At 46.9% G+C, this 56,538-nt stretch carries 60 protein-coding genes (1 of these 60 only partly in view); 37 read left to right on the top strand and 23 right to left on the bottom strand.

Features of this window, described 5'->3' with window-relative positions; genetic code table 11:
* Positions 1-57 carry the 5' portion of a chromosomal replication initiator protein DnaA gene (gene dnaA / locus L3V32_RS23240; RefSeq protein WP_005378835.1) on the bottom strand. The gene continues 1,350 nt to the left of window position 1, outside the view, so the window shows 57 of its 1,407 coding nt (coding positions 1-57); it begins with the start codon at positions 55-57; its stop codon lies off the left edge, out of view.
* Positions 58-469: 412 nt separating this feature from the next.
* On the opposite strand from dnaA, the gene L3V32_RS23235 reads away from it, so the two are divergent.
* From L3V32_RS23235 to glmU, 23 genes are all read left to right on the top strand, one after another.
* The gene (locus L3V32_RS23235; protein ID WP_005378831.1) at positions 470-1,216 is read left to right on the top strand and encodes an amino acid ABC transporter substrate-binding protein; all 747 of its coding nucleotides are present in this window, start codon (positions 470-472) and stop codon (positions 1,214-1,216) included.
* A 114-nt stretch (positions 1,217-1,330) separates the two neighbouring features.
* Positions 1,331-2,002 (top strand): amino acid ABC transporter permease, encoded by a 672-nt coding sequence (locus L3V32_RS23230; protein ID WP_005378829.1) that lies wholly within the window; start codon positions 1,331-1,333, stop codon positions 2,000-2,002.
* The gene (locus tag L3V32_RS23225) at positions 1,999-2,736 is read left to right on the top strand and encodes an amino acid ABC transporter ATP-binding protein (protein WP_005378827.1); all 738 of its coding nucleotides are present in this window, start codon (positions 1,999-2,001) and stop codon (positions 2,734-2,736) included. Before L3V32_RS23230 ends, L3V32_RS23225 begins: the two co-directional genes overlap by 4 nt.
* 242 nt (positions 2,737-2,978) lie before the next feature.
* Positions 2,979-3,113, top strand: coding sequence for a 50S ribosomal protein L34 (gene rpmH / locus L3V32_RS23220; protein ID WP_005378825.1), 135 nt, complete (start codon positions 2,979-2,981; stop codon positions 3,111-3,113).
* A gap of 46 nt (positions 3,114-3,159) precedes the next feature.
* Positions 3,160-3,483 (top strand): ribonuclease P protein component, encoded by a 324-nt coding sequence (rnpA, locus tag L3V32_RS23215; RefSeq protein ID WP_005394102.1) that lies wholly within the window; start codon positions 3,160-3,162, stop codon positions 3,481-3,483.
* Positions 3,450-3,707, top strand: a complete 258-nt coding sequence (gene yidD, locus L3V32_RS23210; RefSeq protein ID WP_005378822.1) for a membrane protein insertion efficiency factor YidD — start codon at positions 3,450-3,452, stop codon at positions 3,705-3,707. The genes rnpA and yidD overlap by 34 nt, the downstream gene beginning before the upstream one ends.
* A 2-nt stretch (positions 3,708-3,709) precedes the next feature.
* Positions 3,710-5,332, top strand: coding sequence for a membrane protein insertase YidC (gene yidC, locus L3V32_RS23205; protein ID WP_005383834.1), 1,623 nt, complete (start codon positions 3,710-3,712; stop codon positions 5,330-5,332).
* 117 nt (positions 5,333-5,449) lie between these two features.
* Entirely contained in the window at positions 5,450-6,811 is a 1,362-nt protein-coding gene (gene mnmE, locus L3V32_RS23200) for a tRNA uridine-5-carboxymethylaminomethyl(34) synthesis GTPase MnmE (protein ID WP_237285338.1), read from the top strand.
* A gap of 99 nt (positions 6,812-6,910) precedes the next feature.
* On the top strand, positions 6,911-7,345 hold the full coding sequence (mioC, locus tag L3V32_RS23195) for an FMN-binding protein MioC (RefSeq protein ID WP_005394096.1): 435 nt from the start codon (positions 6,911-6,913) through the stop codon (positions 7,343-7,345).
* Between the two features lie 477 nt (positions 7,346-7,822).
* The gene (gene mnmG, locus L3V32_RS23190) at positions 7,823-9,718 is read left to right on the top strand and encodes a tRNA uridine-5-carboxymethylaminomethyl(34) synthesis enzyme MnmG (protein ID WP_237285336.1); all 1,896 of its coding nucleotides are present in this window, start codon (positions 7,823-7,825) and stop codon (positions 9,716-9,718) included.
* Positions 9,718-10,353 carry a 16S rRNA (guanine(527)-N(7))-methyltransferase RsmG gene (rsmG, locus tag L3V32_RS23185; protein ID WP_005394093.1) on the top strand — a complete coding sequence of 212 codons (636 nt, stop codon included), beginning with the start codon at positions 9,718-9,720 and terminating at the stop codon, positions 10,351-10,353. The genes mnmG and rsmG overlap by 1 nt, the downstream gene beginning before the upstream one ends.
* 10 nt (positions 10,354-10,363) lie before the next feature.
* Positions 10,364-11,137 carry a ParA family protein gene (locus tag L3V32_RS23180; protein WP_005383838.1) on the top strand — a complete coding sequence of 258 codons (774 nt, stop codon included), beginning with the start codon at positions 10,364-10,366 and terminating at the stop codon, positions 11,135-11,137.
* 24 nt (positions 11,138-11,161) lie between these two features.
* Positions 11,162-12,043, top strand: coding sequence for a ParB/RepB/Spo0J family partition protein (locus L3V32_RS23175; RefSeq protein ID WP_074190059.1), 882 nt, complete (start codon positions 11,162-11,164; stop codon positions 12,041-12,043).
* 189 nt (positions 12,044-12,232) lie between these two features.
* Positions 12,233-12,622: a F0F1 ATP synthase subunit I gene (locus tag L3V32_RS23170; protein ID WP_005378921.1), complete on the top strand. Its 390-nt coding sequence runs from the start codon at positions 12,233-12,235 to the stop codon at positions 12,620-12,622.
* An 8-nt stretch (positions 12,623-12,630) separates the two neighbouring features.
* Positions 12,631-13,443, top strand: coding sequence for a F0F1 ATP synthase subunit A (gene atpB, locus L3V32_RS23165; protein WP_005378922.1), 813 nt, complete (start codon positions 12,631-12,633; stop codon positions 13,441-13,443).
* Between the two features lie 57 nt (positions 13,444-13,500).
* Positions 13,501-13,755 carry a F0F1 ATP synthase subunit C gene (atpE, locus tag L3V32_RS23160; protein ID WP_002540812.1) on the top strand — a complete coding sequence of 85 codons (255 nt, stop codon included), beginning with the start codon at positions 13,501-13,503 and terminating at the stop codon, positions 13,753-13,755.
* Positions 13,756-13,829: 74 nt separating this feature from the next.
* Positions 13,830-14,300: a F0F1 ATP synthase subunit B gene (atpF, locus tag L3V32_RS23155; protein ID WP_031780375.1), complete on the top strand. Its 471-nt coding sequence runs from the start codon at positions 13,830-13,832 to the stop codon at positions 14,298-14,300.
* Between the two features lie 14 nt (positions 14,301-14,314).
* Complete coding sequence (gene atpH / locus L3V32_RS23150) at positions 14,315-14,848, top strand: F0F1 ATP synthase subunit delta (protein WP_005394085.1); 534 nt, start codon at positions 14,315-14,317, stop codon at positions 14,846-14,848.
* Between the two features lie 13 nt (positions 14,849-14,861).
* A complete protein-coding gene (gene atpA, locus L3V32_RS23145) occupies positions 14,862-16,403 on the top strand; it encodes a F0F1 ATP synthase subunit alpha (protein WP_005394084.1) in 1,542 nt (513 codons plus the stop codon).
* Positions 16,404-16,447: 44 nt separating this feature from the next.
* The gene (gene atpG / locus L3V32_RS23140) at positions 16,448-17,314 is read left to right on the top strand and encodes a F0F1 ATP synthase subunit gamma (RefSeq protein ID WP_150916029.1); all 867 of its coding nucleotides are present in this window, start codon (positions 16,448-16,450) and stop codon (positions 17,312-17,314) included.
* Positions 17,315-17,349: 35 nt separating this feature from the next.
* Positions 17,350-18,753 carry a F0F1 ATP synthase subunit beta gene (gene atpD / locus L3V32_RS23135; RefSeq protein ID WP_005383849.1) on the top strand — a complete coding sequence of 468 codons (1,404 nt, stop codon included), beginning with the start codon at positions 17,350-17,352 and terminating at the stop codon, positions 18,751-18,753.
* 18 nt (positions 18,754-18,771) lie between these two features.
* The gene (locus L3V32_RS23130; RefSeq protein WP_005378937.1) at positions 18,772-19,194 is read left to right on the top strand and encodes a F0F1 ATP synthase subunit epsilon; all 423 of its coding nucleotides are present in this window, start codon (positions 18,772-18,774) and stop codon (positions 19,192-19,194) included.
* 149 nt (positions 19,195-19,343) lie between these two features.
* Positions 19,344-20,705, top strand: coding sequence for a bifunctional UDP-N-acetylglucosamine diphosphorylase/glucosamine-1-phosphate N-acetyltransferase GlmU (gene glmU, locus L3V32_RS23125; protein ID WP_005394079.1), 1,362 nt, complete (start codon positions 19,344-19,346; stop codon positions 20,703-20,705).
* A gap of 81 nt (positions 20,706-20,786) precedes the next feature.
* On the opposite strand, the gene L3V32_RS23120 is transcribed toward glmU, so the two are convergent.
* On the bottom strand, positions 20,787-21,527 hold the full coding sequence (locus L3V32_RS23120) for an amino acid ABC transporter permease (RefSeq protein WP_046874589.1): 741 nt from the start codon (positions 21,525-21,527) through the stop codon (positions 20,787-20,789).
* Positions 21,528-21,642: 115 nt separating this feature from the next.
* Here L3V32_RS23120 and L3V32_RS23115 point away from each other — a divergent pair, with 115 nt between their 5' ends.
* Positions 21,643-22,419, top strand: coding sequence for a transporter substrate-binding domain-containing protein (locus L3V32_RS23115; RefSeq protein WP_046874590.1), 777 nt, complete (start codon positions 21,643-21,645; stop codon positions 22,417-22,419).
* A 45-nt stretch (positions 22,420-22,464) separates the two neighbouring features.
* Here the strand turns inward: L3V32_RS23115 and punC are convergent, their stop codons facing one another.
* A complete protein-coding gene (gene punC, locus L3V32_RS23110; RefSeq protein ID WP_031780373.1) occupies positions 22,465-23,670 on the bottom strand; it encodes a purine nucleoside transporter PunC in 1,206 nt (401 codons plus the stop codon).
* Between the two features lie 152 nt (positions 23,671-23,822).
* On the opposite strand from punC, the gene punR reads away from it, so the two are divergent.
* Complete coding sequence (gene punR / locus L3V32_RS23105) at positions 23,823-24,725, top strand: DNA-binding transcriptional activator PunR (RefSeq protein ID WP_005394068.1); 903 nt, start codon at positions 23,823-23,825, stop codon at positions 24,723-24,725.
* A gap of 55 nt (positions 24,726-24,780) precedes the next feature.
* Here the strand turns inward: punR and ilvA are convergent, their stop codons facing one another.
* The 5 genes from ilvA to ilvG are packed head-to-tail and all read right to left on the bottom strand — an operon-like array spanning position 24,781 to position 31,080.
* Positions 24,781-26,328 (bottom strand): threonine ammonia-lyase, biosynthetic, encoded by a 1,548-nt coding sequence (gene ilvA, locus L3V32_RS23100; RefSeq protein WP_237285334.1) that lies wholly within the window; start codon positions 26,326-26,328, stop codon positions 24,781-24,783.
* A gap of 2 nt (positions 26,329-26,330) precedes the next feature.
* The gene (gene ilvD, locus L3V32_RS23095) at positions 26,331-28,172 is read right to left on the bottom strand and encodes a dihydroxy-acid dehydratase (protein ID WP_074190055.1); all 1,842 of its coding nucleotides are present in this window, start codon (positions 28,170-28,172) and stop codon (positions 26,331-26,333) included.
* Between the two features lie 14 nt (positions 28,173-28,186).
* Positions 28,187-29,125 (bottom strand): branched-chain-amino-acid transaminase, encoded by a 939-nt coding sequence (gene ilvE, locus L3V32_RS23090; RefSeq protein WP_005378953.1) that lies wholly within the window; start codon positions 29,123-29,125, stop codon positions 28,187-28,189.
* 12 nt (positions 29,126-29,137) lie between these two features.
* On the bottom strand, positions 29,138-29,422 hold the full coding sequence (gene ilvM / locus L3V32_RS23085; protein WP_005378958.1) for an acetolactate synthase 2 small subunit: 285 nt from the start codon (positions 29,420-29,422) through the stop codon (positions 29,138-29,140).
* Positions 29,423-29,433: 11 nt separating this feature from the next.
* A complete protein-coding gene (ilvG, locus tag L3V32_RS23080; protein WP_005394061.1) occupies positions 29,434-31,080 on the bottom strand; it encodes an acetolactate synthase 2 catalytic subunit in 1,647 nt (548 codons plus the stop codon).
* Between the two features lie 464 nt (positions 31,081-31,544).
* Between ilvG and L3V32_RS23075 the strand changes: the two genes are divergently transcribed.
* On the top strand, positions 31,545-33,068 hold the full coding sequence (locus L3V32_RS23075; protein ID WP_104970002.1) for a YifB family Mg chelatase-like AAA ATPase: 1,524 nt from the start codon (positions 31,545-31,547) through the stop codon (positions 33,066-33,068).
* A gap of 57 nt (positions 33,069-33,125) precedes the next feature.
* Here the strand turns inward: L3V32_RS23075 and L3V32_RS23070 are convergent, their stop codons facing one another.
* Complete coding sequence (locus L3V32_RS23070; RefSeq protein ID WP_237285332.1) at positions 33,126-34,082, bottom strand: DUF2860 domain-containing protein; 957 nt, start codon at positions 34,080-34,082, stop codon at positions 33,126-33,128.
* Positions 34,083-34,231: 149 nt separating this feature from the next.
* On the opposite strand from L3V32_RS23070, the gene L3V32_RS23065 reads away from it, so the two are divergent.
* Positions 34,232-35,110: an acyltransferase gene (locus L3V32_RS23065; protein WP_048625603.1), complete on the top strand. Its 879-nt coding sequence runs from the start codon at positions 34,232-34,234 to the stop codon at positions 35,108-35,110.
* A gap of 46 nt (positions 35,111-35,156) precedes the next feature.
* On the opposite strand, the gene L3V32_RS23060 is transcribed toward L3V32_RS23065, so the two are convergent.
* The 5 genes from L3V32_RS23060 to L3V32_RS23040 all read right to left on the bottom strand — a co-directional run bounded on the left by L3V32_RS23060 (position 35,157) and on the right by L3V32_RS23040 (position 39,170).
* Entirely contained in the window at positions 35,157-35,759 is a 603-nt protein-coding gene (locus L3V32_RS23060; RefSeq protein WP_005379036.1) for a thiol:disulfide interchange protein DsbA/DsbL, read from the bottom strand.
* Between the two features lie 34 nt (positions 35,760-35,793).
* On the bottom strand, positions 35,794-36,780 hold the full coding sequence (locus L3V32_RS23055; protein WP_237285350.1) for a serine/threonine protein kinase: 987 nt from the start codon (positions 36,778-36,780) through the stop codon (positions 35,794-35,796).
* 54 nt (positions 36,781-36,834) lie between these two features.
* The gene (gene ccoG / locus L3V32_RS23050; protein WP_006742922.1) at positions 36,835-38,256 is read right to left on the bottom strand and encodes a cytochrome c oxidase accessory protein CcoG; all 1,422 of its coding nucleotides are present in this window, start codon (positions 38,254-38,256) and stop codon (positions 36,835-36,837) included.
* 313 nt (positions 38,257-38,569) lie between these two features.
* Complete coding sequence (locus L3V32_RS23045; protein ID WP_048625604.1) at positions 38,570-38,836, bottom strand: YihD family protein; 267 nt, start codon at positions 38,834-38,836, stop codon at positions 38,570-38,572.
* Positions 38,837-39,002: 166 nt separating this feature from the next.
* The gene (locus tag L3V32_RS23040) at positions 39,003-39,170 is read right to left on the bottom strand and encodes a hypothetical protein (protein WP_005379043.1); all 168 of its coding nucleotides are present in this window, start codon (positions 39,168-39,170) and stop codon (positions 39,003-39,005) included.
* Between the two features lie 296 nt (positions 39,171-39,466).
* Between L3V32_RS23040 and L3V32_RS23035 the strand changes: the two genes are divergently transcribed.
* Positions 39,467-40,273 carry a sporulation protein gene (locus L3V32_RS23035; RefSeq protein WP_005394045.1) on the top strand — a complete coding sequence of 269 codons (807 nt, stop codon included), beginning with the start codon at positions 39,467-39,469 and terminating at the stop codon, positions 40,271-40,273.
* 70 nt (positions 40,274-40,343) lie between these two features.
* Entirely contained in the window at positions 40,344-40,997 is a 654-nt protein-coding gene (locus L3V32_RS23030; protein WP_005394044.1) for a hemolysin III family protein, read from the top strand.
* Positions 40,998-41,035: 38 nt separating this feature from the next.
* Here L3V32_RS23030 and L3V32_RS23025 read toward each other — a convergent pair whose 3' ends face one another.
* From L3V32_RS23025 to def, 6 genes are all read right to left on the bottom strand, one after another.
* Entirely contained in the window at positions 41,036-41,620 is a 585-nt protein-coding gene (locus L3V32_RS23025; protein WP_237285330.1) for a DUF3157 family protein, read from the bottom strand.
* A gap of 25 nt (positions 41,621-41,645) precedes the next feature.
* Positions 41,646-43,091, bottom strand: coding sequence for a TrkH family potassium uptake protein (locus L3V32_RS23020; RefSeq protein ID WP_237285328.1), 1,446 nt, complete (start codon positions 43,089-43,091; stop codon positions 41,646-41,648).
* Between the two features lie 9 nt (positions 43,092-43,100).
* The gene (trkA, locus tag L3V32_RS23015; RefSeq protein ID WP_005394041.1) at positions 43,101-44,477 is read right to left on the bottom strand and encodes a Trk system potassium transporter TrkA; all 1,377 of its coding nucleotides are present in this window, start codon (positions 44,475-44,477) and stop codon (positions 43,101-43,103) included.
* 64 nt (positions 44,478-44,541) lie between these two features.
* Positions 44,542-45,825 (bottom strand): 16S rRNA (cytosine(967)-C(5))-methyltransferase RsmB, encoded by a 1,284-nt coding sequence (gene rsmB, locus L3V32_RS23010; RefSeq protein ID WP_005394040.1) that lies wholly within the window; start codon positions 45,823-45,825, stop codon positions 44,542-44,544.
* 80 nt (positions 45,826-45,905) lie between these two features.
* Entirely contained in the window at positions 45,906-46,853 is a 948-nt protein-coding gene (gene fmt, locus L3V32_RS23005) for a methionyl-tRNA formyltransferase (protein ID WP_006742927.1), read from the bottom strand.
* 33 nt (positions 46,854-46,886) lie between these two features.
* Positions 46,887-47,405, bottom strand: coding sequence for a peptide deformylase (gene def / locus L3V32_RS23000; RefSeq protein WP_005379068.1), 519 nt, complete (start codon positions 47,403-47,405; stop codon positions 46,887-46,889).
* A 138-nt stretch (positions 47,406-47,543) separates the two neighbouring features.
* Between def and L3V32_RS22995 the strand changes: the two genes are divergently transcribed.
* The 4 genes from L3V32_RS22995 (at position 47,544) to L3V32_RS22980 (ending at position 50,859) form a co-directional block, all read left to right on the top strand.
* Positions 47,544-48,638, top strand: a complete 1,095-nt coding sequence (locus L3V32_RS22995; RefSeq protein ID WP_237285326.1) for a LysM peptidoglycan-binding domain-containing protein — start codon at positions 47,544-47,546, stop codon at positions 48,636-48,638.
* Entirely contained in the window at positions 48,622-49,731 is a 1,110-nt protein-coding gene (gene dprA / locus L3V32_RS22990; protein ID WP_237285324.1) for a DNA-processing protein DprA, read from the top strand. The genes L3V32_RS22995 and dprA overlap by 17 nt, the downstream gene beginning before the upstream one ends.
* Before the next feature lie 2 nt (positions 49,732-49,733).
* Positions 49,734-50,213: a DUF494 family protein gene (locus L3V32_RS22985; RefSeq protein WP_005379074.1), complete on the top strand. Its 480-nt coding sequence runs from the start codon at positions 49,734-49,736 to the stop codon at positions 50,211-50,213.
* Between the two features lie 76 nt (positions 50,214-50,289).
* Positions 50,290-50,859: a type I DNA topoisomerase gene (locus tag L3V32_RS22980; protein ID WP_005386647.1), complete on the top strand. Its 570-nt coding sequence runs from the start codon at positions 50,290-50,292 to the stop codon at positions 50,857-50,859.
* Between the two features lie 65 nt (positions 50,860-50,924).
* Here the strand turns inward: L3V32_RS22980 and L3V32_RS22975 are convergent, their stop codons facing one another.
* The gene (locus L3V32_RS22975) at positions 50,925-52,058 is read right to left on the bottom strand and encodes a 5-(carboxyamino)imidazole ribonucleotide synthase (protein ID WP_237285323.1); all 1,134 of its coding nucleotides are present in this window, start codon (positions 52,056-52,058) and stop codon (positions 50,925-50,927) included.
* Positions 52,059-52,062: 4 nt separating this feature from the next.
* A complete protein-coding gene (purE, locus tag L3V32_RS22970; protein ID WP_005379082.1) occupies positions 52,063-52,548 on the bottom strand; it encodes a 5-(carboxyamino)imidazole ribonucleotide mutase in 486 nt (161 codons plus the stop codon).
* Positions 52,549-52,747: 199 nt separating this feature from the next.
* Here purE and L3V32_RS22965 point away from each other — a divergent pair, with 199 nt between their 5' ends.
* The 4 genes from L3V32_RS22965 (at position 52,748) to L3V32_RS22950 (ending at position 55,472) form a co-directional block, all read left to right on the top strand.
* Positions 52,748-53,305 carry an L-threonylcarbamoyladenylate synthase gene (locus L3V32_RS22965; protein ID WP_046874602.1) on the top strand — a complete coding sequence of 186 codons (558 nt, stop codon included), beginning with the start codon at positions 52,748-52,750 and terminating at the stop codon, positions 53,303-53,305.
* Between the two features lie 47 nt (positions 53,306-53,352).
* The gene (gene hemF, locus L3V32_RS22960; RefSeq protein ID WP_065645011.1) at positions 53,353-54,270 is read left to right on the top strand and encodes an oxygen-dependent coproporphyrinogen oxidase; all 918 of its coding nucleotides are present in this window, start codon (positions 53,353-53,355) and stop codon (positions 54,268-54,270) included.
* Positions 54,271-54,371: 101 nt separating this feature from the next.
* Positions 54,372-55,205, top strand: a complete 834-nt coding sequence (aroE, locus tag L3V32_RS22955) for a shikimate dehydrogenase (protein ID WP_237285322.1) — start codon at positions 54,372-54,374, stop codon at positions 55,203-55,205.
* Positions 55,206-55,208: 3 nt separating this feature from the next.
* Complete coding sequence (locus L3V32_RS22950) at positions 55,209-55,472, top strand: DUF1488 domain-containing protein (RefSeq protein ID WP_012841273.1); 264 nt, start codon at positions 55,209-55,211, stop codon at positions 55,470-55,472.
* A gap of 7 nt (positions 55,473-55,479) precedes the next feature.
* Here the strand turns inward: L3V32_RS22950 and L3V32_RS22945 are convergent, their stop codons facing one another.
* Entirely contained in the window at positions 55,480-56,028 is a 549-nt protein-coding gene (locus L3V32_RS22945; protein ID WP_237285321.1) for a gamma carbonic anhydrase family protein, read from the bottom strand.
* Positions 56,029-56,538 lie beyond the last annotated feature (510 nt).

The raw sequence follows: 56,538 nt of genomic DNA, 5'->3' as shown, positions 1-56,538 counted from the left end.
AGCTGGTAGCTCTTCTTGAAGCTGCTGCAAACATTGCAGCCAAAGCGAAGATGACACGGTGCCCCCACTGAGTAATTGAATTATCGGAAAAGACTGGCAATTTTACCTGTTGATAACCAAGATCGCCAGCGATTGATCGACGATCCAGTGAATAAGATCCAAGTTATTCACAATTATTTCTGCAAACTTGATGAGATCAACACACCTTGCCCCAAATTTGCCCACACAACGATCCACAATTGGGCAAAATTCACAAGATCGAGTGATTGGTGATAAGTCTGTGTATTATTTTATTCCCAATGCTGATTTTGTCGATCATTTCCCCTGGTTCAGTTCGCATTTTCGTCACATTTAACATTCTTCTTCTATTATCTAATAACTCACAGGTCTAGGTTATTGCTCTTGGTTATTTATTTAATTGAGCTAACTAACAGTAGTATTTCCAACCATAAAATTATGGAGATGTATTATGAAAAACTGGATTAAGGTTGCCGTTGCAGCCATTGCACTGTCGGCAGCAACCGTACAAGCCGCTACTGAAGTCAAAGTTGGTATGTCAGGTCGCTACTTCCCGTTTACTTTTGTAAAGCAAGATAAGCTACAAGGCTTTGAAGTCGACATGTGGGATGAAATCGGCAAACGCAACGATTACAAAATCGAATACGTAACAGCCAACTTCTCTGGTTTATTTGGTCTGCTAGAAACCGGTCGCATCGATACGATCTCCAACCAAATCACCATGACTGATGAGCGTAAAGCCAAATACCTATTTGCTGACCCTTACGTTGTAGATGGCGCACAAATTACCGTGCGTAAAGGCAACGACAGCATCAAAGGTGTTGACGATCTTGCGGGCAAAACCGTTGCTGTGAATCTAGGATCTAACTTCGAGCAACTGCTGCGTCAATACGACAAAGACGGCAAGATCAACATTAAAACGTACGACACAGGTATCGAACATGACGTGGCGCTCGGTCGTGCAGATGCATTTGTAATGGATCGTCTTTCTGCGTTAGAGCTGATTAAGAAAACCGGTCTTCCTTTGGAATTGGCGGGCGAACCGTTTGAAACCATTCAAAACGCATGGCCTTTCGTGGACAACGAGAAAGGTCGTAAGCTGCAAGAAGAAGTAAACAAAGCACTGGCTGAGATGCGCGCAGATGGTACAGTAGAGAAAATTTCCGTGAAGTGGTTTGGCGCTGACATCACGAAATAAGAACTCTTTGTACTTTAGGCCGCAAAGTGGTATCACTCTCGGACTAAAATAAACTTACGTAAAGGTGGAACTTGTTTTCCACCTTTTCTTTTCTCTAGCCTTTAGGTAAGCCGTATGGGATTTGACTTTAATTACATGTTGGAACTGCTGCCGATATTGCTGAAATATCTTGGCACTACCATGGAAATGGCGACATGGGGATTGGTGTTTTCACTGATTTTATCCGTCATTTTAGCCAATATTCGCGTATTTAAACTGCCAGTTCTGGATCAATTAAGCCAACTGTACATCAGCTTCTTCCGTGGCACCCCTCTCTTAGTTCAGCTTTTCCTGCTTTATTACGGCTTACCACAAATTTTCCCATTGATGGTGGGTATTGATGCCTTCTCAGCAGCGGTGATCGGTTTAACGCTGCACTTTGCCGCTTATATGGCGGAAAGTATTCGTGCCGCCATTATTGGTATTGATCGTAGCCAGATGGAAGCGAGCTTGTCGGTGGGTATGACAACATCTCAGGCGATGCGCCGAGTGATTTTACCTCAAGCAACGCGTGTCGCACTGCCTTCATTGATGAACTATTTCATCGATATGATCAAGTCAACGTCTCTCGCCTTCACGCTTGGTGTGGCCGAAATCATGGCGAAAGCACAGATGGAAGCCTCATCAAGTTTCCGTTTCTTTGAAGCTTTCCTTGCGGTTGCTCTTATTTACTGGGGCGTGGTGGTGATTCTGACTCGCGTACAAATCTGGGCAGAAGCAAAACTGAATAAGGCGTACGTACGATGATTAAGTTAGAAAATATTCACAAACGTTTTGGTGAGACTGAAGTACTGAAAGGTATCGACCTCGATATTAAGCAAGGTGAGATCATCGTGATTATCGGCTCAAGTGGTACGGGTAAATCAACCTTGCTGCGTACGGTGAACTTTCTAGAACAAGCAGATGAAGGTCGTATCACGATAGATGACATCTCCGTTGATACTCAAAAACACACTAAAGCCGAAGTATTAGCGCTGCGTCGTCGAACTGGCTTTGTGTTCCAAAACTATGCCCTGTTTGCCCATATGAATGCGCGCCAGAACATTGCCGAAGGTCTAGTGACCGTTCGAGGCTGGAAAAAAGCCGATGCTCTCAAACGAGCGCAACAAATTCTGGATGACATCGGCCTTGGGGATAAAGGCGATAGTTATCCAGCGGCATTGTCTGGCGGCCAACAACAACGTGTGGGTATCGGCCGAGCGATGGCGCTGCAACCAGAACTGCTGTTATTTGACGAACCAACTTCTGCGCTGGATCCTGAATGGGTCGGTGAAGTTCTCTCATTAATGAAGAAGTTAGCTAATCAGCATCAAACCATGCTGGTGGTGACGCACGAGATGCAATTCGCGAAAGAAGTCGCTGATAGAGTGATCTTCATGGCGGAAGGCAATATCGTTGAGCAAGGTTCTCCACAGGATATCTTCGATAATCCACAAGATCCTCGTTTGAAAAAATTCCTTAACCAAGTAGGAATAGAGTAACGATCAAGCATCAGGATCGATTGATCCTTGAGATTTTACTCACACTACGTATAATCGCCCGGCCGGAATTTCGTACTCATTGAGTCATTGACACATTATGTGAGTGTGATTACAATTCCGCCTCTTTGTTGAGAGGCGTCGGTTGTCCTTCTCTATATAAAGAGCTTCTTTATATAAGAAAGCAAATACCCACGCCGGGTTTAACAAGAACCTAAAACTACTGATCAGTAAAGGTAATTATCATGAAACGCACTTTTCAACCTACAGTTCTAAAGCGCAAGCGTACTCACGGCTTCCGTGCTCGCATGGCAACTAAGAACGGTCGTAAAGTTATCAACGCACGTCGTGCAAAAGGCCGTGCGCGCCTATCAAAATAATCGCTAGTTTATTTTGAACACGTACGCGTTTAATCGGGAGTTACGTTTGTTAACTCCCGAGCATTATCAAAACGTCTTCCAGCAAGCTCATCGAGCTGGCTCGCCTCATTTCACCATCATTGCTCGCAATAACAAACTTTCTCATCCACGATTAGGTTTAGCGGTTCCAAAAAAGCAAATCAAAACGGCTGTCGGTCGTAACCGATTTAAGCGTTTGGCTCGTGAAAGCTTTCGTAACAATCAACATCAGCTTCCAAACAAAGATTTTGTTGTGATTGCGAAGAAAAGCGCGCAAGATTTAAGCAATGAGGAAATTTTTAAGTTGTTTGATAAGCTATGGCAACGCCTGTCTCGCCCTTCACGTGGATAGCCATTGGGCTCGTTTATCTGTATCGCTGGTTTATCAGCCCTTTGATTGGTCCTCGTTGCCGGTTCACACCAACCTGTTCCACTTACGCGCTAGAAGCTTTGAGAGCTCACGGTTTTGTAAAAGGATGTTGGTTATCAGGCAAACGTCTATTAAAATGCCACCCTTTGAATGAAGGGGGGTATGACCCCGTTCCACCAGTCCAAAAACAAGACAGAGATAACTAACGATGGATTCTCAACGTAATATCCTGCTCATCGGTTTGGCCCTGGTTTCTTTTTTGCTGTTTCAACAATGGCAAGTTGCAAAGAATCCAGAACCTCAAGCAGTTGAACAGGCTCAATCAAGCAGCACTCTACCTGCACCATCTTTTGCTGATGAACTTGACCCAGTTCCTGGTCAACAGCAAGCTTCTGCAAAAACTATCACAGTAACGACTGATGTTTTAACTCTGTCGATCGACACCGTTGGTGGCGATGTGGTACATGCCAACCTTAACGAATACTCTGCTGAGTTAGATTCATCAGATTCCTTTGTTCTGCTTAAAGACGCTCAAGGTCACCAATTTATCGCTCAAAGCGGTCTAGTGGGTCCTCAAGGTATCGACTTGAGCAGCACAAATCGCCCTCACTACAACGTAAGTGCAGACAGCTTCACAATGGCTGACGGTCAAGATGAACTTCGCGTTCCGATGACATTCACTGCAAACGGCATCGAATACACCAAAACTTACATCTTTAAACGCGGCAGCTACGCGCTTAATGTTGAATACGATGTAGTGAACAACTCAGGCAACAACGCAACATTTGGTATGTACGCTCACCTACGTCAAAACCTAATGGACGATGGTGGCAGCATCACAATGCCTACTTACCGTGGTGGCGCATACTCAACAGAAGATACGCGTTACAAGAAGTACAGCTTTGATGATATGCAGGATCGCAACCTGTCTCTTAACCTAGCCGATGGCCAAGGTTGGGCAGCAATGATTCAGCACTACTTTGCCGCAGCTTGGATCCCACGTAACGAACCAGGTACTAACCTATACACTCGTGTAATTGGCAACCTAGGCGACATCGGCGTTCGTATGCCGAACAAAACTATCGCAACAGGCGATCAGGCTAAGTTTGAAGCAACACTTTGGGTTGGTCCAAAACTGCAAGATGAAATGGCAGAAGTGGCACCTAACCTAGACCTAGTAGTGGACTACGGCTGGTTATGGTTCATTGCGAAGCCTCTTCATATGTTGCTTTCATTCATCCAGAGCTTTGTTGGTAACTGGGGTGTGGCAATCATCTGTCTGACCTTCATCGTTCGTGGTGCAATGTACCCACTAACAAAAGCGCAATACACGTCTATGGCGAAAATGCGTATGCTACAGCCTAAGCTGCAAGCAATGCGTGAGCGTATCGGTGATGACCGTCAGCGCATGAGCCAAGAAATGATGGAACTGTACAAGAAAGAGAAAGTGAACCCACTCGGTGGCTGTTTACCTCTTATCCTACAGATGCCTATCTTCATCGCACTATACTGGGCGCTAATGGAATCGGTAGAGCTTCGTCACTCACCATTCTTTGGTTGGATTCACGACTTGTCAGCGCAGGACCCTTACTACATCCTGCCGCTATTGATGGGTGCGTCTATGTTCCTAATCCAGAAGATGAGCCCGACAACAGTAACGGATCCAATGCAGCAGAAGATCATGACCTTTATGCCGGTTATGTTTACCTTCTTCTTCTTGTTCTTCCCATCAGGTCTCGTTCTGTACTGGTTGGTGTCGAACATCGTAACGCTTATCCAGCAAACTCTGATCTACAAAGGGTTAGAGAAAAAAGGCTTACACAGCAAGTAACCTTTTAGGAAATGATTGAGAAAGGCGGCCAAAAGGTCGCCTTTTTGTTTTTGGCTGATTACAATTCAGCTAACTAAAGTTATGGCTCAATTTGAGCCCAGCTCAAAAGGCAAAATTATGACTACAGATACGATTGTCGCTCAAGCGACCGCGCCTGGTCGTGGCGGTGTCGGTATTATTCGAGTATCAGGCCCTAAAGCCAACCAAGTGGCGTTAGAAGTCACGGGTAAGACACTAAAGCCCCGCTATGCAGAGTACCTGCCATTTAAGTCAGAAGATGGCACTGTGCTTGATCAGGGCATCGCTCTGTACTTCCCTAACCCGCACTCATTTACAGGTGAAGACGTACTTGAGCTGCAAGGCCATGGCGGCCCCGTCGTGATGGATATGCTGATAAAACGCATTCTAGGTATTAATGGTATTCGAGCAGCTCGCCCTGGTGAGTTCTCTGAACGCGCGTTCCTGAACGATAAACTCGACCTCGCTCAAGCAGAAGCAATTGCAGACCTCATTGATGCAAGTTCTGAAGAAGCAGCAAAATCGGCGCTGCAATCCTTACAGGGCGCCTTTTCAGGGCGCATTAATACCTTAGTTGAGTCGCTGATTCATTTGCGTATCTATGTTGAGGCAGCCATCGACTTCCCAGAAGAAGAGATCGACTTTCTGGCCGACGGCAAAGTGGCTGGTGACCTACAAGCCATCATCGACAACCTAGATGCGGTGCGCAAAGAAGCCAACCAAGGCGCAATCATGCGTGAAGGGATGAAAGTCGTGATTGCTGGTCGTCCAAATGCGGGCAAATCAAGCCTACTGAACGCGCTATCAGGCAAAGAGTCTGCAATCGTAACCGACATCGCAGGTACCACGCGTGACGTCCTGCGTGAGCATATCCACATTGATGGTATGCCACTGCACATCATTGATACAGCAGGTCTGCGTGATGCCTCCGACGAAGTCGAGAAAATCGGTATTGAGCGCGCGTGGGATGAAATCGCTCAAGCAGACCGCGTCTTGTTCATGGTGGATGGCACCACAACCGATGCCACCGATCCGAAAGATATCTGGCCAGACTTTGTGGATCGCCTACCCGACAATATCGGCATAACCGTGATCCGAAACAAAGCGGATCAAACGGGTGAAGAAATGGGGATCTGCCACATCAATAACCCTACCCTCATCCGCTTGTCAGCGAAAACTGGTGCAGGGGTTGAAGCTCTGCGTGAACACCTAAAAGAATGCATGGGCTTCTCAGGCAACAGTGAGGGTGGCTTTATGGCTCGTCGCCGTCACCTCGATGCGTTGGAACGCGCCGCACAGCACCTTCAAATAGGCCAGGAACAGCTTGAAGGCTATATGGCTGGTGAGATACTGGCAGAAGAGCTGCGCATCACCCAGCAGCATCTCAACGAGATTACCGGCGAGTTCAGTTCTGACGACTTACTGGGCCGAATCTTCTCTTCATTCTGTATCGGGAAGTAAATAATCGAACGCGCGGTGCTGAGCTTAACTCACACCGCGTTTCTTTTTGTACGGCAAGCCATCCTGAGCTTTAGCCGTCGCATTCAATAAGGAAGAAGTATGATCCACATTATTACAGGCAGCACGCTAGGTGGCGCAGAATACGTAGGGGATCACCTGAGTGATCTACTCAACGAGAATGGATTTGAAACAACGATCCACAATCAGCCATCTCTTGATGAGATCGAAAATCAAGGAACGTGGTTGGTGATCACCTCAACCCATGGGGCTGGTGAGTACCCTGATAATATTCAACCTTTTATCGCGGCATTACAAAATACCCCGCCGAAAATGACCGACGTAAAGTTCGCAGTGATTGCGATTGGTGATTCAAGCTATGATACGTTCTGCGCCGCTGGTCAACACGCTTATGATTTACTAGAGGACATTGGTGCCACACCGCTCGCTGATTGTCTTAAGATTGATGTACTGAGCCATGCTGTACCCGAAGACGCCGCAGAGGCATGGTTAAAAGAGAATATCGAACGCTTTTAAGCTCCCCGCTTTCCCTTCAACAGAGTCGAAATTCGGCTCTGTTTTCCCCAATGTGAATAACTCCCGTCAAATTATTTTGTTTAACTGCTCAAAAACCAACCAAACGAGCTGTGGGTAACTACCATAAGATCCAGTGATTTTCCTTTAGTTATCCCAATAACAACTTTGATCAATTTTACCCCCTGTGTATAACTACCACTTTTGATCCCAGGTAATCCTCGATCTGATCCAATCATGATCACAAGATATGATCCAAAGAAGATCCATGATCTTGTTGATCATTTTTAGGTTATCCACAGAAACGGTCGATCCTAATAGTAGATCTAATAAAAGATCATATATATAGATCTTATATATATTTATCTTGAAGCTTAAAACGGATAAAACGAGAAAACGTTTTTCTCTGTGGCATAAAGCAGGTAAAATACTGCTCCTTTATCTGTCCATTAAATCCCTTTGAATACCTGAGGTCAGTTCATGCTTTATCACGAAAACTTTGACGTCATTGTTGTCGGTGGCGGACACGCAGGAACGGAAGCCGCGCTCGCATCTGCACGCACAGGACAAAAAACGCTTCTCCTTACCCATAACATCGATACATTAGGCCAGATGTCTTGTAACCCGGCGATTGGTGGTATTGGTAAAGGTCACTTAGTAAAAGAAGTGGATGCTATGGGCGGTTTGATGGCTGAAGCCATCGACCATGCAGGTATTCAATTCCGTACACTAAATGCCTCCAAAGGTCCTGCAGTTCGAGCGACTCGAGCTCAAGCGGATCGTGCTCTGTACAAAGCGTACGTCCGTAACGCATTAGAAAATGCACCCAACTTAACGCTGTTCCAGCAGTCAGTGGATGATCTGATTGTTGAGCAAGACCGCGCGGTTGGCGTGGTGACTCAAATGGGACTTCGCTTCCATGCGAAAGCCGTCGTACTAACGGTAGGTACGTTCCTTGGTGGTAAGATCCACATCGGCATGGAGAGCTCTTCAGGCGGACGCGCAGGGGATCCACCGTCGATCGCATTAGCGGATCGATTACGTGAGCTGCCATTCCGTGTGGATCGTTTAAAAACGGGTACCCCACCGCGCATTGATGCTCGCACTGTTGATTTTTCAGTGCTTGAAGCTCAGCACGGTGATAACCCTACCCCTGTATTTTCATTCATGGGTAAACGCGAACAACACCCGCGTCAGATCCCATGTTTTATTACGCACACCAATGAGCAAACGCACGACGTGATCCGTAGCAACTTGGATCGCAGTCCGATGTACGCGGGTGTGATTGAAGGCATTGGTCCGCGTTACTGCCCGTCGATTGAAGACAAAGTGATGCGTTTTGCGGATAAAAATAGCCACCAAATCTTCATTGAGCCAGAAGGTTTAACGACGCACGAGCTATACCCTAACGGTATCTCGACTAGCTTGCCATTTGATGTGCAAGTACAAATCGTTCGCTCAATGAAAGGCTTTGAAAATGCGCATATCGTTCGTCCTGGTTATGCGATTGAGTACGATTTCTTCGATCCACGTGATTTGAAGCAAACGTACGAAACCAAGTTTATTCATGGTCTGTTCTTTGCCGGTCAGATTAATGGTACGACTGGCTACGAAGAAGCCGCAGCGCAAGGCTTGATGGCCGGTCTAAACGCAAGCTTGTACAGCCAAGAAAAAGAAGGTTGGAGCCCACGTCGTGACCAAGCTTACATGGGCGTATTGATTGATGATTTATCGACCATGGGTACCAAAGAACCGTACCGCATGTTCACTTCTCGTGCGGAATATCGCTTGTTGCTACGTGAAGATAACGCCGATTTACGTTTAACGGAAAAAGCACGCGAGTTAGGCTTGATTGACGATGTTCGTTGGGCTCGCTTTAACGAGAAAATCAATAACATGGAAACGGAACGTCAGCGTTTGAAATCAACGTGGATGAATCCGAAATCAGAAGGCGTGGATGAGCTGAACAAGCTGCTGAAAACCCCAATGGCACGTGAAGCGAGTGGTGAGGATCTTCTGCGTCGTCCAGAGATCATTTATTCGCAACTGACGCAACTTGAAGCGTTTGCTCCTGCACTTGAAGATCAGCAAGCGGCTGAGCAAGTTGAAATTCAAGTAAAATACGATGGTTACATCAAGCGTCAGCAGGAAGAGATCGAAAAATCATTGCGTCACGAAAATACCAAGCTACCCGCAGATTTGGATTACCGCGATGTAAAAGGTTTATCAAACGAAGTCGTTGCTAAACTGAGTGAGGCCAAACCAGAGAGCATCGGTATTGCATCGCGCATTTCTGGTATTACGCCTGCTGCAATTTCTATTCTACTTGTTCACTTGAAAAAGCATGGTTTGCTGAAGAAAGGTGAGGAAGAATAATGAGCGCATTGCGAACAAAGCTGGATTCACTGATCGCGAAAACCGATTTAGAAGTGTCAGAGCAACAAAGAGAGCAATTGGTCGGTTACGTCGAACTGCTCGACAAGTGGAACAAAGCGTACAACTTAACGTCGGTGCGCGATCCGCTTGATATGTTAGTGAAACATATTCTTGATAGCATCGTGGTGAGCACACACCTGCCCGGTGAGCGTTTCATTGATGTTGGTACTGGTCCGGGCTTACCGGGCATACCTTTGGCAATCATGAACCCTGAGAAGACCTTCTTCTTGCTCGACAGTCTTGGCAAACGCATCCGTTTTATCAAGCAAGTCGTGCACACATTAGGGCTGAAAAACGTGACACCAATTCAAAGTCGCGTCGAAGAATTCCAACCTGAAGAAAAATTTGATGGCGTTTTGAGTCGAGCTTTTGCTTCAATGACAGACATGGTGGAATGGTGCCACCATTTGCCGAAACAAGAGCATGGGGTGTTTCTAGCGCTGAAAGGACAGCACCCTAAAGATGAAATGGATCAGCTTCCTGAATGGTGCAGTGTGACAGAGATCATATCTTTAGCTGTTCCTGAGTTGGAAGGTGATCGTCATCTAGTAATCTTATCGCGCAAGGAAAATTAGCGAGGTAATCGTGGGTAAAATTGTAGCAATCGCCAACCAGAAAGGTGGGGTCGGCAAAACAACAACGTGCATTAACTTAGCGGCTTCGATGGCGGCAACAAAGCGCAAGGTTTTGGTGATCGATCTCGACCCGCAAGGCAATGCTACGATGGCCAGTGGCGTGGATAAATATATGGTCGATGCCACCGCATACGATCTTTTGGTCGAAGATACACCGTTCGATCAAGTCGTTTGTACCCAAACAACAGGGAAGTATGATTTGATCGCGGCGAACGGTGACGTAACCGCGGCAGAGATCAAATTGATGGAAGTGTTCGCTCGCGAAGTGCGTTTAAAAAATGCATTGTCGTCAGTTCGCGATAACTATGATTTCATCTTTATTGATTGTCCTCCTTCTCTAAACCTTCTTACAATCAATGCGATGGCGGCAGCTGATTCTGTGCTGGTGCCGATGCAATGTGAATACTTTGCGTTAGAAGGTTTAACTGCTCTTATGGACACAATCAGCAAGTTAGCGGCTGTGGTTAATGAAAACCTCAAAATCGAAGGTTTACTGCGTACTATGTACGACCCGCGCAACCGTCTATCGAATGAAGTGTCCGATCAACTTAAAAAACACTTTGGCAATAAAGTTTATCGTACCGTCATTCCGCGTAATGTGCGTTTGGCCGAAGCGCCAAGTCACGGTAAACCAGCGATGTACTACGATAAGTACTCTGCAGGAGCCAAAGCGTATCTTGCTCTAGCGGGCGAAATGCTCCGCCGCGAAGAAATCCCAGTTTAACTCTAACCTAAGGAATTCAATCCCATGTCTAAGCGTGGTCTCGGAAAAGGACTGGATGCGTTATTGTCGACCAGTTCGTTTGCTCGTGAAAAACAGCATATTGCATCGCATAGCCAAGAATTATCGGCAGACGGTGAGTTAACCGACTTAGCGATTGGTCAATTGCAACCGGGCGTATACCAACCGCGTAAAGATATGGCGCCTGAAGCGCTAGAAGAATTAGCAGCTTCGATTCAGTCACAAGGCATTATTCAGCCAATTGTGGTTCGCCAGGTTGAAAGCGGCCAGTTTGAGATCATCGCAGGTGAGCGTCGCTGGCGTGCGGCAAGGCAGGCTGGTTTAAAACGCGTGCCGTGTTTGGTGAAGAAAGTCGAAGATCGCGCGGCGATTGCCATGGCGTTGATTGAGAACATTCAACGTGAAGACTTGAATGTGATTGAAGAAGCACAAGCGCTTGAGCGCTTACAAGACGAATTTACGCTTACGCATCAACAAGTCGCAGAAGTGATTGGTAAGTCGAGAACGACAGTCAGTAACTTGTTACGTTTAAATCAGCTTGAGTCCAATGTGAAAAGCTTGGTTGCGGATAAATTGCTAGAAATGGGTCATGCGCGAGCGCTATTGGCCTTGCAGGGTGAGAAGCAGGTTGAGGTTGCTCAACAAGTCGCGAAAAAGCAAATGACTGTTCGCCAAACCGAACAGTTAGTAAAAAAGTGCTTAGCCCCACAAAATGAGCAAAAAGGGCAACAAGAAGATACCGAAGCTGAGCAAATGTCGCATAAATTGAGTCAGCTGCTTGATGCAAAAGTTTCTCTGACCCGTTCTGCAAACGGAAAAGCGAAATTGACGATAAGTATTGATGAGCCTCACAAATTGGACCAACTAATTGCCAAGCTTGAGGCCTAGATGAGATAATTGATTTAGGTCAATTAATCTAATTAATCGAATTTTGTGCGAAAGTTGTCGTTTTGTAAACAAAACTGTAAGTTTTTGATGCAATCGAATTGCTTTACGTTGAACTGAACGTATAATTTTCGCCAATTTCCCAGCACAGAGAGTTTAGTGCGAAGTGGATATTACTAGAGGTACGAATACATGGTAGCTGCGTTAGCTAGACCAGGACGAGAGCTCGCAAGGCAATTGTTAATGATCCAGTCTGGCGCGGTTATTTTTGTGGCAGCAGGAATGGCGGTAGCCATAAATCCTGACTGGGGATTTTCAGCGCTGATTGGCGGAGGCATTTTTGTTGTTGCCAATGCAGTATTCGCGCTGTGTGCTTTCATGTTTAGTGGGGCTCGCGCTGCCAAGCGCATCGCGGCTTCCTTCTATACGGGTGAAGTACTGAAAATTCTCATCACGGTTGCACTGTTCTATGTTGCCTACATGTATATGCAGGTGGAACTTGTTCCCCTCAAACTAACCTATTTGCTGGTACTAGGTATTAATATCTGTGCACCAGTGCTATTCATTAACAACAAAAAATAGGATGAGTTATGGCTGCGCCAGGTGAAGCGCTAACATCGTCCGGTTACATTGCCCACCACCTTTCTAACCTATCGCTGTATAAGTTGGGTTTAGTAGGGTCGGAGACAAGTTTCTGGAACGTACATATCGATAGCCTGTTTTTTTCTTGGTTTACTGGTTTAATCTTCCTCGGAATTTTTTACAAAGTAGCGAAGAGAACAACAGCGGGTGTACCGGGTAAGCTTCAGTGTGCTGTAGAAATGATCGTTGAATTTGTCGCCGATAACGTCAAAGACACGTTCCATGGACGCAACCCACTGATCGCGCCTTTAGCACTGACTATCTTTTGTTGGGTATTTTTGATGAACGTGATGGACTTAGTTCCTATCGACTTCTTACCGTACCCAGCAGAACATTGGCTAGGTATCCCTTACCTTAAGGTTGTACCGTCTGCTGATGTGAATATCACCATGGCTATGGCTCTAGGCGTTTTTGCATTGATGATTTACTACAGCATCAAAGTGAAAGGTCTAGGTGGATTCGCAAAAGAACTTGCACTACATCCATTCAATCACCCACTTATGATTCCGTTTAACCTACTGATTGAAGTGGTATCGCTACTGGCGAAACCTCTATCACTTGGTATGCGTCTATTCGGTAACATGTTCGCGGGTGAGGTTGTATTCATTCTTTGTGCGGCAATGCTACCATGGTACTTACAATGGATGGGTTCACTACCGTGGGCAATCTTCCATATCTTGGTTATTACGATTCAAGCCTTCGTATTCATGATGTTGACAATTGTTTACCTGTCAATGGCACACGAAGATCCTGATCATTAATTTTTTTAAAGCTTTTTATTTGGGCACTAAGCCAACAACTATAAATTGGAGATAGTAATGGAAACTTTACTGAGCTTTTCTGCAATCGCCGTAGGTATTATCGTCGGTCTTGCTTCTCTTGGTACAGCGATTGGTTTCGCACTGCTAGGTGGTAAATTCCTAGAAGGTGCTGCACGTCAACCAGAAATGGCTCCTATGCTACAAGTTAAGATGTTCATCATCGCGGGTCTACTTGATGCGGTTCCAATGATCGGTATCGTAATCGCGCTACTATTCACTTTCGCAAACCCATTCGTTGGTCAACTAGGTTAATCACCTTTAACTCGGGACGAGCGATTAGCGCTTGTCACTGATTAACACTAAGTCCAAATAGAGGGGTAGCTGTTGTGAACATAAACGCAACTCTGCTAGGTCAAGCAATCTCGTTTGCACTATTTGTGTGGTTCTGCATGAAGTATGTATGGCCACCATTGATGAAAGCGATCGAAGAGCGTCAGAAGAAAATTGCTGATGGCCTTCAAGCAGCAGAACGTGCTGCGAAAGACTTGGATCTAGCACAAGCCAACGCTTCTGATCAATTGAAAGAAGCGAAGCGCACAGCAACTGAGATCATCGAACAAGCGAACAAGCGCAAGTCTCAAATTCTTGATGAAGCTCGCGAGGAAGCTCAGGCAGAACGCCAGAAAATCCTAGCGCAAGCAGAAGCAGAACTTGAAGCTGAACGCAATCGTGCGCGCGATGACCTGCGCAAACAAGTTGCTACTCTGGCTGTAGCTGGTGCTGAGAAAATCCTTGAGCGTTCTATCGATAAAGATGCGCAAAAAGATATTCTCGACAACATTACTGCAAAACTTTAAGTCTGGGGGCGCATATGTCTGATTTGACTACTATCGCACGCCCCTATGCTAAAGCAGCCTTCGACTTTGCTTTAGAGAAAGACCAGTTGGACCAATGGGGCCAAATGTTATCTTTTGCTGCTGAAGTGGCCAAAAACGAACAAATGAACGAACTTCTAACCGGTTCGGTTTCTGCTGATAAAATGGCAGAGATTTTTGTTGCAGTTTGCGGCGAACAAGTTGATACGCACGGTCAAAACCTTTTGAAGGTGATGGCTGAGAATGGTCGTTTAGCGGCCCTTCCTGATGTTTGCACAGAGTTTTACACTCTGAAGAAAGAGCATGAGAAAGAAATCGATGTTGAAGTCATTTCAGCAACAGAACTTTCTGATGAGCAACTTGCAAACATTGGCAGCAAACTTGAAAAGCGTCTTGAACGCAAAGTGAAGCTGAATTGCAGTGTAGATGAGACCCTACTTGGTGGGGTTATTATTCGAGCCGGAGACCTAGTCATCGATGACTCAGCGCGTGGTCGTTTGAACCGCCTGAGCGATGCATTGCAGTCTTAATGGGGATTGGAGCATGCAACTTAATTCCACGGAAATTAGCGATCTAATCAAACAACGCATCGAATCTTTCGAAGTTGTTAGTGAAGCTCGCAACGAGGGTACTATCGTATCGGTAAGCGATGGTATCATCCGCATCCACGGCCTAGCGGACGTGATGCAAGGTGAAATGATTGAATTACCGGGTGGCCGTTATGCACTGGCACTTAACCTTGAGCGTGACTCGGTTGGTGCGGTTGTAATGGGCCCATATGCTGACCTTAAGGAAGGCATGAAAGTTACAGGTACTGGCCGCATTCTTGAAGTGCCAGTTGGTCCAGAACTACTAGGCCGCGTAGTAAACACGCTGGGTGAGCCTATCGATGGTAAAGGTCCAATCGAAGCGAAAATGACTTCGCCTGTAGAAGTGATCGCACCAGGTGTAATCGACCGTAAATCGGTAGACCAACCTGTGCAAACTGGTTATAAGTCAGTTGACTCAATGATCCCAATCGGTCGTGGTCAGCGTGAGCTTATCATCGGTGACCGTCAGATTGGTAAAACAGCACTGGCGATCGACGCGATCATCAACCAGAAAGACTCTGGTATTTTCTCTATCTACGTAGCAATTGGTCAGAAAGCATCGACTATCGCTAACGTAGTTCGCAAACTAGAAGAGCACGGCGCACTACAAAACACGATCGTTGTAGTTGCATCAGCTTCTGAATCTGCAGCGCTGCAATACCTAGCGCCATACGCAGGTTGTGCGATGGGTGAATACTTCCGCGATCGCGGTGAAGACGCACTGATTGTTTACGATGACCTATCTAAGCAAGCGGTAGCTTACCGTCAGATCTCTCTACTACTTAAACGTCCACCAGGCCGTGAGGCATTCCCAGGTGACGTATTCTACTTACACTCGCGTCTACTAGAGCGTGCAGCTCGTGTAAACGAAGAGTACGTAGAACGTTTCACTAACGGTGAAGTGAAAGGTAAGACTGGTTCATTGACTGCTCTTCCTATCATCGAAACTCAAGCAGGTGACGTTTCAGCATTCGTACCGACTAACGTAATCTCGATTACCGATGGTCAGATCTTCCTACAAACTGAGCTATTCAACGCCGGTGTTCGTCCAGCGGTTGACCCAGGTATCTCAGTATCTCGTGTAGGTGGTTCAGCTCAGACGAAAATCATCAAGAAACTATCAGGTGGTATCCGTACAGCACTAGCTGCATACCGCGAACTAGCGGCATTTGCTCAGTTCTCTTCTGACCTTGATGAAGCAACGAAGAAACAGCTAGACCATGGTCAAAAAGTAACAGAACTAATGAAGCAGAAGCAGTACGCTCCAATGTCTGTATTTGACCAAGCTCTAACTATCTTCGCGGCAGAGCGCGGTTACCTTGATGATGTAGAACTTAACAAAGTTCTAGATTTCGAGGCGGCTCTACTATCGTACGCTCGCGGTCAATACGCTGAACTAGCAGCTGAGATCGACAAGTCTGGCGCTTACAACGATGAAATCGAAGCTCAGTTGAAGAAACTGACTGACGACTTCAAAGCAACCCAAACTTGGTAATTAGGTCGGTGGCAGTTTCTGCCACCAACTAACGGAGAGTAACGATGGCCGGCGCAAAAGAGATACGTAATAAAATCGGTAGTGTTAAAAGCACGCAGAAAATTACGAAAGCGATGGAAATGGTAGCAGCTTCAAAAATGCGTCGTTCTCAAGATGCAATGGAAGCTTCTCGTCCATACGCTGAAACAATGCGTAAAGTGATCGGTCATGTGGCTAACGCAAACCTAGAGTACCGTCATCCGTACCTAGAAGAGCGTGAAGCTAAACGTGTTGGTTACATCATCGTTTCGACAGACCGTGGTCTGTGTGGTGGTTTGAACATTAACGTGTTCAAAAAAGCCGTTACAGACATGCAAACATGGAGAGAGAAAGGTGCTGAGATTGAGCTTGCCGTTGTTGGCTCAAAAGCAACAGCTTTCTTTAAACATGGTGGCGCAAAAGTTGCGGCACAGGTTTCTGGCCTGGGTGATAACCCAAGCTTAGAAGACCTAATCGGTTCTGTTGGCGTAATGCTGAAGAAATACGATGAAGGTGAGCTGGACCGTCTATACGTAGTATTCAACAAGTTTGTTAATACTATGGTTCAGCAACCAACGATCGATCAATTGCTACCTTTGCCTAAATCGGACAGCGAAGAGATGCAGCGTGAGCACTCATGGGACTACATCTATGAGCCTGAGCCAAAACCTCTACTGGATACGCTACTAGTGCGTTACGTAGAGTCTCAGGTATACCAAGGTGTGGTTGAGAACCTTGCTTGTGAACAAGCGGCTCGAATGATTGCGATGAAGGCTGCAACGGATAACGCAACCAACTTGATTGACGATTTGGAACTTGTGTACAACAAAGCCCGTCAGGCTGCGATCACACAAGAACTATCGGAAATCGTTGGTGGTGCTGCTGCGGTTTAAGCTTAGGTAAAACGAAATAGTTTAGAGGATTAACGATGGCTACAGGTAAGATCGTACAGATCATCGGTGCGGTAGTCGACGTAGAGTTCCCACAGAGCAATGTACCTAGTGTATATGACGCTCTAAACGTAACGGACTCAAAAGAGCGTCTAGTTCTTGAAGTTCAACAACAGCTAGGCGGTGGCGTAGTTCGTTGTATCGTAATGGGTAGCTCTGATGGTTTACGTCGTGGAGTTGAAGTGGTTAACACTGGCGCTCCAATTTCAGTACCAGTCGGTACTAAAACTCTAGGTCGTATCATGAACGTCCTAGGTGACGCGATTGATGAGCGTGGTGAAGTGGGCGCGGAAGAGGTTTACTCTATCCACCGCAGCGCACCAAGCTACGAAGAACAATCAAACGAGATCGCACTTCTAGAAACGGGCGTTAAAGTAATCGACCTAATTTGTCCATTCGCTAAGGGTGGTAAAATCGGTCTATTCGGTGGTGCTGGTGTAGGTAAGACCGTTAACATGATGGAACTTATCAACAACATCGCACTACAGCACTCAGGTCTATCCGTATTTGCGGGTGTTGGTGAGCGTACTCGTGAAGGTAACGATTTCTACTACGAGATGCAGGAAGCGGGCGTTGTAAACGTTGAGAAGCCTGAAGAATCTAAAGTAGCAATGGTTTACGGTCAGATGAACGAGCCACCAGGTAACCGTCTACGTGTTGCACTGACTGGTCTAACAATGGCAGAACGTTTCCGTGACGAAGGTCGTGACGTACTACTGTTCATTGATAACATCTACCGTTACACACTTGCAGGTACAGAGGTATCGGCACTGCTAGGTCGTATGCCTTCTGCGGTAGGTTACCAGCCAACTCTTGCAGAAGAGATGGGTGTACTTCAGGAGCGTATCACGTCAACGAAATCAGGTTCTATCACGTCTGTACAGGCGGTATACGTACCTGCGGATGACTTGACTGACCCGTCTCCAGCAACAACGTTCGCGCACTTGGATGCAACGGTTGTACTTAACCGTAACATCGCTGCAATGGGTCTATACCCTGCGATCGACCCACTAGATTCAACATCTCGTATGCTTGATCCACTAGTAGTTGGTCAAGATCACTACGAAGTTGCTCGTGGCGTTCAGCAGACACTTCAGCGCTACAAAGAGCTGAAAGACATCATTGCTATCCTAGGTATGGACGAGCTATCTGAAGAAGATAAGCAAGTTGTATCTCGTGCACGTAAGATTGAGCGTTTCCTAACTCAGCCTTACCACGTAGCAGAAGTATTTACAGGTGACCCTGGTATTTACGTACCTCTAAAAGAGACTCTACGTGGCTTTAAAGGTCTACTAGCTGGTGAATACGACGACATTCCTGAGCAGGCATTCATGTACTGCGGTAGCATCGACGATGCTATTGAGAATGCGAAGAAGCTATAAGGCTAACTAGGAGGCGATATGGCAGCAATAACCTTTCACCTAGACGTAGTAAGCGCTGAGAAGAAAATCTTCTCTGGTCGTGTTGAAACGTTTCAGGTGACCGGTAGCGAAGGTGAACTTGGTATTTTCCATGGTCACACACCGCTGCTGACCGCTATCAAGCCTGGTATGGTGCGTATTGTGAAACAGCACGGCCACGAAGAAATCATTTATGTTTCTGGTGGTATGGTAGAGATTCAGCCTGGTACAGCGACTGTACTGGCTGATACCGCTATCCGTGGTGAAGAGCTAGACGCAGCGAAGGCAGAAGAAGCCAAGCGCCGCGCTGAGGAGCAAATCCAGAATCAGCATGGTGACATGGACTTCGCACAAGCGGCCAGTGAACTGGCTAAAGCCATTGCTCAGCTACGAGTTATCGAGCTGACAAAAAAGCGTCGCTAAGCTCAATTAGCAACGTTGCATGACAAAAGGCGGCCAAATGGTCGCCTTTTTGATTAATTTTAGTTGGAAATTTACCTTACTCCATTAACTATTTTAAAAGAGCTGTTTAAAATAACGGCCAATTAACATAAAACGTCAATAGGTTCTCAATGAAATTCAGTGCTGTGATTCTTGCTGCGGGTAAAGGTACCCGTATGCATTCGAACATGCCTAAAGTGCTACACACTTTGGCAGGGAAGCCAATGGCAAAACATGTGATTGATACATGTACTGGTCTTGGTGCACAAAATATTCACTTAGTATTTGGTCACGGTGGTGATCAAATGCAAACCACTCTTGCTGAAGAGCCAGTAAACTGGGTGCTGCAAGCGGATCAGTTGGGGACTGGCCATGCAGTTGACCAAGCATCTCCTCGCTTCGAAGACGATGAGAAAATCCTCGTGCTTTATGGTGATGTGCCATTAATCTCAGCTGAAACCATCGAGAACTTGTTGGATGCTCAACCAACTGGTGGTATTGCACTGCTTACAGTGATGCTTGATAACCCAACAGGTTATGGTCGTATTATTCGTAAAAATGGTCCTGTTGTTGCGATCGTTGAGCAAAAAGATGCAACGGAAGAACAAAAACAAATTAAAGAGATCAACACGGGTGTCATGGTTGCGACTGGTGGGGATCTCAAGCGTTGGTTGTCTGGCTTAAACAACAACAACGCGCAAGGCGAATACTACCTAACTGACGTTATTGCAGCCGCACACGATGAAGGTCGTGCCGTTGAAGCTGTACACCCAGTCAATGCCATTGAGGTGGAAGGGGTCAACGACCGCGCACAGCTTGCTCGTCTAGAGCGTGCTTTCCAATCAATGCAAGCTCAGAAGCTACTAGAGCAAGGTGTGATGCTACGCGATCCAGCACGCTTTGATTTGCGTGGTGAGTTGCAGTGCGGTATGGACTGTGAAATTGACGTGAATGTTATCATTGAAGGTAAAGTATCACTCGGTGATAACGTGGTTATCGGTGCTGGCTGTGTACTGAAAGATTGCGAAATCGACGACAACACCATCGTTCGCCCTTACAGTGTGATTGAAGGTGCAACGGTTGGTGAAGAATGTACCGTTGGTCCATTTACTCGCCTTCGTCCTGGTGCTGAGATGCGTAACGATTCCCATGTGGGTAACTTCGTAGAAGTTAAAAATGCGCGTATCGGAGAAGGCTCAAAAGCGAACCACCTAACTTACCTTGGTGATGCTGAAATCGGTCAACGTACGAACATCGGTGCCGGTACGATTACTTGTAACTACGATGGTGCGAACAAGTTTAAAACCATCATCGGTAATGATGTATTTGTTGGTTCTGATAGTCAGCTGGTGGCTCCTGTCACTATCGCTGATGGCGCAACCATCGGTGCAGGCACGACGCTGACAAAAGATGTTGAAGAAGGCGAGTTAGTGATTACTCGCGTCAAAGAGCGCAAAATTAATGGCTGGCAACGCCCTGTAAAACAGAAATAAGCAGTACCTGCACTCTGTCGCTATATTGTCAAAGCCGCTCAACAAGAGCGGCTTTGTTGTTTCTAGCTAAAGGCTTCATCGTTAGTAACTGGGAATGGCGATGCGTTTTTCGAGCCAACGAACGGCTTGGGATACGAATAGAATGAGCAACAAGTACTCCAAAACGAGGAAGGTATAAATCTCTAGGGGTAAGTACTCATTCACCACTAGCTCATTAGCACGGCGAGTGAGATCGCTTAAACCAATCACACTGACTAAAGAGCTCATCTTGAGGATGTAGACAAATTGATTGCCCAATGGTGGGAGAATTTGTCGAAACGCTTGAGGAAGAATTACCAAGTGCATCTTTTGCCAATAGCTTAAGCTCAAAGATTCAGCCGCTTCATGCTGGCCACGACTGATGGCTTGGATTCCGCCGCGAAACACCTCCGCCATAAACGCACTCTCAGCAATGGTCAGGGCAATAACACCCGCCCAAAAGTGATTGAGTGAGACATCCAACAGCGTTGGCATGCCGTAATACACCCAAAGTAGTAAGACTAAAACAGGCACTGAACGGACTACCTCGACATAAATGCGGTTGATCCACTTCAAGTAGGGAGAGTTCGACAGAGCCGGTAGGGCGATGATTAAACCTAAGGTCATCGCAAATAACATACTGAGGAGTGATACTTGGATGGTGTCACTAAATCCGGCGATTAAAAACTTCAGATTGGTGAGTCCTTGCTCCGTGGAGGGATCGAGCACATACCAGCCCCATTGATAATCTGAGCAACCTGTGAGCAACAGCAGCGAAATCAGCCATAGAGTTCGAAAGGTCACATTTACTCCCTGAATTAACTAAAAAACTTCCATTGTTGCTGCTATGTTATCAATAGAGCTTTAATAAAGGTTAATCATTAAACCGCATAAGGTCATTATTTTTAAGGGAATAAAAATGAAAAAGATTTTACTAGCGCTAGGAATGTGTTTACTTGCTGCAACTCAAATTGCTCATGCTGAAAGCCGTCTTCAATCCATTTTAGACAGTGGTGTTCTCCGTGTTGGAACTACGGGAGATTGGAATCCGATGACGATGAAAGACCCTGCAACCAACAGTTATCGTGGCTTTGATATCGACGTAACGACAGAGCTTGCTAAAGATCTCGGTGTAAAAGTAGAGTATGTAGCCACGGATTGGAAGACTCTAGTCAATGGCATTATCGCCAACAAATACGATATTACTGGCAGCGCGTCCCTGAATATGTCGCGCGCGAAAGTCGCTGGATACAGCCAACCGTATTTCTACCTTGCCTTTGTACCCGTTGTGCAAAAGAAAGATCTCGCCAAATTCTCTGATTGGGCAGATTTTAATACGCCTGATGTGAAAGTCGCGGCGACACTAGGAACGGTGCAAGAAAAAATGGTGAAAGAGTTTTTCCCGCTGGCTCAACACATTGTGATTGAAGCGCCAGCGCGCGACTTCCAAGAATTACTAGCTCGCAGGGCCGATGTATCGGTGACGTCCAATGTGGAAGCAGCGACGTTGGTGGACAAGTTTAAACAACTGGCGATAGTACCAGTGACCGCTCCGCGTAAACCGACACCAATTGCGATGCTATTGCCGCAAGACGATCAAGTATGGATTAATTACATCAACCATTGGGTTGAGCTGAAAAAGACCCAAGGCTTTTTCAAGCTGACTGCCAAGAAGTGGGGGTTGAAAAGCTTATAAACAAAAAGAGCCGCATTACGCGGCTCTTTTTTATTGTCTGAACAATTAAAGTTCGTCTTCACTCACTACACGAGCATTGTCTGGAGTCGTGAAGTGCTGAGACAATTCACGGTTAGATAAGATGTAACCCATCCAAAGACCACCCATACAGATGATGATTGCAACGCCCGTTACCATTTGAGCTTGGCTTGCCATTGCAGCAACTAATGCGCTTGATAGACTGCTCACAGTAATTTGTAAGCTGTTTTGCAGGCCTGCAGCTGTTGCAGGGCTTTGCTTAGCACTTGCCAACGCGCGGTTTACTACGATTGGGTATAGCGCACCATTGGCTACCGCAATTAAACAGAAAGGCGCTAGAATTGGCCAGATAGAAGACAGTTCCCATTGTGAGGCAATGAATATCATTATTGCCGCGACACTAAATAGGCCAATCAACTGACGTAGAACTTTTTCATCACCAAATTTACGAACGCCGACTTTACCCAAGTAACCGCCAGCCATAAACGCGATAGTTTGTGGGATAAAGCTCAAACCAATATCTTTTGCTTCATAGCCTAGTTGCGCCATGATTTCTGGCATACCAGTTAGGTAAGCAAAGAATGCAGCCGAAGCCGTCGCAAACATAAACACGTTGCCAAGGTATTTTTTAGAGCTTAGCAGCGCTTTGATATCGGCAGACATACTGGTTTGTTTGATTTCTGCTTTCTCGTCTTTTTGGGCCATTGTCGCAAAGACCAAGAAGACACCAACTAGTGTTAGCGTAATAAAGATACTGTGCCAGCCGAAGTTATCTGCCAACACTACCCCTAATTGAGGTGCTAGCGCTGGTGATAGCGCGACTAACGGCATGATCGTTGCGAAAATTTGCTGACTGCTGCTTGAGTAGCGTTTAATGACCATAGCTTGCCAGATCACGGCTGGTGCACATACACCGATAGCTTGGATAAAGCGCAGTGTCAGTAGTTGCCATACTTGGTCACAGAAAGCCAAACCGAATGACGCGATAGTAAACAGCACTAACCCGGCCGCGAGTGTATTGCGGTGGCCAAATTTATCGGATGCCAATCCCCACATTAGCTGGCCAACCGCCATACCAACTAGGAATACTGTTAAAGAGAGCGCTATTTGCTCAGGGCCTGTTGCAAAGTCGATTTCCATCGCTTTGAATGCTGGCAGATACATATCGGTAGCAACGAAGCCAAGCATCGATAATGCTGCCAGATAAATGAGCTGTAGTTTTGATATTTTCATGATTCAACCAGTCAAATTATTTAATCATTTTTTAATCAACATCAGTTGGCGCCAACCCTGATTTATTTACCTTATTATTCTATTTTTCGATTTTAAGAAAATAAAACGCTAAAATTGTTGGTTATCAATCAAATTTTTTGAAAGGTTAAATCATGTTCTCTAAAGCGTCTCTGGAAATGCTGGATACGGTTGCCCGTTTAGGCAGTTTCACCGCTGCGGCTGAGGTGCTGCATAAAGTCCCTTCAGCCATCAGTTATGGAGTAAGGCAGGTCGAGCAAGATTTAGATGTGGTGCTGTTTCGACGCTTACCGAGGAAAGTGGAGTTAACTCCAGCAGGTGAGCTTTTTATGGCTGAGGCGCGCTCTTTGCTGCGTCAAATGGAAGAGGTGAAAGCACAAACACGCCGAGCCGCTCAGGGATGGAAGAGTACATTAAAACTGACCTTAGATAACGTGGTGAAACTGGAGAAGCTAAAACCTTTGGTGGAAGATTTTTATCGCGAGTTTGAATTTGCTGAATTGCAGATCAATATGGAGGTCTTCAATGGTTCTTGGGAAGCTATAGCACAAGGACGAGCTGATATAGTCGTTGGCGCTACGTCTGCGGTTCCCGTTGGTGGGGATTTTGAAGTCAAAGATATGGGCGTATTGGATTGGGCATTTGTGATGTCTCCCGCTCATCCCTGTGTTCGCCAACAAGTGCTTACTGAAGAGTTTGTGAGTCAATTTCCGGCGATCTGCCTTGATGATACTTCGAACGTGCTGCCAAAGCGCCATACTGGCCATTACCCTCAACAACGCCGATTGTTACTACCCAACTGGTACAGTGCAATTGAATGTTTGAAAAATGGAGTTGGCGTGGGTTATATGCCACGTCATATTGCAACGCCACTGATCAATGATGGTGTGCTGGTGGAGAAGGTGATGCCAGATGATAAGCCGCTCAGTCATTGTTGCTTGGTCTGGCGCAAAGATGATAATCATAAATTGATCCAATGGATGGTGGATTACCTAGGATCGCCTAATCAACTACATCAAGATTGGTTACAGTCATAAAAAAACACCTCGCAATAGCGAGGTGTTTTATTTGATATGTTTGGAGCGTGGCGTTTTATGACAGGAAGAACTTGTAAGACGGGTTGTCTGTTTCGTCTTTGCATTGATAGCCAAGTTCGCGCAAATGTGCCGAAAACTGAGCTAAATCTCCTTCATCTAACTCGAAACCACATAAAACGCGTCCGTAGTCTGCGCCGTGGTTACGGTAGTTGAACAAGCTAATATTCCAATGGGTACCAAGAGTGCTTAAGAATTTCAGCAAGGCACCTGGGTACTCTGGAAATTCAAAGCTGTAGAGTCGCTCTTTGAGTTGCTTCGATGGCTTCCCGCCGATCATGTAGCGAACGTGTAGCTTCGCCATTTCATCGTCAGAAAGGTCAACCACCGGATAGCCACCTTCACGTAGATCGTGAATGATGTTTTCCAACTCTTCTTGACCGCCTTGCAGACGGACACCGACAAAGATATTAGCGAGTTCGTCATCGTTATAACGATAGTTAAACTCCGTAACTGCACGGCCGCCAATCAAGTTACAGAACTCAAAGAACGCTCCTTGGCGTTCAGGGATCGTCACTGCCAATAAACCTTCACGTTTTTCACCTAGCTCGCAACGTTCTGACACATAGCGTAACCCGTGGAAGTTGGTGTTTGCGCCAGACAGTACCGTGCCTAGGTTTTCGTCTTTCAGCTTGTTCTGTTCAGCAAATTTCTTCAAACCGGCCAGAGCAAGCGCACCCGAAGGCTCAGCAATCGCACGGGTATCTTCAAAGATGTCTTTTACTGCTGCGCAGATTTCATCACTAGAGACCGCAATATGGCCATCAATGTACTTCTGGCACAGACGGAAAGTCTCTTCACCAATGCGTTTTACTGCGACGCCATCGGCAAACATGCTGACTTGGTCTAGTACGACAGGTTCACCAGCATCCAGCGCTGCTTTAAGACAAGATGAGTCTTCCGGCTCTACGGCAATGACTTTGATTTCTGGCATTAACTGCTTCACGAGTACCGCAACACCAGCGGCCAAACCGCCGCCACCGACAGGAACAAAGATGTAATCAAGGTGACCATTTTGCTGCAGCATTTCCATACCGATGGTGCCTTGACCTGCGATCACCAGTGGGTGATCAAAGGGGGGCACAAAAGTATAGCCATATTGCTCTGACAAACGTTCGGCTTCTGCTTTTGCTTCATCAAAGTTGCTGCCGTGTAGTACCACATTGCCACCAAAGCTGCGTACTGCGTCGACTTTGATATCCGGCGTGGTCTTTGGCATCACGATGGTGGTTTTGATGCCCAGCTTAGTGCCAGACAGCGCCATGCCTTGAGCGTGATTACCTGCCGATGCTGCGATGACACCAGCGGCTTTCTGCGCTTCAGATAAACTCGCCACCATGTTGTATGCACCGCGCAATTTGAACGAGTGCACGGGTTGGCGATCTTCGCGCTTGATCTGTACGTTATTCCCGATACGTGCTGATAAACGAGGCATTTCTTGCAGTGGCGTCACTGTTGCTACTTCATAAACAGGTGCGCGAAGGATTTGGCGCAGATAATCTGCGCCAGTTTGGTTCACTTGTTTTTCGGGTTGAGCTTCCATCATTGCTAGCCCTCTAGCTTCGACTTGTCTCGTACTGCACCCTTGTCAGCACTGGTGGCCATGCTCGCGTACGCTTTAAGTGCAAAGGAAACTTCTCTTTGACGATCAACAGGTTTCCAGCCAAGTTCGTCTTGTTTTGCACGGCGCTCTGCAAGTTCCTGTTCAGACACTTCGAGTGAAATTGAACGGTTCGGAATATCAATCGCGATCATATCGCCCGGTTTCACCAGTCCAATAGCACCGCCGTTAGCGGCTTCGGGAGAAGCATGGCCGATAGAGAGTCCTGATGTACCTCCAGAGAAGCGACCGTCAGTCAGCAGTGCACATTCTTTACCAAGGCCCATCGATTTTAGGTAAGTGGTTGGGTAAAGCATTTCTTGCATGCCCGGACCACCTTTAGGGCCCTCGTAACGGATAACAACCACGTCGCCTGCTTTGACTTTGCCACCCAAGATGCCTTCCACCGCATCTTCTTGGCTCTCAAATACCACAGCCGGACCAGTAAACTTAAGAATGCTTTCATCAACACCGGCAGTCTTCACGATACAGCCATCCAATGCGATGTTGCCTGATAGAACGGCTAGGCCACCTTCTTGGCTGAAGGCATTGTCTTTCGCGCGAATACAACCTTCTGCACGGTCGTCATCAAGGCGATCCCAACGACAATCTTGCGAAAACGCTTGGGTGGTACGAATACCCGCTGGACCTGCGCGGTAGAACTTAAGTACCTCTTCGTCTTCCGTTTGGATGATGTCGTATTTTGCCAACTGCTCTTTCATTGAAAGACCCAGTACGGTGCGAGCATCATTGTGCAGTAGACCAGCACGATCCAATTCACCAAGAATCGCCATTACGCCACCAGCGCGGTGTACGTCTTCCATATGATATTTCTGAGTGGATGGTGCCACTTTACATAGGTGTGGCACTTGGCGAGACAGACGATCGATATCTTCCATATCGAAATCCACTTCACCTTCTTGCGCTGCAGCTAACAGGTGCAAAATGGTGTTGGTTGAACCACCCATGGCAATATCCAGTGCCATTGCATTTTCGAAGGCATCATAAGTTGCGATGTTGCGTGGCAACGCGGATTCGTCATCTTGCTCGTAGTAACGACGAGTCAGTTCAACAATGCGTCTGCCCGCGTTAAGGAATAGCTGTTCACGATCAGCGTGAGTCGCCAGCATAGAACCGTTGCCCGGCTGAGAAAGACCCAGTGCTTCTGTTAGGCAGTTCATCGAGTTTGCCGTGAACATGCCTGAACACGATCCACAGGTTGGACATGCGCTGCGTTCGATCTGCTCGCTTTGCTCATCAGATACTTTTGGATCCGCGCCTTGGATCATTGCATCAACAAGGTCTAGTTTGATGATCTGATCAGAAAGCTTGGTTTTACCCGCTTCCATTGGGCCACCAGAAACAAAGATAACAGGGATGTTAAGACGCATAGATGCCATCAACATTCCCGGAGTGATTTTGTCACAGTTAGAGATACATACCATGGCATCAGCACAATGCGCATTCACCATGTATTCTACTGAGTCTGCGATCAGTTCGCGTGAAGGCAGTGAGTACAGCATGCCGCCGTGACCCATTGCGATACCATCATCAACCGCGATGGTGTTGAATTCTTTCGCGATGCCGCCCGATTTTTCAATTTCACGTGCGACAAGCTGGCCCATGTCTTTAAGATGTACGTGACCCGGAACAAATTGAGTAAACGAGTTCACCACGGCGATGATTGGTTTACCGAAGTCTTCTTCTTTCACACCCGTTGCACGCCACAGCGCGCGTGCACCCGCCATGTTACGACCATGTGTGGTGGTAGCTGATCTATATTTTGGCATTTCTTAAATCCTTCTTACTTCTGTTCTGGGTACACATAGTCTAACCAGCCCCACTTATCTTCCGTGGTGCCGTCAAATAGGCCAAAGTAGGCTGCTTGTAGTTCTTTAGTGATTGGGCCGCGTTTACCTGTGCCCACTTCAATTTTGTCGATGGTTGCCACTGGCACAATTTCAGCTGCAGTACCTGTCATGAAGACTTCATCGGCAAGGTAAAGCGCTTCACGTGCAATGTTGGCTTCACGTACTTCGTAGCCTTTATCGCGTGCAATCGTCATTATCGAATCACGCGTGATGCCCGGAAGAATCGCGCTGGTTGCTGGTGGTGTGGTGATCACGCCATCTTTGATAACGAAGATGTTTTCGCCAGCCCCTTCTGATAGGTAACCATCAACGCTCAGTGCGATACCTTCGTCGTATCCGTGACGACGGGCTTCACCACCAACCAGTAGTGAAGATAGGTAGTTACCGCCGGCCTTAGCTGCTGTCGGGATGGTGTTTGGTGCCGCGCGGTTCCAGCTTGAGATCATCGCATCCACGCCTTTTTCTAGCGCTTCTTCGCCTAAGTAAGAGCCCCAAGGGAATGCCGCAATGATTAGATCCATTTCAGTGCCAACTGGTGGACACACGCCCAAACCGACATTACCGACAAAACCTAATGGGCGAATGTAGGCGCTATCGAGTTTGTTTTGGCGCAGTGTTTCGCGGGTCGCTTCCATGATTTCTTCTACAGAAAAAGGGATCGGGAAACGGTAAATCTTGGCGGAATCTTTTAAACGTTGTGCATGCTCACGGTGACGGAAGACAATTGGACCTTTTGGTGTGTTATAACAGCGCACGCCTTCAAAAACGGATGTACCATAATGCATTGCGTGAGTTAGAACGTGCACGTTCGCCTCTGCCCATGGAACCATCTCACCATTAAACCAAATGAAATCTGCAGTTTTCGTTGCCATTTGTTGCCTTCCTTATGCACTTACGTGTTGTTGTAAGTTGTGATTTGGCAGTTCATCGTTGCGGATTTTTAGCACCTCAACCTTACGAACGTCCCACAACTTCTCTATTTGATTGATCAAAAACGAGATTGGTCGATCGCTGTCGACGATGATCTCGACGCTGGCTACTTTGCTTTCGTGGTTTTGCGTAGCAGCGACTTGTTTGATCACGAAGCCTCGGTGACGAATCACACGTAGAACGCGCTCCAACAGTACCGGTTTGTCATCGGCTTTGATGTCGAGTAAATATCTGTCCATGCGATTGTCTCCTATGTATTTTCCAACATATCACTGTTTGATGCGCCAGGTGGCACCAATGGCCACACGTTTTCTTCTTCATCAATCAAAACGTGAAGCATGTAAGAAGTTTCACTCGCTAGCATCTCTTTCAGCGCTGGCTCCACTTCTTCTTTCTTGGTGATGGTCTTGCCCGGGATATCGAACGCTTTTGCTAGCATCACGAAATCTGGGTTGTCATCAAGAATGGTTTCACTGTGGCGACCGTCGAAAAACAGCGACTGCCATTGGCGAACCATGCCAAGACGTTGGTTATTAAGAAGGACAATCTTCACTGGAATCTGACGACGCTTCAGCGTGCCCAATTCCTGCACGTTCATCATAAATGAACCGTCACCTGTAATAAGGATAGACTGATCATCAGGACGTGCGACTGCTGCACCCATCGCTGCTGGCAAGCCAAAGCCCATGGTGCCAAGGCCAGCAGAAGTGATGAAATTTTGTGGTTCGCGTGGCTGGATATGTTGCGCTGCCCACATCTGGTGCTGACCTACATCAGTCGAGACAATTGAGCTGTCTGGCATCATGTCTGACAGTTGTTTAAGCAATAGCGGTGCGTAGATTAACTCGCCCGGGTGGTCGTAACGCCACTTAAAGCCGCTGCGCAGACTTTCACTGTGATGTACCCACGGTGAGATATCTTGAGTCAGCTCTAGCTGAGGAAGAATGGTGTTGATGTCGCCACGCAATGGTGCGTTGGCGTGGCGCAGTTTATGAATCTCCGCAGCATCAATGTCGATGTGAATCACTTTCGCATTTGGTGCAAACGTGTCGAGCTTACCCGTCACACGGTCATCAAAGCGTGCGCCAACCACGATCAATAGATCGGCTTCTTGAACCACTAGGTTAGCGGCTTTGGTGCCGTGCATGCCCAACATACCAAGATAGTGAGGGTCATGGCGTTCAATGGTACCGAGGCCTTTTAGTGTGCTAACTGCTGGCATTGGGTTTAAGCGAAGGAATTCGCGTACTGCATCGGTTGCTTTAGCGAGTTGCACGCCACCACCAACATACAACACTGGGCGAGTTGAGGCTGCCAGTACATCTTGTGCGCGCTTAATGTCTTCAGCGCTGACATCTTCGATTGCAGGCGCTACGTATGGAGGCAGTAGATCTGTTGGGGTTTGAGCCAGTTGAACGTCTTTGGCGATATCGACAATGACTGGACCCGGACGACCCGTTTTGGCCACTTCAAACGCTTCGGCTAGCGTTGGCGCTAGGTCTTCAATTTCGGTCACGAGATAGCTGTGCTTAGTACAGGCTAGGGACATTCCGATCACATCCATTTCTTGGAATGCATCGGTACCGATATGAGAGCTAGCAACCTGGCCTGTGATGGCAACTAGAGGTACGGAGTCAAGGAAAGCGTCGGCAAGGCCGGTAACAAGGTTAGTGGCCCCTGGGCCGGAAGTTGCCATGCATACAGCAACGTCTTGAGTGGAACGAGCCATACCAATTGCGGCCATGGCGGCCCCTTGCTCATGACGGCATAGGATGTGTTCCACCCCTCCGTCATACAAAGCATCGTAGATTGGCATGATGGCCCCGCCAGGGTAGCCAAAAACGGTTTCGATGCCTTGCTGTCTTAAAGCGGCTACGACAAGTTGTGCACCAGTCATCGTAAACCTCCTTTGCTACGTTGTGGCTCGTAGCGATTGCCATATTTATTGCACTTCATGTGCACTCCCATTCTTCCCGTTAAACTGTCCGAGGGTTAGACAGATGACAACTTGTAGTTGTAAAAAAACCCCCGGACTTTTCAGTGCGGGGGTTTTTTGTAATTTGTGGTTACCTTTCGCCCACAATACCCCGCGCGGTGCCAATAATGACCACGATAATCAGGGCTAGCAGTGCGTTGATATGAGCGAAAAGGTTCATCTGTCTGTCGTTCTTTTTTCGTTAAAAAATGTTGTGTAATGTTCTACGAAATTGTTTGCGTCATTAGTGGTATCACACAATTCCGCTGCATGACAAGCAAAAAGTCATTCTTTTTTCACATTAACTCTCAATTGGGACGCGGTATATAACATAACCAACTAGATAAAACATTTGTTTACAGAGTGTTCAATAAATTGAGGAACGTATGGGGCTGGCAATCATTCATAGTCGAGCAAGCGTCGGGGTGCAAGCGCCATCGGTTAGTGTAGAAGTTCATATTAGCAATGGTATGCCCGGGTTTACCTTGGTAGGGCTGCCAGAGACGACGGTAAAAGAGTCCAAAGATCGCGTTCGTAGCGCGATCATTAATTCTAATTTTCAGTTTCCAGCTAAGCGGATCACCGTTAATTTAGCTCCAGCAGATTTGCCCAAAGAGGGAGGGCGTTTTGATCTTCCTATCGCATTGGGGATTTTGGCCGCTTCGGAGCAAATCGCGACAGATAAGCTTAAAAACTACGAATTTGTTGGTGAGTTAGCGCTATCTGGTGGTCTAAGACCTGTAAAAGGTGTGCTGCCTGCTGCGTTGGAAGCCAGTAAGATTCAGCGTCATTTAGTGGTCCCACATGTGAATGGCGATCAAGCGGCGCTAGTGGGGAAAGAACAACATAAATCGGCTCAATCTCTACTGGAAGTATGTGCCGAGCTTTGTGGCCAATATCGGCTGAATCTTTTTCAAACGCCTAAGCGCAAAATAGTCGAAAAACATGGTCGAGACTTACAAGATATTATTGGCCAACAACAAGGCAAGCGCGCACTGGAGATTGCTGCCGCTGGAAACCACAACTTACTTTTCCTTGGCCCGCCAGGTACCGGGAAAACCATGTTGGCTTCGCGTTTGTGTGACTTATTACCGGAAATGAGTGACGAAGAAGCAATGGAAACCGCTTCGGTGGCGTCGCTAACGCAGAGTGAAATTAATGAGCATAATTGGAAGTCGCGTCCGTTTCGTTCGCCGCATCATTCAAGTTCAATGGCGGCATTAGTTGGCGGTGGCTCGGTACCCAGACCCGGGGAGATCTCTTTAGCCCACAACGGCTTGTTGTTTCTCGACGAAATGCCCGAATTTGACCGAAAGGTGCTGGACTCGTTACGCGAACCGCTCGAATCTGGTGAGATCATTATCTCTCGGGCGCAAGGTAAAACACGCTTTCCGGCTCGTTTCCAATTAGTTGGTGCACTAAACCCAAGTCCGACAGGGTATTACGAAGGCAATCAAGCCCGCACTAACCCACAAGCTATTTTGCGTTACCTTGGTCGATTATCTGGACCACTGTTAGATCGCTTTGATATGTCTTTAGAAATCCCAGCTTTGCCCAAAGGGACATTAGCAGAAGGTGGTGATCGCGGTGAGCCGACCGCTATCGTTAAAGAACGTGTGAATCATGCGCGTACCAATATGTTGAACCGCAGCGGTAAGGTCAATGCGCTGTTAGGCAGTCGAGAAATCGAGGCGTTTTGCCCCTTACACAAAAGTGATGCGGAGTTTCTTGAAACCGCTTTGCATCGTTTGGGGCTTTCGATTCGCGCGTATCATCGCATTATCAAAGTGGCGCGAACAATCGCCGATCTTGATGGGGCGGAGCAGATTGAACGAGCGCACTTAGCCGAGGCGCTTGGGTATCGAGCGATGGATCGCTTATTGAAACAACTCACGGCGCAAGCGGTATAGAGACGTGCAAATATCACCGCAACAAGTGTTGTAAGTGTCTTGTTGCGATGAAGGACGTTAGAAGGTGTAGTTTAAACCGAGCGACAACAGGTACTCTTTCTCATCATAGAACGTGATATTTGAGTCCGTTTGGCTGTAGCCGGCTAAAGAAATGAACGACCAGTTTTGCCAGTCAAATACGTTTTGATATTCATAGGCTGCAAATAGGCTGACGGTGTCGTCATTTCGTGTTTTAGCAAAAGTTTGGCTAGCGGCTTGATAGTCTTTCCATGCATAACCTGCGGTGAGGGCCAACCGATGGCGGTTGATAAATTTAAACCAACTGATGTCAAATCCGTACGAATCAAATGATTCCGCCTTACCGTCGGCATCTTGATTAATGTAGGTAAACGCCGGTTGCAACATGGATGTTTGATTAAGTGAAATCCTATAGTCACCTTTAACGTAGTAAAGGCTCGCATCGCGAGCGAGTGAACGGTCCGTTACTTCTTCTTGCTCAATGTCTTTCTCAGCATAAGCGAGATCAAGGTTGAAGTTTTTATCAATCAATCCCTTGATTTGAAAGCGATAGGCATTGCCGTCCACATCTGTTTCTTGACGGGCGATTCCGACTTGATATGGGTTACGCCAAGTTTCGCTTTTGAGCACGGTCGGTAGATAGGAAATATCGAGCACGGTGCCGGATGGCAACTCGTGTTGATAGCCCAGCTGAAAAGCGAGTGTACCAACCGCGACATCGGAACGTGTGGTACCCGCGTACACTTGGTGATTGAGTCGGTTACCAAAAGTGTAAGTAATGCTTCCTAGCGGCGCAGCGATAACGGAACTGTCACTATCGGCGCGCTTATCGAGAGAATCGATGGTGTTACTATTTTCCGTATTGAAGTTGGATTCTGATGATACAAATCCGGCATTCAGCGAAATTTCACCGCCAAAACCTGCGGTTTCAGCGAGTTGAGCCTGAGCAGAACTGACGACAAAGGCCAAAGGCAAGAGAATTAGCCTTGGTTTCATTCGTTATCTCCTTATTGTCGAATGAGTGGTGCAAATATTGGTTGAGGTAACAAATCTGACCATTCCCACGCATATTCCAATGTGGCAAAGGCGCAGTATAATTACACGCTGTTTTATTCTTCACACATTATCACTGTTGTTTGACTATCATGTTGGCATATTTGTTATTTTTTTTTAACGCTTCTTTTGTGATTCTCAATTCTGCGCTGTGTTCAATCGCAATTTGTATTATCGCTGTGTTTAAAGTATTGCTTCCAAGCGTGGAGCTAAAAGCGAAAGCGACCGCTTGTGCCAACAAGGTGATGTGGTTATGGGCTACCGTTAATGCGGGCATTCTGGCGGTTTCTAACCGTGTTGACTGGGATGTTCAGGGCGGTGAGGCGCTGAAAAAAGACGGGTGGTATCTGTTGATCAGTAATCATCTCAGTTGGACCGATATTGTGGTGCTTTGCTGCGTGTTTAAAGACCGCATTCCTATGCCGAAGTTTTTCCTCAAACAACAACTGTTGTATGTGCCTTTCATTGGGATGGCGTGTTGGGCGCTCGACATGCCATTTATGCGTCGTTATTCGCGAGAGTATCTGATCCGCAACCCGCACAAACGAGGTCAAGATTTAGAGACGACACGTCGCTCGTGCGCCAAGTTCAAAAATGCCCCAACCACAGTGGTTAATTATGTCGAAGGCACTCGATTTACCGAAGAAAAACAGCGTAAGAGCAAGGCGAGCTACCAATATTTGCTGCAACCAAAATCGGGCGGGATCGCATACACGTTAGCGGCAATGGGGGAGCAGTTCGAGAACATTATCGATGTGACTCTGGCGTACCCAGAAAATACAAATAAGCCATTCAAGGATTTATTAATGGGCCGAATGGGCAAGGTTGTTGTGCGTGTGAATGTGTTGCCCGTCGATGAACGAGTGCTTGGTGATTACTTTAACGATAAGCCCTATAAGCGACAATTTCAGCAATGGTTGGGTGATGTGTGGCAAGAAAAAGATCGGTTGCTACAAGAGATTTACAAATAAACAAAAGGGGAGCGATGGGCTCCCCTTTTGATTGATATCGATGCGCTTATTTTAGTGTCAGTAAGTAGTTCACCAGAGAGAAGTACTCATCCATCGTCTTGATGCTTTGTGCTTGAACTAGGTATTTGTTGTTAACGATAACCGCAGGAACGCCGGTTAGACCGCTGTTTTCAAATTGCTTGTCCATACGGCGAACCATGGAATCAACCGCAAAGCCTTTGAATGCAGAGTCGAATTTCTTCGCGTCTACACCTTCATCAAGGAAGATTTGGCGAAGCTCTTCATCGTTACGTGGCGCTTTCTTTAGATTGTGGATGCGGTTAAACATCACAGGCACCATTTTGTCTTCCACTTTTAGTGCAACCATGGTCGCGTAGGCTTTGCTCATTGATGGGCCCATGTTGCCACCCATGAAAGAAACGTGGTTTTTTAGTAGTTTAGTGCCTTCTGGCAACTGCTTTTTCAGTTGCTGGATAACAGGTTCAAAGCTATTACAGTGCGGGCAGTAGAAAGAGAAAAACTCCGTCACAAGAGGTTTTTTTGATGCCTCAAGATCCAATACTTTGTAATGTTCACCTTCTTTGAATTGCGCAGCATGTGCCGACAGGCTTAGCATCAGCATAGAAAACAGTGCGAACAGTTTTTTCATCGAAATATCTCCATTTTTGAATTTGTGGCCTGACTTACCATTGAGGCATTAAAGACAGCGGTGCTTCTTCTAGAGCGGCGATCTGCTCTTTAAATGCAAGGACCTGACCTTCCCAGTATTTTGGCTCATTAAACCATGGAAAAGCGAGAGGAAACGCAGGGTCATACCAACGTTTTGCTAGCCATGCCATATAGTGCACCATTCGTAGACCGCGAAGTGGCTCAATTAGTTTCAATTCTGCGGGGTTAAAGTCGCAAAACTCTTGATAAGCTTCTAAAACAATATCTAGCTGCATCAGTTTGTCTTGGCGCTCACCATTAAGCAGCATCCATAAGTCCTGCACAGCAGGGCCGTTACGAGCGTCATCCAAATCAACAAACATAGGGCCATCTCGCCACAAAATGTTGCCTGGGTGGCAATCGCCATGCAGCCGAATGGTATTGAAGCCTTCTTGCCAGTGGCTTTCAATCGATTTGATCAGCATATCCAAGTCATTGAAGAAGCTGTTCTCCAAGTGCATTGGAATCATGTTGGCGTTTTGCAGAATCTCTCTTGGTTGATACAGGTATTCTTGCAAGCCAATCGTTGGGCGATGTTGGAAGGCTTGGCGGCTACCCACTTTGTGGATGCGCCCAAGGAAACGCCCTACACCTTCGAGCTGATCTAAGTTGTCAACCTCGTACTGGCGACCACCTACGCTCTCAAACAGCGCAAAGGCATAGCCTTGATAGTGATGCAGGGTTTCACCGTTGATGCGCACAGGTGGTGCGACGGGGATTTCGTTGCCAATTAGTTCTAAAGTGAAGTCGTGCTCCTCTTGGATCTGTTCGTTGCTCCAACGTTCAGGGCGGTAGAACTTGACGACATAACGACGACGCTCTTCGTCAGTGAATTGATAAACACGGTTTTCGTAGCTATTGAGGGGAAGAAAGCCTGATTCTGCGCGAACGCCGATGCTTTCTAACGCGTACCACATAAAATCTGGGGTAAGGGCGTCAAAGTTAAACATACTTTGGGACATATAAACAAAAAGGCTCATTGCTGAGCCTTTTTCCATTAGTCACTGAAGTAGACGCTATAGTTTTTTTATAAAGCGGCTTTCCACTTCAATGGTGAATTCGTTGCTCTTATCGGTGAGTATAAACTGAATTGTCGTAATCGCAGAGTTTAGCTTGTCAGGATCGGCGCCAAGACTCATTGGTAAGTTCAATACCTCACCTGGCTGTACCTGAATTGTCTGCTTACCATACCAGCTTACATCGGATAGCCCTTCAACATCCAACGAGTACTCTTGCACTTGCTGGGTTTTGTTGATTACTTTGAGGGTGTAGGTGTTTTCTACTTCGCCTGAGCTATTTACGCGGAACAGTTGGTTACGGTCGCGAATAACACTCATGCCTGCTGGGTCTACCGCTGCGATTTGGGCAAAGAACAGACCAATCATGACCAGTAGTACAGCTCCATAGCCCAGCAGCTTCGGACGCATGACTTTGGTACTCTTACCCGATAAGCGATGCTCTGTGGTGTAGCTGATTAGGCCTTTTTCGTAACCCATGCGATCCATGGTGTTGTCACACGCATCAATACAGGCACCACAGTTAATACATTCATATTGTAAGCCGTCACGAATATCGATACCTGTTGGGCACACCTGTACACACAAATCACAATCAATACAATCACCCAAACCAAGTTGCTTTGGATCGGCTTTGCGTGGACGTGGACCACGCTTTTCACCACGTTTTGCATCGTAGCCAACAATGAAGGTGTCTTTATCAAACATGGCAGACTGGAAGCGCGCGTAAGGACACATGTGAATACACATGATGGAACGCATCCAACCAGCATTACCATAAGTACAAATGGCAAAGAACATTACCCAAAAGACGGGCCAGAAGTTGGCGTTAAAAGTGAAAAAGTCGATAACCAATTGCTTCATTGGAACGAAGTAGCCAACAAAAGTAAAACCAGTGGCGAGCGCAATGGCAAACCAAGCGATATGTTTGATGGTTTTGCGCATCGCTAAATTTGCCGTCAGCTTATTGGAGTCCTGCTTACGACGCTTATTGGCGCTGCCTTCCAGTTTCTCTTCAAACCAGATATACATGAAGGTCCAGACGGTTTGTGGGCAGAGATAGCCACACCAAACTCGACCTAAGAAGGTGGTAATAAAGAACAACCCAAACGCCGCGATCACAAATAGCAAGGCGAGTAGGGTAAGATCTTGCGGATACAACGTGGTACCGAAAAAGTTGAACTGCTGGTTGCCAATATCGAGCAAGATCGCTTGACGTTCACCGTAAGGGATCCACGGTATCAAAGCGAAGAGAAGCAGTAAGAACCAACCACCGTAACGACGCAGTTTCTGGTAAGTCCCTTTGCTTTCGCGTACATAGATGCGATTACTTGGGTTGAACCGATCCCCATTCCCTTTATGAGTCTTAGGGTTGTAGGTTTTAGGAGTCACATCTTTGATATCGATCTTATCCTGACTCATGCACTCATCCTTCTTAGGCTTTTATAATGTACGGCGTCATTTCTATTGATGTCGCTCGATGACATTGCTACTTCGTCCTTATCATAAATCATGACCGGACATAATTATTTTAGTAAATACTGATGAACGGCGATTATACAATCAATAACAATTCCTTTTCTTTAACGCAGTCAACGTTTAACAACAAAAGTCAGTACAGTTAACCTGATAATTGGCTGAACAGTTATAACCAATTGTGGGACTAAAAATTTTAGTTATAAAAAAGCGACTCACTTGAGGGAGTCGCTTAAAGAATACTGGGCTGTTGAACCGGTTATTTGATGATGCCACGAGCGCGCAGAATCGCAGTTTTAAAATCATCTTCTTGGTCTTTCTTAAGACCTGGGATCATTTCGTCTTTGCTGCTGTTACGCATTTTAAGGTGGTAGATCAGCACGTCGTCGGTCAGATCTTCTAGCTTACCTTCGTAGCCTGCTTCTTTCGCTAGCTTCACGATGAACTGCAGTAGGTTCATTTCTTGGTCTTTATGCCATTCAGGCTCTAGTAGCTCAAGCAGCTCTTCAATGCGATGACACTTCATTTCTTTCTCCACAGAATTTATAGGTGTAATTAGCTGTAAAGGTACCAAATTGCTTTGCGAAGACCAAATAGGAAAAACTATCTATTTCACTGTGTTTTGTTCTAAGTCGTTGAGGTGGTTTGAGTCGCGTGCAAAGAAAAAAGCGCAGCTGGCGCCGCGCTTTTGATTAAGCTGCTTTGATAACTTTGGCCGGAACACTCGACATCATTGCTGTCTTCTCAACCAATGTCATTGCTGGCGCAACTTGCTTTGCCTTTGGTGCAGTAGTAAAGCCACTGCGGCGGCGCATTGCACTAGTATTAGTGTGTGCGAACCTGACTGTTGTTGGGCGCATTAATTTACCTAACTGTCAGGCATATCCATTGCCGATGTAATGGCCTGAATCATTATGAGCTAGGCTCCAACAAGATTGAAGAATCACTCTTCTGGCTCTCGCCAATCCAGTTAATGAATCAGGAATACCGATATGCATGCATATCACGTATAAGATTAGCATCCTTGTAATAATTGGTCGATAGTTGAGCAATTGAATTGTTTAGATTTTGTCATTTTGTCGCGATGATCGAGGCAATTTTTGTTTGATCCCTCGATCAGCAGTAGTAGTATGAGATCTCGACGAAGGAGGTGCCTATGTCATTTTTGAAGAAGACACTTGCCAGTTTTGGGATTGGGAGCGCTAAGGTCGACTCAATCCTAAATCAAGACGTGCTATATCCTGGTCAAAGTGTGGATGTGTCTATCCATGTTTATGGTGGTGCCACTGAACAAGCGATCGACAACATCGATTTAAAACTGTGTTGTCGCTATATCGCGGAAGCTCCTGATGACCGTGGTGCGCGAGAAGGACACAGCATGCGCCGAGTACCTCAGACTCATGTGCTTGCTAAGTGGAGCCTCCCTTATGCGTTTACCATCCATTCCGGCGAAGAGCGTACCTTCGATGTTCAGCTCGATGTGCCTTGGAATACGCCTGTCACCATTGGTGACGCCAAAGTGTGGCTCGAAACCGGCTTGGACGTTGCTGCTGCTTTAGACCCGACCGATAAAGACATCCTCACCGTTCGACCTGATCCACTAATGGATGCGGTGTTATCCGCATTTGAAGCGCAAGGTTTGCGTATTCGCCAAGTGGAGTGTGAGGAAGTAAAAGGGTTCGACCTGCCATTTGTGCAAGAATTTGAGATGGTGCCGACTGACGGGCCATACCATGGCGTGTGGCGTGAGTTAGAATTTGTCGCTCATCGTAGCGAGCAAGAACTCAAATTATGGTTTGAAGTTGACCGCACACGCAAGGGCGAGGGTGGCATGCTCGCAAGCTTACTGGGTAGCGGAAAACTCAAACGAGAGTTGACCATTCCAGCCACGACTAAGCTTGATCAAGTGGGCGAACTTGTACTTAATTATCTCGATCAAACCACGGCCGTTCATGAGTCTTAATTTAAGCTTACACGTGTAAGCCTAATGTGCCATACTAGAGCAAATTTCAAACTCTAGTATAGGCGCATTGATGTCTGAACTGCAGAAACCTCAATACAGTCAACGCGAAGAACTGGCCAATACCATCACTCATGGCATTGGGATGATTTTTGGTATTGTTGGCTTGATACTGCTGCTAATCAAAGCCATAGACCAGCAAGCTGATACGCTGACGCTGGCCAGTATGGCTGTCTACGGCGCGAGTATTATCGTGCTATTTTTGGCTTCGACGCTGTATCATGCAATTCCGCACCCCAACGCCAAACGCTGGCTAAAAACTTTCGATCACTGCGCCATTTATCTGCTCATTGCTGGCAGTTACACGCCTTTTTTGTTGGTGAGTTTACGTACGCCGCTCGCGTTTGGTTTGATGATTGTTATCTGGACCATTGCTCTACTCGGCATCATCATGAAAGTCGCGTTTGTTTACCGATTTAAAAAGCTTTCCTTGATGACGTATTTGGTCATGGGCTGGCTGTCGTTGATTGTGATTTATCAGTTGGCGATCAACTTGGATATTGGCGGACTGACATTACTCGCAGCTGGTGGGATTGTGTATTCACTGGGGGTGATTTTCTACGTTGCGAAGCGTATTCCATTCAATCATGCGATTTGGCACGGCTTCGTTTTAGCGGGTTGTGTGTGTCACTTCTTCGCAATTTATTATTTTGTCGAGCCTATCTAACGGATAGATATGAACTCGACAAAACATGTGTTATCACATTAACGAGTTTTCACTTCTAACACTTTGGCTGAAAACTGGTATTGCTGAGACTGCGGCACTGCCAGTTTGATGCTTTTACCCTGTTCTGCTTGTTGTGGTCGCAGGTAAGTATCCGCCATTCGCTTGATGGATTGCCAAACTGTGACTTTTTCTTTCGCCAGTTGCTGGCCAGACATATCAAATACCAGAACTTCCACTTCAACTTGAATCACCGATTGTGAGCTTTGATTGGTAATGGACGTTGGCAGTACGAGCTCACCATCTTGATAGCTCGCGGAGCCAATCAGTACGTCGACACCAGAGTCAGACAGCTGCATGGTTGGCTTTTTGGCGTTTACCACCACAGTAGTGCCAACAGTTTTCGTCACAACTGGAATTGTCGCAATTGCGGGAGCTGCGATCGTTTCAACCGCGCCTATTGTCGCTTGCGTCTCTGTTGCTTGCTGCGCAGGTTTTTTCATGACGTATTCCCAAGTAAAGTCATCGTTTAACTTCACTTCTCGACCATCGGCTAAAGTGATGACTTCAGCGGCGTATGTGGATGAGGTGGCAAGTAGGGTCGCCAGAGTAATCCATGTTTTCATTGTTATACCTTTTATTTGTGTTTGCTTAACGGCGCCAAAACGCAGGGAAGAACAGTACAAGAATAGTCAGAATTTCCAAGCGGCCCATTAACATGCCAAAGCTCAGGAGCCACTTGGCGGTATCTGGCAGAGGCGCGAAGTTACCCGTCGGTCCAATCACGTTTCCCATACCTGGGCCGACGTTGGCTACCGCAGTGATGGCACCAGAGATGCTAGTGATGGGGTCTAAACCCAGCGCACTCAAGCAACCCGCGATAAAGATGATGGTGATAAAGAACATCAAGCCAAACGCGACCACTGAGCGAACAATGTCATCATTCACTGGGCGCTGGTTGTAGCGCTGTACAAACACACCTGAAGGGTGAATCAATTTCATCATCTGTTTGTTCAGCAGTGTCATTGCGATTTGGAAACGGAAGATTTTGATCCCACCAGACGTTGACCCCGAACATGCGCCCGCCATCATTAAGAAGGCAAAAAGAGTTGTGGGTAATGCGCCCCACGCGGTGAAGTCCTCTAAGCCAAAGCCGGTTGTGGTGACGACAGAGACGATATTAAACATCGACACTCGCAGCGCATCCAGAATGGTGTATCCATCTCGAATCACTAACCAGGCTGAAATCACTAAGCTTGAGAAAACGAACAGGTACGCGAATCCTCGAACTTGAGCGTCGTTAACCAATACATCAATACGGCGTTTACGTAACGCGGCGATGAAGAGCAAAAATGGCAAGCCACCTAAGAACATAAAGGTAGTGGCCACCCAGTGTGCGCCATTAGAGAAGTGGTTCATCGACCCGTCGGATGTAGAGTATCCGCCCGTTGATAGCGTGGTAAAGGCGTGATTGATCGCTTCAAACAGGTTCATGCCGGTGACCAAGTAGCCCACAATGCATAAGCCAGTAAGCATCAAATAAACCGCTACGATGTTTTTGGCGACCGTTTTTGCTCTCGGGCTACTTTTATCCGACCAATCGGATGATTCGGTTTGGAATAGCTTCATACCACCGACATTGAGCATAGGTAGCACCGCCACCGCCATTACGATAAAACCAATCCCCCCAAGCCACTGCAAAATAGAGCGCCACAGCAAGATGCTCGGCGCCATGTTGTCTAGGCCACTGAGCACCGTTGAGCCCGTCGTGGTGATACCCGACATCGTTTCGAAGTAGGCGTCGGTGAAGCTGATGTGGTTGATGAACACAAACGGCAAGGCGGCAAACGCACTGGCGATGGTCCAAACCAAACTGGTGATGAGGAACATATCGCGTACGCTGAGTTTGAACTTGGCGGTTCGACCGATCGTTAGGCAAATGAAGGCGGCAAGGTGCGTGATCACAACGGCTTGGGCGAAATCGAGGAATCCCCCCGTACCGGTAAAGAAAGCGACCAAAGTCGGCACGTACATAAACAGGGCCAGTTTGGATAAAACCAGCCCGATAACAAACAGTACGGGACGTAAGTTGACCATAGGAAAATCCTAGAGGAAGAATGGACTCGGCTGGAACAGCGCTTCGACGTCTGATACGTATTTTTTGTTGACCAGGAACATCACCACATGGTCATCCTGCTCGATGACCGTACGGTCGTGGGCAATAAGGACTTCTTCGCCACGAACGATAGCACCAATGGTGGTCCCAGGTGGGAGCTTAATATCTCCAATCGCACGTCCAACCACTTTGGATGTACTTTCATCACCGTGAGCGACGGCTTCAATTGCTTCCGCAGCGCCGCGGCGAAGTGAGGATACGTTCACGATATCAGCGCGACGAACGTGCGTTAGCAAGGCTGAAATAGTGGCTTGCTGAGGTGAGATCGCCACATCAATTACGCCGCCTTGTACCAGATCTACATAAGCGCCACGTTGGATCAGCACCATTACTTTTTTCGCACCCATGCGTTTTGCCAACATCGCAGACATGATGTTGGTTTCATCTTCGTTGGTCAGCGCGATGAAGACGTCGACTTGGTCGATATTCTCTTCCGAGAGAAGCTCTTGGTCTGCCGCGTCGCCGCAGAACACGATGGTGTTTTCTAGCTCTTCTGACAGTTTTTCTGCACGTTGGTAGTTACGTTCAATCAGCTTCACGCTGTAGTTTTGTTCTAAGCGCTTTGCGAGACTGGCACCAATGTTACCCCCGCCAACAATCATGATGCGGCGGTACGGTTTTTCTAGGCGCTGAAGTTCACTCATCACTGAGCGAATATGGTTGCTTGCGGCGACGAAGAACACTTCATCATCGGCTTCAATGATGGTGGTGCCTTGAGGACGAATCGGGCGACCTTGACGGAAAATCGCCGCCACACGGGTATCGATGTGCGGCATGTGCTCACGCAAAGCAGACAGCGCATTACCCACCAGTGGGCCACCGTAGTAGGCTTTTACCGCCACTAGGCTGACTTTCTGTTCAGCAAAGCTCACCACTTGCAGCGCGCCCGGGTATTGGATCAGACGTTCGATGTAGCTCGTAACGAGTTCTTCTGGGGCGATAAGGTGATCGACAGGAATGGCGCCAGATTTAAACAGGGCTTCTTTTTCTGCCAAGTATTCTGGAGAGCGAATACGTGCAACGCGGTTTGGGGTGTTGAATAGAGTGAACGCGACCTGACAGGCGGCCATGTTGGTTTCATCAGTGTTGGTTACTGCGACGAGCATATCGGCGTCTTGCGCACCAGCTTCGTGCAGCACGTCGGGGTGGCTCGCATGGCCATTGACCACACGCAGGTCGTATTTGTCCTGCAATTCACGCAGTCGATCGGCATTGTTATCGACGATGGTGATGTCGTTGTTTTCACCCACTAGGTTTTCTGCCAGTGTGCCGCCAACCTGACCTGCACCAAGAATAATGATCTTCATACTCTTTTCTCGTTATCTGAAAAAGGCGATTGAAATCACTCCAATCGCCCTATTTAGCATGCTGTTACGCGTGTGTTTTAGTTAGCACTGCGTAGTAGAAACCATCCATGTCTTCTTCGCCTGGTAGAATTTGACGACCAGGCTGGTCGGGATCAGAATCCAGCAGTTGCGCATCCGCGGTACGTGCTAAAAACGCTTTTACTTGCTCCACGTTTTCTTGCGGTGTGATTGAACAAGTCGCGTAAACCATTGTGCCGCCGGGTTTCAGTTGCGTCCACATGGCATCAAAAATTTCACTTTGTAGCTCTGCTAATGCGGCGATGTCGTCTGCACGACGTAGCCATTTGATGTCTGGGTGACGACGAATCACGCCAGTCGCAGAACATGGGGCATCCAGCAAAATGCGATCAAATTGCTCGCCTTGCCACCATTCTTGTGGATTACGCGCATCACCGCAAACCACTTTTGCCTGAAGGTTGAGACGCTTCAGGTTTTCATGCACACGTTTCAGGCGTGTGTCGTCGCAGTCAATTGCGACCACTTCACTGCCCGACGTGCGCTCTAGAATGTGCGCCGTCTTGCCACCTGGCGCAGCACAGCAATCTAAAATCAGTTCGCCGTCTTGTGGTTTTAGGTAGTTGATCGAAAGCTGCGCTGCCGCATCTTGGACCGAAACCCAACCTTTATCAAAACCAGGTAGCTTCATCACGTCACATGGTGCGGCCAATTTTATGGCGTCCATTGCTTCTGTGTGTGGCGTGCTATCAATGTTTTCATTTTTGAGTAGCGCAAGGTATTCATCACGAGTGTGATGTTGGTGGTTCACACGCAGCCACATTGGTGCTTTTTGGTTGTTCGCTTCAACAATGCTTTCCCATTGCTGTGGGTAGGCCTCTTGCAGCAGTTTTAGTAACCAGCTTGGGTGACCGTACTTACCAGCGTTGTTGCTGACCGCCATTTGGTCGAGTTCTTCTTGGTTGCGCTGGTAGTTACGCAATACAGCGTTAATAAGACCGCGTAGACGAGGACCTTTCAGCTCTTTGGTACCTTCAACCGTTTCACCGACTGCAGCATGCGCAGGAATACGCATGAAGCTTAGTTGATAAATGCCTACCAAAATAAGGTGATGGAAAACGCGTTGTTTGCCTTTTAGCGGCTTATCCATCAACTGGTTTGCAATCATTTCTAGGCGAGGTAGGTAACGTAGCGCACCGTAACAGATCTCTTGTAGCAGAGCGTGGTCACGAGGTCGTACCGTTTGTTGAGCCGCTGGAAGAGCGCTTGAAAGTGAGTGGCCCTTGTCGACGACAAGATACAGGACGTTAGCAGCCGCAGCGCGAACATTCATGATGAGTACCTTAAAGTAAAGGAGGGCATCTCTGCCCTCTAAAAGTTCGTATTATTGGGGATGATAACCCCTAGTATGGCTTAAACCAGCAGAGTACCAACTTCAAACCAAGCCGCACGCGAATTCAGAATATCCTGAACTGACATGGCTTTTTTGCCAGGAACTTGCAGTTGTTCTAGCACCAGTACGCCGTTGCCTGTCGCAACATAAATACCAGTTTTATCTGCTTGCACAATAGTGCCCGCTGGCTTGTCACTGGTTTGTTCCGCCACACGGCTTTGCCATACTTTGATGCTGTTTTCAGCCGCTTCAAAGTGGCTCATTGGCCATGGGTTGAATGCGCGAACGCAACGCTCAATGTGTGCCGCGTCGTCGTTCCAGTTAATGCGTGCTTCTTCTTTGCTTAGCTTCTTCGCGTAGTTTGCAAGCTCGTCATCTTGCTTCACTGGCTCAGCTTTACCTGTTGCGATGTCTGCTAGGCAGTCAATCAGGGCTTCTGGGCCAAGCTCAGCCAATTTTTCGTACATTGAAGCGCTGGTATCTGTCGCTTCGATTGGCAGCGTTGCAATCTTCAGCATATCTCCTGTGTCGAGACCGATGTCCATCTGCATGATGGTCACGCCAGTTTCTGCATCGCCCGCCCAAATAGAGCGTTGGATTGGAGCCGCACCACGCCAACGAGGTAGGATAGAACCATGTACGTTGATACAACCCAGTTTAGGGGTATCAAGAACCGCTTGTGGTAGTAGCATACCGTACGCCACGACAACCATGAGATCGGCGTTCAGATCGGCAAGTTCTTGTTTCGCTTCGTCGGACTTAAAGCTTTCAGGTTGGTAAACCGGGATGTTGTGTTCCAGCGCCAGTTGTTTTACCGGTGGCGCAGCCAATTTCTTGCCACGACCCGCTGGACGATCTGGGTTTGTGTAAACCGCGATGACTTCATGCTCCGAAGACAACAACGCCGCCAAGTGACGGGCGGCGAAATCCGGAGTACCTGCAAAGACAATACGTAAAGACTGACTCAAGGTAGGCTTCCTTCTAATTGGTATGGTTCGAGATTAAGCGTTTTGCTGCTTCTCGTTAAAGCGTTTGATTTTCGCTAGCTTGTCCTGAATGCGTTTGCGTTTCAGTGGCGATAGGTAATCCACGAACAGCTTACCTTGTAAGTGATCAAGCTCGTGTTGAACACAAATCGCTAGCAGGTCGTCGGCTTCAAAGGTGAACTCTTTGCCATCACGATCCAGTGCTTTAACGGTAACTTCTGCAGCGCGAGGCACAAGTGCGCGTGCACCTGGTACCGACAGACAGCCTTCTTCGATGCCATCTTCGCCACGCTTTTCCAGAATCTCAGGGTTGATTAGCACCATCGGCTCATCGCGAGTTTCTGAAATATCAATCACTACGATACGTTTGTGGATATCAACCTGCGTTGCAGCAAGGCCAATACCTTCTTCGTCGTACATGGTTTCAATCATGTCATCGACGATTTTTTGAATCTCAGGCGTCACCGCTTCAACAGGCTTTGCGACTGTGCGCAGGCGATCATCCGGGAATGTTAATACTTGTAATACAGACATATTCACTCGAAATATTGAACTGTGCCGAAACAGCACAAACCTTGTTGGCTCAATTCTAGACATTTTATAGCCTAAATGACAGCATCCTTGCACCAATTTCCATTCTGGTTCCTGCTTAATAGACCAAGGACGAGGGTCATGAATCGAATTTTCCGCAACGTTGCCAGTGTTACGTTGCCGTTACTTTTCTCTTTCAACGCTGTAGCAAATGTGGATGCAAACCCACTGACTGTTAAAGATGATGCGCCACAAACATATGTAGTCGTGAAGGGCGATACGCTATGGGATATTTCGGCCATGTACTTGGATAGCCCGTGGTTGTGGCCTCGTTTATGGCAAGTAAACCCGGAAATCGACAACCCTCATTTAATTTATCCCGGTGACAAGCTGTCTTTGGTGTGGATTAACGGTCAGCCCGTATTGAGCCTAAAACCGGTAAAGAAGCTGAGCCCGAAAGCACGCATCACAGAAAAGAAAGCGGTGCCAACCGTTGCTGAAGGTTTGGTGATGCCGTACCTCAAATCGGATCGATTGCTGGATCAAGATGCGTTGAATAGTGCAGCAAAAGTGATGGGTAGCAGCAAAGGCAGTAAGTATCTGACAGCAGAAGATGTGCTGTACATCGATGGCAAGCAGACCGCGACAGGCTGGGCTATTTACCGACCAGTAGAAACGTTCTCGCGTGACGATGTGTCTAAAGAGATCACCGCGCTGCGTTTGATTGCCAAAGGTGAGCTCGTTGAAGCTTCGAGCGATTATTCTGGTTTGAAGATCACGTCTCAATTGCAAGAAATCCTGCGTAACGATATCGCGTTGCCAAATCAATCAGTCGAGAACACTGACTTCACAACAACGTTCTACCCTATGCCGTCGCCACAAGGCAGTTCTGCAAAGTTGCTGGGCAATATCGAAGGTATTCGCTTTAGTTCAACTAACCAAGTCGTGGTGATTGATAAAGGCACGTCAGACAATCTGAAACAAGGCAGTGTGTTTGATTTAAAAGAAGACGCGCACCCAGTTTACAAAGACGGCGATGAGTTCAAGAAAGAGTTTGGCGTGCTTGATAAGAAAATTACTCTGCCACAGAGTAAAGTTGGCGAATTGCTTGTGATTCGTCCGTATCAGTACTTTAGCTTGGCACTGATCACTAACAGTACGAAACCCATTAACCAAGATGTTTCGGTGGTGTCACCGTTGGCGAACGAATTAACCATCGATGAATCGACGAAATAACGATGATCTCGCTGCCTGGTTAAAACTGAGTTGTTTACCAGGCATTGGCGGGGTCAAAATGAATAAGCTACTGGCAAGAGACACGCCGCGTAACATCGTAAACTTCTCTCCCGAACAGCTACAACAACTTGGGTTAACAACCAAGCAAATTCAAGCTTGGGCTTCAACAGATAAAGAAGTTGATGCCTGTTTAAGTTGGCTTGAGGCTTCTACAAATCATCATATCCTGACACTGACTGACCCGCTTTATCCACCTCAACTCAAACAAATCGTTGCGCCGCCACCTCTGCTTTTTGTTCAAGGAAATTCTACTTGTCTTTCGCAGCCACAGATAGCAATGGTTGGCAGCCGAAATGCGAGTATTGATGGCTTACAGCATGCACGCCACTTTGCCGCAGAATTTGTTCAGCACGATTTTATTGTCACCAGTGGTCTCGCTTTAGGCATTGATGGCCATGCGCATGATGGTGCGTTGCAAGCAAAAGGTAAGACGATTGCGGTGCTAGGATCTGGTTTAGCAAATATTTATCCGGCACGTCATCGTGGTTTAGCGCAACGTGTTATTGAACACGGGGCTTTGGTGTCTGAGTTTCGGCCTAATGCCAAGCCGCGCCCAGAAAACTTCCCGCGTCGTAATCGTATTATTAGTGGATTATCGCTTGGTGTGTTAGTTGTGGAAGCGGCGGAAAGGAGTGGCTCGTTAATTACTGCTCGTTACGCGCTTGAGCAAGGTCGAGAAGTGTTTGCGCTGCCAGCTTCGATAAATGCCCCTAATGCCAGCGGTGGCAACCAATTGATACGTCATGGTGCTTGCCTCGTAGAAAAGACGAAAGATGTCTTAGATGAAATACAGTCTTTGCTTGATTGGTCTATTAATCAGAGTACCGATTTATTTTCTACGTTAAATGATGAAGAAGAATTGCCATTTCCTCAGCTGTTAGCTAACGTAGGAAGTGAAGCTACACCGGTTGATATTCTTGCAAACAGGACCAATATACCTGTCCAGGAAGTCATGATGCAGCTCTTAGAGTTAGAACTCTCGGGGCATGTCGTTGCGGTTTCAGGTGGCTATATTCGAAAGGGGAGGGGCTAGCTATGATGATGGATATACTGATGTATCTATTCGAAACCTACATCCATAGCGATGCAGAGTTACAGGTCGAACAAGACGAGTTGGAAGAAGAGTTGCTTCGTGCTGGCTTCCAACAAAAAGATATCTACAAAGCCCTTGTCTGGTTAGAAGAGCTTGCCGCATTGCAGCAAAGTGACACCTCTTCTGCAATCTCGACTTGCATGGCTTCGTCATCAACTCGTATCTACACAGCGAAAGAGATGCAGCGTTTAGATTTGGAATGCCGAGGATTTCTATTGTTTCTCGAGCAAATCAATGTGTTAACCACAGAAACTCGCGAAATGGTGATTGACCGAGTGATGGGATTAGAAACGAGTGAGTTTGAGCTTGAAGATCTCAAATGGATCATTCTGATGGTGCTGTTTAATGTGCCTGGCAACGAAAACGCTTACACGCTAATGGAAGAGCTGTTGTATACCAAGGAACAAGGGATTCTTCACTAACCATCTAGGCAAGTTCGAGTTTAGCTAGCAAGAACGCGAGCTTGTCTTTTGGTGTGTTTTTCACGAAACGGTAAGTATGAGTAGTAAAATCGACAACACCCTTTTCTCTGCCCATGAACACGCATTGGAACACGAGCCGTGTCCTAAATGTGGCAGCGAGTTGACCCTCAAACATGGCAAACACGGTCCCTTTCTTGGCTGTAGCCACTATCCAAGCTGTGATTACATCAAAGCCCTGCACAACAATGATGGACACATCGTCAAAGAGCTTGGCGTTCCTTGTCCAGATTGTGGTAACGAGTTGGTATTACGCCAAGGGCGTTATGGGATGTTTGTTGGTTGCAGTAACTATCCGGCGTGCCATCATATTGAGTCGATTAATCAACCAGAGCCAGAAAAGCAGTCGCAAGAGCACCACGCGTGTCCTGAATGCGGTAAAGGTCATTTAGTTGAACGTAAGACGCGTTTTGGTAAAACTTTCTACGCATGTGATAACTACCCTAAATGTAAATTTGCAGTGAATCTCCCTCCGGTAAAGGGGAGGTGCGAAGAATGTGGTTTTACTCTGTTGGTGGAGAAGAAACTCGCCAGTGGTGTGAAATTGCAATGTGCCAACCGTAAGTGCCAGCACACTCAGCAAGGGTAAATACATCAAAGGAATTAAAAAGGGTCGCATCGTGCGACCCTTTTTTGTTTTTTTGCTGCCAAACGTTAGTGTTGAGGCTGTTTAGCGAACGCTTGCACAGCAGGGAAAGCTATTGGGTCTAAGATGTCTGCCAGAGCGCACAACCTACGGTGTAATTCTCCTGGGTAGTCACCACATACGTTGATGTGACCCATTTTTCGCCCTTCACGCTTCTCTTTGCCGTACCAATGGATGTGACAACCATCCATGGCGAGAAGCGCTTCTGGTAGTGTATCTTCACCAAGAATATTGATCATTGAGGTTTCACGAACCAATTTCGTACTACCTAATGGTAAGCCGCATACTGCGCGCAGATGGTTTTCAAACTGACACGTTTCTGCACCTTGCTGTGTCCAGTGACCAGAGTTGTGCACGCGTGGGGCAATCTCATTCACTAACAGTGTGCCATCGACATCAAAGAACTCTAATGCCAGTACGCCAACATAATTCAGGCTGTCAGCTACAGCGGTGAACATCTGCTTGGCTTGCGCTTGAAGTTCTGGCGCATCAATTGCGGTGGATAAGCTCAGTACGCCATTGATGTGAACGTTTTCTGCTAGAGGGTACACTTCAACGCTGCCATCTTTACCGCGAGCACCTACAAGTGATACTTCGCGGTTAAAAGGAACAAACTCTTCAGCAACAATCGCTTGAGTTGGTGTTGCCGCGATGCACTCTGCCATCTCAGTCCAAATGTCGTCGACTTGAGAAGCTTCTTTTAAGCGCCATTGACCTTTACCATCGTAACCTCCCAATGCACTTTTCAGAACCATTGGCATACCAACGTGTTCAATTGCGCGCTCAAAGTCTTCACGAGTTTCAATCACGTAGTATTTCGCGTTGCGCACGCCAGCATCATCAAGCAGTGCTTTTTCAATACGGCGATCACCACCTGCTTTGATGGCTTGCGTACTTGGTAGGAACTTGCCGCTCGCTTCGCAAACCTTGAGCACGTCATGTGGAATATGCTCGAACTCGGCAGTAATCACATCAACTTGCGTAATCGCATTTTCCAAGCCATGGCCAAGTACCTGTTGAGTTAAAGGGTGAACGACATCACCGCTGCTGACATCGTAAGCTGAAATTTGAATATTCAGTGGCGCACCAGCCAGAGACATCATTCGAGCCAATTGACCCGCACCAAGAACCAGTACATGCATCTGATTAATCCTCAGCTGGATTTGGGTTAGCCAGTACGGTTTCCGTCTGTTCATTGCGGAACGCTTCTACCTTCGCCATGATGTTTTCATCATGAGTGCCTAGGATTTGCGCTGCTAGGATACCTGCGTTTGCTGCGCCCGCTTCGCCAATCGCTAATGTACCAACCGCAATTCCCTTTGGCATCTGTACAATAGAGAGCAGTGAATCCATACCTTTCAGTGCACGAGACTGAACGGGAACACCAAGCACTGGCAAACTAGTAAACGCAGCAGCCATACCTGGTAGGTGGGCTGCACCACCTGCGCCTGCGATGATAACTTTGATGCCGCGTTCTTTTGCGCCACTGGCGTAGTCCGCCAGTAATTGAGGAGTTCGGTGTGCTGACACGACTTTTGTTTCGTAAGGTACGCCAAATTGGTCTAGCATGTCCGCTGCTAGTTTCATGGTTGGCCAATCGGATTTAGAACCCATGATGATACCGACTTTCATCTCAAACTCCTTCAAGCTGCAAAATTAGGTGAGCTGATAAATTTGTGCGCATTATACGGGGATTTTTATCTCAAGCAAACGTTTGCGTCTTGTTGTTGACGCTATTGATATATTTTATAAAAAAATTGCTTTAGTGTCTGAGAATGAATATTTGTACACTTAGTGAAAATAATACAGTCAGACAATCAGGAAGTAATCGGTGGATAACTTTGAACAAGTGCTCAACGCACTACAACAAGGCGAAGTGATTGCCTACCCAACAGAAGGGGTTTTTGGTGTCGGATGCGATCCAGATAACCCAGAAGCAATTCAAAAACTGCTGGAGCTCAAGCAGCGCCCGGTGGAAAAAGGGCTGATTCTGATCGCTGCAAGTTATGAGCAGCTCTTGCCGTATATTGATGAATCTCAACTGACTCGAGAACAATTAGCGACCGTTCATGCAACTTGGCCAGGTCCATACACTTGGATCATGCCTGCGAGCGATAAAGTCTCCAACTGGGTTTCAGGGCAGTTTGATTCAATTGCAGTTCGTGTGACTGATCATCCTTTGGTTCAAAAGATGTGTAATGCATTCGGAAAGCCGTTAACCTCTACCAGCGCGAATCTTTCCGGCTTGCCACCGTGTATGACCACGGAAGAAGTCGAAGAGCAATTGGGTGACAAGCTGGTGGCCATTCTTCGTGGTGAAACCAGCGGTCGTGATAAACCCAGCGAGATTCGTGACGCCAAGACTTCACAAATATTAAGACAGGGCTAACCCTGCTTGCCAGTCATCAACCGGTATCACGTAATAGGTAATAACGTATGTCAGCAATCGATAAGCACGCCGTAAAGCAGTTCCTGATGTCACTTCAGGACTCCATTTGTCAGCAGTTAGAACAAGAAGATGGAGAGGCCGTCTTTGTCGAGGATGCATGGCATCGTGAACCGGGCGAACGTCTTGGTGGCGGTGGGCGCTCACGTGTTATGCGTGATGGCCTTGTTTTCGAGCAAGGTGGGGTGAACTTCTCGCATGTAGAAGGGAAAGAAATGCCAGCATCTGCGACGGCACATCGTCCGGAGCTAGCGGGTCGCCGTTTTGAAGCGATGGGGGTCTCTTTGGTTATCCATCCCAAAAACCCTTACGTCCCAACTTCTCATGCGAATGTGCGTTTCTTTATCGCTGAGAAAGAGGGCGAAGAACCAATTTGGTGGTTTGGTGGTGGTTTTGACCTGACTCCTTTCTATCCTTTCGAAGAAGATTGTCAGTCATGGCACGATACAGCTAAGGCAATCTGTGCCCCATTTGGTGAAGAAGTATATGCAGAACACAAAGCGTGGTGTGATAAGTACTTCTTCTTGCCACACCGAAATGAAACTCGTGGTGTTGGTGGTTTGTTCTTTGATGATTTGAATCACTGGGAGTTTGATAAGTGTTTTGATTACATCAAAGCGGTGGGTGAAGGCTATTGCCAAGCTTATTTGCCGATCGTGTCTCGTCGTAAAGACATCGAATATGGCGAGCGCGAACGTGAATTCCAACTTTACCGTCGTGGTCGTTATGTTGAGTTCAACTTAGTGTACGACCGTGGCACTTTATTCGGTTTACAAAGTGGTGGGCGTACCGAGTCGATTCTGATGTCGATGCCGCCGTTAGCACGATGGGAGTACCGCTACGAACCAGAAGCAGGAACGCCTGAAGCCGAACTTTACGATCGATACCTGAAACCACGCGAATGGTAAGCACGGAATCTCCTTTTCTATATAGATAGATAGTGATAGGGTCATCGGTAATCAGATGGCCCTGTTTTCTCTATATCTAAGTAAGGAATAAAGGTAAGGAAATGACCCTGCAAATCGATCGTTACGCCGTGTTTGGTAACCCTATCGGGCACAGCAAGTCGCCATTTATCCATACACTCTTTGCTCGTCAAACGAATCAGTCCCTAACATACACCGCAGAATGTGCGCCTGTGGGTGGATTTATCGAGGCGGCGAAAGCATTTTTTGCTGACGGCGGCAAAGGCTGTAACGTGACCTTGCCTTTTAAAGAAGATGCCTATCAATTTGCCAGCCGTTTGACCGAGCGTGCTCAGCTTGCTGGAGCAGTGAATACACTTAAGAAGCTTGATGATGGTGAAGTCATTGGTGATAACACCGATGGTGCAGGCTTAGTGCAAGACTTGTTGCAGCATCAAGTCGTTTTAGAAGGTGCACGCATCCTGATCATAGGAGCTGGTGGTGCCGCTCGAGGAGTGATTAAACCATTGCTCGATCAAAAACCAGCCTCTCTAACGATAACTAATCGTACATTTTCCAAAGCCGAAGAATTGGCAGAATTGTTTTCTGCGTATGGCCCTGTTACAGCAAAAGAGATGAATACCATTGCTGAAGAGTACGACGTCGTAATTAACTCCACATCTGCATCATTGAGTGGTGAGTTACCTGCAATCTCTTCCTCGGTATTCGCCACCAATAGTACAAGCTACGATATGATGTATGGCAAAGGTGATACCACATTTAACCAATGGGCTAAGCAACACGGTGCGGCACATGCTTATGATGGTTTAGGTATGTTAGTTGGCCAAGCTGCTGAGAGTTTTATGTTATGGCGCGGTCTTCGTCCTGGAGCTAAACAGATTTTGCGTGAATTAAGAAAGAACCTTGAAGGTCAATAAGCGATGAATCAATCCATCTTATTCCCAGACATGCAATCCTGGGATGAAGTATCACAATCAGTAAACTTTGCGGCGCAACAATCTGGTGCGTTAATAGAATGCTTTGTGACGAAACAAAAGTTAGAAAAGTTATCTGGCTCAGAGTTAGATACGGAGCAGGCCGTGCTCTCTGCTTTTATTGACTACCGATTTGATCTGGAAGAAATAGCAGAAGAGTTAATAGAAGATGAAGCCTTCAACGAAGAAGGCCATATTATCATCGGCTAACAGACCTTTAGTTCAAGTCTTCTACTTCATGTAAGTAGTCGTTTTTGTTTTGAACATAGTTATTGGCAGACTTTTGCAAAAAAGCTCGTTCTGTCTCTGATAGAGGGCGAGCTTGTTTTACTGGACTACCGACATAAAGATAACCGCTTTCTAATCTCTTTCCTGGCGGTACTAAACTGCCCGCTCCAATCATCACCTCTGATTCAATAACGACAGCATCTAAAACAATCGCCCCCATACCAACCAATACACGATCGTGTATCTCACAACCGTGCAGCATCACTTTGTGGCCAATCGTAACGTCATTGCCAATAATAAGTGGATAGCCGTTTGGGTTTTCGGCGTTCTTATGGGTGACATGCAAAACACTGCCATCTTGAATATTAGTTCGATCACCAATGTGAATGTGGTTCACATCGCCTCGTGCCGCTACTAATGGCCAAATGCTAGAATCGTCCCCAATACGGATATCTCCGACTAACACTGAGGTTGAGTCAACGTAAACACGCTCACCAAGTTGGGGCTTTGTACCTTTGTAGCTTCTAATTGAGCTCATCTTTTCTCCTTATTAGGGGCGATTACTGGGGACATGGAGGTAGAATAGTAGTGAAAACTCGCCTTTTAGAATAAAAAACACCCAAACGATAAAAAAATCAAAAAAAACGTGAAAAAGGGCTTGCCAATGTGATCGCAATCTCTATAATGCCACCTCGCTGACACGGCAACGCTTCGAAAGAAACGAAGTCGAGGTTAGCAAGCCAAATTAGCCAAGCGGAAACGCTTGAGGAAAGTTTGAAAAAAGTGATTGACACTAAACTTTAACTCGCTAAAATGGCCGTCCTGTTTTGAGTAAAGCTCAACAGGAAAAGCTCTTTAACAATATAGACCTATCAATCTGTGTGGGCACTCGTTGATGATAATCCAATTAGAAACTTCGGTTTCAAATTAGGTTTCAATGAAACGAAGTGACCATTGAATCTTCGGATTCAGCACAGTCAATTCAAACATTACTTTATGTAATGTTCAGTATTCATTGAGCCGAACAAAATCTTAAATTGAAGAGTTT

The organism is Vibrio sp. J2-4 (genome assembly GCF_021728155.1).
Taxonomy (GTDB): Bacteria; Pseudomonadota; Gammaproteobacteria; order Enterobacterales; family Vibrionaceae; genus Vibrio; species Vibrio diabolicus.
This window is presented reverse-complemented; position numbering and strand designations above follow the sequence as displayed.

What these genes read in the sequence shown, in the direction of transcription:
- L3V32_RS23235 (WP_005378831.1), top strand. Translation starts at nt 470, where the DNA reads ATGAAAAACTGGATTAAGGTTGCCGTTGCAGCCATTGCACTGTCGGCA.
- L3V32_RS23230 (WP_005378829.1), top strand. Translation starts at nt 1,331, where the DNA reads ATGGGATTTGACTTTAATTACATGTTGGAACTGCTGCCGATATTGCTG.
- L3V32_RS23225 (WP_005378827.1), top strand. Translation starts at nt 1,999, where the DNA reads ATGATTAAGTTAGAAAATATTCACAAACGTTTTGGTGAGACTGAAGTA.
- rpmH (WP_005378825.1), top strand. Translation starts at nt 2,979, where the DNA reads ATGAAACGCACTTTTCAACCTACAGTTCTAAAGCGCAAGCGTACTCAC.
- yidD (WP_005378822.1), top strand. Translation starts at nt 3,450, where the DNA reads ATGGCAACGCCTGTCTCGCCCTTCACGTGGATAGCCATTGGGCTCGTT.
- yidC (WP_005383834.1), top strand. Translation starts at nt 3,710, where the DNA reads ATGGATTCTCAACGTAATATCCTGCTCATCGGTTTGGCCCTGGTTTCT.
- mnmE (WP_237285338.1), top strand. Translation starts at nt 5,450, where the DNA reads ATGACTACAGATACGATTGTCGCTCAAGCGACCGCGCCTGGTCGTGGC.
- mioC (WP_005394096.1), top strand. Translation starts at nt 6,911, where the DNA reads ATGATCCACATTATTACAGGCAGCACGCTAGGTGGCGCAGAATACGTA.
- mnmG (WP_237285336.1), top strand. Translation starts at nt 7,823, where the DNA reads ATGCTTTATCACGAAAACTTTGACGTCATTGTTGTCGGTGGCGGACAC.
- rsmG (WP_005394093.1), top strand. Translation starts at nt 9,718, where the DNA reads ATGAGCGCATTGCGAACAAAGCTGGATTCACTGATCGCGAAAACCGAT.
- L3V32_RS23175 (WP_074190059.1), top strand. Translation starts at nt 11,162, where the DNA reads ATGTCTAAGCGTGGTCTCGGAAAAGGACTGGATGCGTTATTGTCGACC.
- L3V32_RS23170 (WP_005378921.1), top strand. Translation starts at nt 12,233, where the DNA reads ATGGTAGCTGCGTTAGCTAGACCAGGACGAGAGCTCGCAAGGCAATTG.
- atpB (WP_005378922.1), top strand. Translation starts at nt 12,631, where the DNA reads ATGGCTGCGCCAGGTGAAGCGCTAACATCGTCCGGTTACATTGCCCAC.
- atpE (WP_002540812.1), top strand. Translation starts at nt 13,501, where the DNA reads ATGGAAACTTTACTGAGCTTTTCTGCAATCGCCGTAGGTATTATCGTC.
- atpH (WP_005394085.1), top strand. Translation starts at nt 14,315, where the DNA reads ATGTCTGATTTGACTACTATCGCACGCCCCTATGCTAAAGCAGCCTTC.
- atpA (WP_005394084.1), top strand. Translation starts at nt 14,862, where the DNA reads ATGCAACTTAATTCCACGGAAATTAGCGATCTAATCAAACAACGCATC.
- atpG (WP_150916029.1), top strand. Translation starts at nt 16,448, where the DNA reads ATGGCCGGCGCAAAAGAGATACGTAATAAAATCGGTAGTGTTAAAAGC.
- atpD (WP_005383849.1), top strand. Translation starts at nt 17,350, where the DNA reads ATGGCTACAGGTAAGATCGTACAGATCATCGGTGCGGTAGTCGACGTA.
- L3V32_RS23130 (WP_005378937.1), top strand. Translation starts at nt 18,772, where the DNA reads ATGGCAGCAATAACCTTTCACCTAGACGTAGTAAGCGCTGAGAAGAAA.
- glmU (WP_005394079.1), top strand. Translation starts at nt 19,344, where the DNA reads ATGAAATTCAGTGCTGTGATTCTTGCTGCGGGTAAAGGTACCCGTATG.
- L3V32_RS23115 (WP_046874590.1), top strand. Translation starts at nt 21,643, where the DNA reads ATGAAAAAGATTTTACTAGCGCTAGGAATGTGTTTACTTGCTGCAACT.
- punC (WP_031780373.1), bottom strand. Translation starts at nt 23,670, where the DNA reads ATGAAAATATCAAAACTACAGCTCATTTATCTGGCAGCATTATCGATG.
- punR (WP_005394068.1), top strand. Translation starts at nt 23,823, where the DNA reads ATGTTCTCTAAAGCGTCTCTGGAAATGCTGGATACGGTTGCCCGTTTA.
- ilvA (WP_237285334.1), bottom strand. Translation starts at nt 26,328, where the DNA reads ATGATGGAAGCTCAACCCGAAAAACAAGTGAACCAAACTGGCGCAGAT.
- ilvD (WP_074190055.1), bottom strand. Translation starts at nt 28,172, where the DNA reads ATGCCAAAATATAGATCAGCTACCACCACACATGGTCGTAACATGGCG.
- ilvE (WP_005378953.1), bottom strand. Translation starts at nt 29,125, where the DNA reads ATGGCAACGAAAACTGCAGATTTCATTTGGTTTAATGGTGAGATGGTT.
- ilvM (WP_005378958.1), bottom strand. Translation starts at nt 29,422, where the DNA reads ATGGACAGATATTTACTCGACATCAAAGCCGATGACAAACCGGTACTG.
- ilvG (WP_005394061.1), bottom strand. Translation starts at nt 31,080, where the DNA reads ATGACTGGTGCACAACTTGTCGTAGCCGCTTTAAGACAGCAAGGCATC.
- L3V32_RS23075 (WP_104970002.1), top strand. Translation starts at nt 31,545, where the DNA reads ATGGGGCTGGCAATCATTCATAGTCGAGCAAGCGTCGGGGTGCAAGCG.
- L3V32_RS23070 (WP_237285332.1), bottom strand. Translation starts at nt 34,082, where the DNA reads ATGAAACCAAGGCTAATTCTCTTGCCTTTGGCCTTTGTCGTCAGTTCT.
- L3V32_RS23065 (WP_048625603.1), top strand. Translation starts at nt 34,232, where the DNA reads ATGTTGGCATATTTGTTATTTTTTTTTAACGCTTCTTTTGTGATTCTC.
- L3V32_RS23060 (WP_005379036.1), bottom strand. Translation starts at nt 35,759, where the DNA reads ATGAAAAAACTGTTCGCACTGTTTTCTATGCTGATGCTAAGCCTGTCG.
- L3V32_RS23055 (WP_237285350.1), bottom strand. Translation starts at nt 36,780, where the DNA reads ATGTCCCAAAGTATGTTTAACTTTGACGCCCTTACCCCAGATTTTATG.
- ccoG (WP_006742922.1), bottom strand. Translation starts at nt 38,256, where the DNA reads ATGAGTCAGGATAAGATCGATATCAAAGATGTGACTCCTAAAACCTAC.
- L3V32_RS23045 (WP_048625604.1), bottom strand. Translation starts at nt 38,836, where the DNA reads ATGAAGTGTCATCGCATTGAAGAGCTGCTTGAGCTACTAGAGCCTGAA.
- L3V32_RS23040 (WP_005379043.1), bottom strand. Translation starts at nt 39,170, where the DNA reads ATGCGCCCAACAACAGTCAGGTTCGCACACACTAATACTAGTGCAATG.
- L3V32_RS23035 (WP_005394045.1), top strand. Translation starts at nt 39,467, where the DNA reads ATGTCATTTTTGAAGAAGACACTTGCCAGTTTTGGGATTGGGAGCGCT.
- L3V32_RS23030 (WP_005394044.1), top strand. Translation starts at nt 40,344, where the DNA reads ATGTCTGAACTGCAGAAACCTCAATACAGTCAACGCGAAGAACTGGCC.
- L3V32_RS23025 (WP_237285330.1), bottom strand. Translation starts at nt 41,620, where the DNA reads ATGAAAACATGGATTACTCTGGCGACCCTACTTGCCACCTCATCCACA.
- L3V32_RS23020 (WP_237285328.1), bottom strand. Translation starts at nt 43,091, where the DNA reads ATGGTCAACTTACGTCCCGTACTGTTTGTTATCGGGCTGGTTTTATCC.
- trkA (WP_005394041.1), bottom strand. Translation starts at nt 44,477, where the DNA reads ATGAAGATCATTATTCTTGGTGCAGGTCAGGTTGGCGGCACACTGGCA.
- rsmB (WP_005394040.1), bottom strand. Translation starts at nt 45,825, where the DNA reads ATGAATGTTCGCGCTGCGGCTGCTAACGTCCTGTATCTTGTCGTCGAC.
- def (WP_005379068.1), bottom strand. Translation starts at nt 47,405, where the DNA reads ATGTCTGTATTACAAGTATTAACATTCCCGGATGATCGCCTGCGCACA.
- L3V32_RS22995 (WP_237285326.1), top strand. Translation starts at nt 47,544, where the DNA reads ATGAATCGAATTTTCCGCAACGTTGCCAGTGTTACGTTGCCGTTACTT.
- dprA (WP_237285324.1), top strand. Translation starts at nt 48,622, where the DNA reads ATGAATCGACGAAATAACGATGATCTCGCTGCCTGGTTAAAACTGAGT.
- L3V32_RS22985 (WP_005379074.1), top strand. Translation starts at nt 49,734, where the DNA reads ATGATGATGGATATACTGATGTATCTATTCGAAACCTACATCCATAGC.
- L3V32_RS22980 (WP_005386647.1), top strand. Translation starts at nt 50,290, where the DNA reads ATGAGTAGTAAAATCGACAACACCCTTTTCTCTGCCCATGAACACGCA.
- L3V32_RS22975 (WP_237285323.1), bottom strand. Translation starts at nt 52,058, where the DNA reads ATGCATGTACTGGTTCTTGGTGCGGGTCAATTGGCTCGAATGATGTCT.
- purE (WP_005379082.1), bottom strand. Translation starts at nt 52,548, where the DNA reads ATGAAAGTCGGTATCATCATGGGTTCTAAATCCGATTGGCCAACCATG.
- hemF (WP_065645011.1), top strand. Translation starts at nt 53,353, where the DNA reads ATGTCAGCAATCGATAAGCACGCCGTAAAGCAGTTCCTGATGTCACTT.
- aroE (WP_237285322.1), top strand. Translation starts at nt 54,372, where the DNA reads ATGACCCTGCAAATCGATCGTTACGCCGTGTTTGGTAACCCTATCGGG.
- L3V32_RS22950 (WP_012841273.1), top strand. Translation starts at nt 55,209, where the DNA reads ATGAATCAATCCATCTTATTCCCAGACATGCAATCCTGGGATGAAGTA.
- L3V32_RS22945 (WP_237285321.1), bottom strand. Translation starts at nt 56,028, where the DNA reads ATGAGCTCAATTAGAAGCTACAAAGGTACAAAGCCCCAACTTGGTGAG.